A 57671-nucleotide genomic window follows, 5' to 3' on the forward strand; every position below is an offset into this window, starting at 1 on the left:
GTGGTGTAGAAGTTCGTCTCGAAGTTCACCAACGTCAGCCCGTCCGGCGGCTGGATGCTCAACGTTCCCGCCGGAAGGGCCAACTCCGCGAACGCCCGCCGCACATCCTCAGCAGTGAGTGAGCGTTCCTCTTCGTCGCCAGAACAGAAGACGGCGTTCTGGCTAGGTTCCGCGACTTGCGAGGCACCCTGGCAGGCGTGATTGCCGATGCTGATGTGCGGACCCGTCGACTGGCTGCTCTGAGCCGACGTCGGGGTCGGCGTTGCATCCTGCTGCTTCGTTGCCTCCGCGAAGAGACCGCCACTCCTCGTTCCGGCATCGACGTCCGGTTCTGGGTCTCCTTGAGCTGGCCCGGGCCAGCAAATGACGAGCAGGAGGGCCACCGTGCCCGTGCGGAGCATCATCGAGGTTCCAGAACGTCGGTGCGCCAGGCGTCGTCGATCCAGATCAAGTAGCTCAGGTAGGTCGTGGTGGCCGGTGCGATGGTCTCGCGCGTCCCGTCGCCATGCACGATCACTTGTTCTGCGTTCCGCACGTCGTAGCGGGCCTCGACACCCCGAAGCGCCTTGTCTTCGGAGTTGATGACCTTCACATGTTTGATCGAAAGCTCGTACGCACCGCCCTCGGCGTGACCGCCCGGCTCGTACAGTTCGCTCACCGCGGCGATGCCCTTGGCGCAGCCCGTGCAGGTCGTGCCTGAGACCGCCTTCAGCGCCTTCACGTCCCCGGTCACCTGCGCGTAGTTGATCAGCTCCCAGTAGTACGCGATGAACGCCCGCGCCCCCTCCTCACTCGCCTCCCGCGCCACCTCCGGGAGTTCCGGCTCCACCGGATCGACCGGCTCACCAGAGCCGGACGACGACGGATCCATGGTCCCGGTCGGACTCCACGACGAGGTCGGCTCACCCGGACCATCCAGATCATCGGCATCGGGATCGTCACCGGTGCAGGCGGCGGCGGACAGCAGCAGGACGAGCACAGCCACGAGCAGGCCGAGCGCCGGCGGGCCGCCGGCGGTGCGGTGGATGCGCATGGGTCCTCCCGAGATGAGCAGCGCCCGGACCGGGACGCCTCGCGACGCTATCCCGACCCGGGCACAGGACGCCACCGACCGGCGCCCGGCTGTGGAGAGGCGGTGCGGACCTCAGACGCTCACCAGGTGCGTGCCCAGACGCAGTACTCCGCAGCGCGCAGCCGCTCCAGCGCCTCGGTCGAGAGAGGGTCGGCGGCGTCGATGACGACGTAGCCGAGGCCGTCCTTGGTCGACAGGAGCTGGTCGACGACGTTGTCGCCGGCCTCGGCGAAGGTCGCATTGAGGTCGGCGAGGACGCCGGGCACGTTGCGGTGCAGCAGCCCGAGGCGGCGGCCGGCGGGGAGCTCGGGCGGCAGCACGGCCGGCAGGTTGACGGACAGCGCGGTGCTGCCCTCGAGGGCGAAGCGGGCGAGCTTCTCCGCGACGAACCAGCCGATCTCCTCCTGCGCCTCCTGCGTGGAACCGCCGATGTGCGGGGTCAGGATGACGTTGTCGAGACCGCGCAGCACCGAGTCGAACGGGTCGCCCTGGGCCTTCGGCTCGGAGGGGAAGACGTCGACGGCGGCGCCGGCGATGTGGCCGGAGAGCAGGTGGTCGCGCAGCGCCTCGTAGTCGACGACCATGCCGCGCGAGGCGTTGATGAACATCGCCCGCGGCTTCATCGCCGCGAACTCCGCGGCACCGAAGAAGCCGGCGTTGCCCGGGCGGCCGTCGACGTGCAGGCTCACGACGTCGGCGACCGCCAGCAGCTCCTTGAGGCTGCGCAGCCGCCGTGCCGTGCCGTGGGCCGGCCGGTCGGCCGTGTCGTAGAAGACGACGTTGAACCCGAGTGCCTCGGCCACCGTCGACAGCTGGGTGCCGATGTTGCCGTAGCCCACGATGCCGAGGGTCCGGCCACGCACCTCGTGGCTGCCCTTGGCCGACTTGTCCCAGACGCCCTCGTGCATGCGCTGGGTCTTCTCGGGCAGCCGGCGGGCGAGGGCGATGATCTCGGCGATGACGAGCTCGACGACGCTGCGCGTGTTGGAGTACGGCGCGTTGAAGACTCCGATGCCCTTGGCGGCGGCCGTCTTGAGGTCGACCTGGTTGGTGCCGATGCAGAAGCAGCCGACCGCCACGAGGTCGGCCGCCTCGTCGAGGACCTTCGCGGTCACGTTGGTGTTCGAGCGGACGCCGAGGAGGTGCACTCCCGGCAGCGCGGCGATCAGCTCGTCCTCGGACAGGGATCCCGGGCGCAACTCCACCTCGTAGCCCCGGCCCTCCAGGGTCTCGACGGCGGCGGGATGGATGTTCTCGAGCAGCAGAGCCTTCACGGTAGGACTCTAGTTGTCCGCGGTGCGTGCTCCCGCAGCGGGCGGCAGCCGTGGACGGTGGCCGCGGTGCTCACGTGGGTCCCGCGTCCGCATATCGGTCCAACGCACTTGTCCACATCCGTGCGATCAGCCGGTGCATCGGGCCGTGGTGGAGCATGAAGAGCAACAACCGGTCGCGGAGGCCGGCCGGGTCGCGGGAGCTCCACTCGACATCGAGGTGACTGCCGCCGTCGGGCGTGGGGGTGATCCTGACCGAGCCGGAGCCGTTGCCGCCGTAGCTGTTCTCGATCTCGGTCCAGCGGATGAGGGACGGATCGGACCAGTCGTAGCGCGCGACGACCCAGAAGGGGGAGCGGGGCGTGCTCTCGCGCGCGACCGCCCAGGTCGCGCCCTGCTCGCGGACCTGGTACGTCGTCGGGTCGAGAGTCCGGTTCCAGATCTCCGGACGCCGCTCGGTGAAGTCGGTGAAGGCGCGCAGGACCTGATCGGGGGCGGCGCGGGTCATCACCTCGAAACGCACCTCTCCAGTGGAGCAGCTGTGCTCCGCGGCGTCCAGAGATGTGCGGCGACGGTCCCTGGACGCCACGGGGCGGGCTCAGCTCCAGTCGACGCTGTAGTAGCGCGTCTCCTGGTACTCGCGGATGCCCTCGTGAGCGCCTTCGCGGCCGATGCCGCTCTGCTTGACCCCGCCGAACGGAGCGGAGGGGTCCGAGACGATGCCGCGGTTGATGCCGACCATGCCGGCCTCGATCCGCTCGCCGAGGCGCAGCGCGTCTTGGAGCCGGCCGGCGTAGACGTAGGCGGCGAGGCCGAACTCGGTGTCGTTGACGGACGCCAGCATCGCGTCCTCGTCGGTCCAGGTGACGATCGGCGCGACGGGGCCGAAGATCTCCTCGGAGAGGATCGGCGCGCCGACGGGTACGTCGACCAGGACGGTCGGCGGGAAGAACCAGCCGGTCTCCGGGACGCTGCCCTGGGCGGCGACGCGCGCGCCGTCGGCGACGGCGGCCTCGACCAGCTTGGTGATGCCGCTGAGCGCCTTCTCGCTGATGACCGGGCCGATCTGGTTGGTCTCGTCGGCGGACGGTCCGACCCTCAGTGCGCAGACGGCGGCGGAGAGCTTCGCGACGAACTCCTCGGCCACGTCCGCGTGGACGTAGAACCGGTTGGCGGCCGTGCAGGCCTGGCCGCCGCCGCGGAACTTCGCGATCATCGCGCCGGCGACCGCGGCGTCGACGTCGGCGTCGGCGGTGACCACGAAGGGCGCGTTGCCGCCCAGCTCCATGCTGGTGTTGAGCACGCGGTCCGCCGCCTGGCGCAGGAGGGTCCGGCCCACGCCGGTGGAGCCGGTGAAGCTGACCTTGCGGACTCGCGGGTCCTCGAGCCAGGCGGTCACGACCGCGGCCGGGTCGGTGGTCGGGACCACGTTGACGACGCCCTCGGGTACGCCGGCCTCGAGCAGGATCCGCGCCACGGCCAGGGCGGTCAGCGGGGTCTCCGCGGCCGGCTTGAGCACGACGGTGCAGCCGGCGGCGAGGGCGGGAGCGATCTTGCGGGTCGCCATCGCGGCGGGGAAGTTCCACGGCGTGATGAGGGCGGCGACCCCGACGGGGGCGTGGGTGACCAGCGTCTTGGCATTGCCGGCAGGCGCGTCGCCGTACGTGCCCTCGCCGCGCACCGCCTCCTCGGAGAACCAGCGGAAGAACTCGGCGGCGTAGGCGACCTCGGCGCGTGCGTCGGCGACGGACTTGCCGTTCTCGGACGCGATCAGGCCGGTGAGGTGGTCGGCGTCGCGGACCATCAGGTCGAAGCAGCGGCGCAGGATCTCGGCGCGGGTCCGGGCGGGCGTGGCCGCCCAGGCGGGGAACGCCGCGGCGGCGGCGTCGACCGCGGCCGACGCGTCGGCGACACCGCCGTCGGCGACGGTGTCGATGACCGCGCGGGTCGCGGGGTCGTGGACCTCGAAGGTGGTGTCACTCATGGTCGTTCTCCAGTCGATCGGTCGGTCAGGGGTAGAGGCCGCGCAGCTGGTGCGCCTGGGCCACGCGTTCGACGGCGAGGACCGTCGCCGCCGTACGCAGGGGGATGTCGAGCCGGGTGGCGGCCTCGTTGACCGAGTCCCAGGCGGCGAGCATCCGCTCGGCCAGCCGGTCCTCGACCTCGTTCTCGCTCCACCAGTAGGCCTGGTTGGCCTGCACCCACTCGAAGTAGGACACGATCACGCCGCCGGCGTTCGCCAGGATGTCCGGTACGACGAGCCGGCCGGCCTCCTGCAGGATCCGGTCGGCCTCCGGCGTCGTGGGTCCGTTCGCGCCCTCGACGATGACGCGCGCCTGCACCCGGTCCGCGTTGTCGGCCCGGATCACGCCCTCGACGGCGGCCGGGACGAGCAGGTCGACCTCGGCCTCCAGTACGGCCTCGGCAGGCACCTCGACGCCGCCGGCGAAGCCGACGACCGATCCGGTGGCGTCGACGTGCGCCTCCAGCGCGGTGATGTCCAGGCCGGCGGCGGAATGGACCGCGCCGTACTGGTCCGACACCGCCAGCACCCGGGTGCCGGCCTCGGCGAGGAAGCGGGCGGCGTACCGGCCCACCTTGCCGAAGCCCTGCACCGACGCGGTCGCGTCCGCCGGGTCGATGCCGCGCGAGAGCAGCGCGGCGACGGCGACGTGGACGACGCCGCGCGAGGTCGCCGTGGCGCGCCCGCGCGAGCCGCCGAGGCTGATCGGCTTGCCGGTCGTGACGCCGAGGACGGTGTGTCCCTGCTGGACGGAGTAGGTGTCCATCAGCCAGGCCATCGTCTTCTCGTCGGTGCCGATGTCGGGTGCCGGGATGTCACGCTCAGGTCCGATCAGGGGGCTGATCTCGCTGGTGTAGCGGCGGGTCACCCGCTCCAGCTCGGCCTGCGAGTAGTGCCGCGGGTCGATGGCGACGCCGCCCTTGGCGCCGCCGTAGGGGACGTCGAGGAGGGCGCACTTCCAGGTCATCCACATCGCGAGCGCGCGGACCTCGTCGAGCGTGACGTCGGGGGAGTAGCGCAGGCCGCCCTTGGCCGGCCCGCGGGAGAAGTTGTGCTGCACGCGGTGCCCGACGACCAGCTCGGTCGTGCCGTCGTCGCGACGCAGCGGGATGCTCACGGTCACCTCGCGGCGCGGGGTGGCGAGCATCTGGAACAGGCCCTCGTCGTAGCCGAGGAGCGTCGTGGCCTCGCGCAGCTGGGTGCGGGCGTCGGCCAGCGGCCCGCTCACCCCCAGGGAATCGTCGAGGGCGACGGGCTGGTCGAGTGCGGTCATCAGCTCGCCCGGGCGGTCTCGGCGAAGATCCCGGCCAGGAGGTCGAGCGCCTCGTCGAGGAGGTGGTCGGGCATCGACAGCGGCGGCAGGAAGCGCAGCACGTTGCCGTAGGTGCCGCAGGTCAGCACGACCATGCCCTGCGCGTTGGCGGCAGCGGCCACCTTCTTGGTGAGGTCGGCGTCGGGGTCGGTCGTGCCGGCCCGGACGAGCTCGACGGCGATCATGGCCCCGCGGCCCCGGACCTCGCCGATGCGCGGGTCGCTCTCCTTGAGGGCGGCGAGGCGCTCGGTCATGGTCTTGCCGATGGTGCGGGCACGATCGACGAGACCCTCGGTCTCGATCGTCTCGAAGACGGCGAGCGCGGCGGCGCAGGCGAGCGGGTTGCCGCCGTACGTGCCGCCGAGACCGCCGGCGTGCGCGGCGTCCATGAGCTCGGCCCGGCCCGTCACGGCGGCGAGCGGGAGTCCGCCGGCGATGCCCTTGGCCGTCACGATGAGGTCGGGTACGACGCCCTCGTGGTCGCACGCGAAGAGCTCGCCGGTCCGCGCGAAGCCGGTCTGCACCTCGTCGGCGACGAAGACGACGCCGTTGTCGCGACACCACGCGACCAGGGCCGGGAGGAAGCCCTCGGCCGGGACGATGAAGCCGCCCTCGCCCTGGATCGGCTCGATCACGACGGCGGCGAGGTTGTCGGCGCCGACCTGCTTCTCGATGACGTCGATGGCCCGGCGTGCGGCCGCGACGCCGTCCAGCCCGCCGTCGCGGAAGGGGTAGGACAGGGGAGCGCGGTAGACCTCCGAGGCGAAGGGCCCGAAGCCCTTCTTGTACGGCATGTTCTTCGCGGTCATCGCCATGGTCAGGTTGGTGCGGCCGTGGTAGGCGTGGTCGAAGACGACGACGCCCTGCTTGCCGGTGGCCGAGCGGGCGATCTTCACGGCGTTCTCCACCGCCTCCGCGCCGGAGTTGAACAGCGCCGAGCGCTTCTCGTGGGCGCCGGGGGTGAGCTCGTTGAGCTTCTCGGCGACGGCCACGTAGCCCTCGTAGGGCGTGACCATGAAGCAGGTGTGGGTGAACTCGGCGACCTGCCGCGTCACGGCCTCGACCACCCGCGGCGCGCTGTTGCCGACCGTCGTCACGGCGATGCCCGAGCCGAGGTCGATGAGCTGGTTGCCGTCGGCGTCGACGAGGATGCCGCCGCCGGCGGCGACGACCTGGACCGGCAGGCCGACCGCGACGCCGGACGCGACCGCCTTCGCCTTGCGAGCGGCCAGCTCCTGCGAGCGCGGCCCGGGGATGGCGGTGACGAGGCGTCGCTCCTGCGTGATGCTGGGGCCGCCGGTGGGCTGCTGGCTCATGGGTGTCCTCCGTGGAAGGCCGGGTGGGTCTGAGACGACGGTAGGGCCGGGAGGTTCCCACGACCATGAACGATCTGCACAATATGGCTGCCCACGCTGTGCAAGAATGGCACCGTGGTGACGGTGGCGGACCTGGTGGCGGTACGACGCCTCGGACTGCGCGTCGTGCACCCGGCCGACGGCCCCGCACTGCGCTGGGTGGCCACCAGCGAGCTGGCCGACCCCACGCCGTACCTCGAGGGCGGGGAGCTGCTGCTCACCACCGGGCTGGGCACGCGCGGGTGGAGCGACGAGTGGGAGCCGTACGTCGACCGGTTGGTCACGGCCGGCGCCGCCGCGCTCGCCGTGGGCGTGGGGCTCACCCACGAGCGGGTGCCGGACCGCCTGGTCGCCGCCTGTCGCTCGCGCGGGCTCACCCTGCTGGAGGTGCCGCGCGCCACGCACTTCGTCGCCGTCTCGCGGGCCGCCGCCGAGCTGCTCCAGGACCAGGAGGCGGCGGCGACGCGGCTCGCGCTCGACCTGCAGCGCCGGCTCACCCAGGCCGCGCTCGGCCTCGACCTGCGCCCGCTGTTGGAGCGTCTGGCCCAGCTGCTCGACGGAGCGGTCGCGCTGGTGCATCGCGACGGCGAGCCGGAGGAGGGGCCGTTCGGCGCCCGGCCGGAGCGCCTCGACCTCGAGCTCGTGCGAGCCGAGGTGGCCGGCATCCGCGGGCAGGGGCTGGGGGCGGTCTCGACGACCGGCCGCGGCCAGGTCACCACCGTGGTGCGACCGATCGGCCTGGCCGGGCGGCCCGAGCACTATCTCGCCGTCGCCGCGCCGAGCGGCCCGGGCGATCCGCTGCGCGCCGCGATCAGCACGACCGCCGTGCTGCTCAGCCTCGCCGTCGAGCGGCGCGCCGAGCGCCGGTCCGCCGACCGGCGGCTGCTGAGCCGGGCGCTCGAGCTGCTCCTCGCCGGCGACCTCCGCTCGGCCGAGGTCCTGCTGGACGCCGCGGAGGGCGGCCGGGTGGTCCCCGACCGGTTGCGGGTGCTGCGGATGAGCGGCACCGAGGACGCGCTCGACGATGCGCTCGACCAGCTGGAGGAGCAGCTCGGCGGTGCGGGCGTGCTGCCCGGGCTCGTCCACGCCGAGCTGGTCGCGGTCGTCCCGCCGGCCCGGGTGCCGGCCGTGCTCGACGTCGTCTCCGGCACCGGCCTGCGCGCCGGGGTGGGCCGGGCGACGGCGGCCCACGACGCCCGCCGCAGCGCCGAGTCCGCCGGGCACGCCCTGGAGCGCACGACCGCCACGAGCCCGGTGCGCCGGTGGGAGGACGTCGCCGACGCCGGCCCGCTCGCGCTGGTGCCCGAGGCGCTCGGCCAGGAGTACGCCGCGAGCCTGCTCGCCCCGCTCGACGCGGAGCACCGCGCCACCCTCGCCGCCTTCCTGCGGCATCACGGCTCCCGCGGCGCCGTGGCCCACGACCTGGGCGTGCACCGCAACACGGTGCGCAACCGGCTGGTCGAGATCGAGCGGCTCAGCGGCCTCGACCTCGACGACCCGGCCGCGCGGGTCGGCGCCTGGCTGGCGCTGGAGCTGGCCGCCGACCAGCGGACGGACCAGCCGACCGACCACCCGACGGACCAGCCCTAGCGGAGCTCGGTCCGCCGGACCTTGCCGGTCAGCGTGCGGGGCAGCTCGTCGAGGAAGACGTACTCCTTGGGCCGCTTCGGCGGCGCCAGCCGCTCCCGGGCGAAGGCCCGCAGATCCTCCTCGGTCGGCCCGGCGACGCCGACCACGACGACCGCGCGCACCCGCTGGCCCCACTCCGGGTCGTCGACGCCGACCACCGCGACGTCGACCACGCCGGAGCACGTGCCGAGCACCTGCTCGACCTCGGTCGGGTACACGTTGACGCCGCCGCTGATGATCAGGTCCTCGCGGCGTCCGTCGAGGTAGAGGTAGCCGTCGGCGTCCAGTCGCCCGAGATCGCCGACGGTGAACGCCGGCCCGTCGGGCGTGTCCCGCCAGGCGGCGGCGGTCTTCTCCGGCGCCCCGAAGTAGCTGAACCGCGCGAACGGCGGCACCGTGCACCAGATCGTGCCGTCCGGGTCGATGCTCAGCGCGCGGCCCGGGCGGGCCCGACCGACGGTGCCCGGGCGGTCCAGCCACTCCTCGCTGCGGCACGCGGTGAACTGACCCTCGGTCGAGCCGTAGAACTCCCAGGTCGAGCCCGGCGGGAAGGCGGAGACGAGCCGGTGCTTGAGATCGGTGGGGCAGGGCGCTCCCGCATGGGCCACCAGCCGGAAGCAGGTGAGGTCCGGGACACCGTGCTCGTCCCAGTGCGCGAAGAGGCGCTGCAGGTGGGTGGGCACGCAGAACATCGTGGTCGGCCGCTCGGCCTCGATGGCGGCCGTGACCGCCGCCGGATCGAACGGCCCCGGGATCACGATCCGGCCGCCCGCCAGGATCGTTCCCATCGCGAAGCGCAGCGGCGCCGAGTGGTAGAGCGGGCTCAGCACCAGGTTGACGTCGTCGGGACCGAAGCCCCACAGGTCACGTTCCTCGGCGACCAGCGCGGCGGCGTCCGCCGGCGACAGCAGCCCGGAGAACACCCCCTTCGGCACCCCCGTCGTGCCGCTGGTGCAGTGCATCGGCCGGCCCCGCGGGAGTCCGGCCGGCGGCAGGGTGGCGCACAGCGCACCCAGCTCCTCCTCGGTCCGGACGACGGCGGTCGGATCCAGCCCCGCCAGGATCCGCTCCTGCTCGGCCGGCGTCAGCCGCGGGTCCAACGGGATCGGGAACACGCCGGCGCTCAGCATCCGCAGCACGGCGTCGACGTACGCGTGGGAACCCGGCAGGAGCAGGGCGACCCGTTCGTTCGGCACGGGCTCACAGTAGGGTCCGCGTGTGCGCGTCGGACTGACCGGGGGGATCGCCTCGGGGAAGAGCACCGTGTCGTCGATCCTGCGTGAGCTGGGGGCGGTCGTCATCGACGCCGACCAGATCGCCCGCGAGGTCGTGGCGAAGGGCACCCCCGGCCTGGCGGCGGTGGTCGAGGCCTTCGGCCCCGAGATGCTCACCCCGGACGGCGAGCTGGACCGGCCCCGGATGGGCGCGCTCGTCTTCGCCGACGAGGCCCGCCGCAAGGTGCTGGAGGGCATCGTGCACCCCCTCGTCTTCGAACGGTACGCCGAGCTCGAGGCGGCCGCCCCCGCCGACGGCATCGTCGTCCACGACATCCCGCTGCTGGTCGAGTCCGGCCGCGCCGCGGACTTCGACGCCGTCATCGTCGTCGACGCCCCCGAGGAGGTCCAGCTCGAGCGGATGGTCCGCGACCGCGGCTGGACGGAGGAGGACGGCCGGGCCCGGATCGCCGCCCAGGCGACCCGGGAGCAGCGGCGCGCCGTGGCGACGTACCTCATCGAGAACACGGGGTCCCGCGAGGAGCTGCGCCGGCGGGTCGAGGAGGTCTTCGGCGCCCTTCGGGCCCGGTCCCGGGCCGATCTCGACGAATAATCTCGACGAATAGTTGTCAAGCAGCGCACAAACGGCGGCCGGACGGCCCCCAGCGGCCCGATCGGCGTGGTCTACTCCGAGTGCCCGCCGGCGGTGGCGCGGACTCGACACCGCGCCATCGGGAGTCACCATCGGCGGGCATGCCGAGTGGCCCGCCGTGCGATCGCCTCAGGGGTGAGCGTCGCGCGGCGGGCTGCTGTGGAGCGCCGTCCGCAGGGTGAGGGAGACCGTGGTCATGGTGGGAGCGACGCATCGGCGCTTCGTCCTGCTCTACGTCGCCGTGCTGGCGAGCCTGGTCACCTTCCAGATGCTCGCCCTGGAGGGCCACGGGCGCCCTGCGGCGCCCGTGGCCGGCCCCGGATCCTTCGCGCTCGGCCCGGCGGTCGCTCAGGCGGCCATGTCCGGGTCGCCGAGTCGGCGCAGCTTCTGCAGCGCCTCGCGCTCGAGCTGGCGCACCCGCTCGGCGGAGATCCCGTGCTTCACGCCGATGTCGGCGAGCTTGTGCTGCCGGCCGTCGGTGAGGCCGTAGCGCGAGCGGATGATGTCGGCGGCGCGCGGGTCGAGCTGATCGACCAGCGTGTTGAGTCGGTCGCGGGCCTCGACGTCGAGGACGGTCAGGTCGGGACCGGGCGCGGTCTCCTGCGCCATCAGGTCGCCCAGCGAGGTGTCGCCGTCCTCGTCGACGGGGGTGTCGAGGCTCACGTGCTCACGACCCCAGGCCATGAGGTCGAGGACCCGGTCGACCTCCAGGCCGAGCTCGGCGGCGATCTCGGCCGGCTCCGGGTCGCGGCCCAGCTGGCGCTCGAGCGTGCGGCGGGCTCCGCCGACCTGGTTGAGCTCCTCGACGACGTGCACGGGGAGCCGGACGACGCGGGCCTGCTGGGCGATGCCGCGGGTGATGGCCTGGCGGACCCACCAGGTGGCGTAGGTGGAGAACTTGTAGCCCTTGGCGTAGTCGAACTTCTCGACGGCGCGGATCAGGCCGGTGTTGCCCTCCTGGATCAGGTCGAGCATCGGCATCTGCGCCCGGCCGTACTTGCGGGCGATGGACACCACGAGGCGCAGGTTGGCGTTGATGAACTCCGTGACGGCCTTGCGGCCCTCCTCGGCGATCCACTCCAGCTCGGCCTGGCTGGCCTGCTTCGGGGCGCCGCCCTTGCGGCGGCCGACCCGGCCCTCGGCGAGGAGGTGCTCGGCGTACAGGCCTGCCTCGATCGCCTTCGCGAGCTCGACCTCCCGCGCCGCGTCGAGCAGGGGAGTGCGCGCGATCTCGTCGAGGTACAGCCCGACGCTGTCGCGGCCCTCGATCTCCCGCCCGGTGTTCCGCTTCGTGCTCGCCGGCCTCGTCATCGTGGTCGTCATCGCGGTCCCTCCTTCGCCCGTGCGGTGGAAGCCCTCCGCACCTGTGGTTCCAACACCGGGGTGGTACCCGGGATTCCCCAGGACCTTCGGTGTTGCTCTCACCGGCTTTGACGACCGGGGAATCCCGGAAGTTGCGCTCCGCGGTGAATCTCAGGGAGTTCTCAACTTGCGGGCTCCACGTCCGCCAGCCCCAGACGGTCCAGGATCCACGCGAGCGAGAACGCACGGTCCTCCCAGGCGCGGTAGCGACCCGAGACGCCGCCGTGTCCGGCCGCCATCTCGGTGCGCAGGAGGACGTCGGCCCGCGGCGCGCGCTCGCGCAGGCGGGCCACCCACTTCGCGGGCTCGACGTAGAGCACCCGGGTGTCGTTGAGAGAGGTCTCGGCGAGGATCGGCGGGTACGGCAGGTCGGCGACGTTCTCGTACGGCGCGTACCCGGCGATCCGCTCGTAGGCCACCGGGTCGTCGGTCGGGTTGCCCCACTCGTCGTACTCCGGGACCGTGAGCGGGAGGGTGGCGTCGAGCATCGTGGTCAGGGTGTCGACGAAGGGCACCCCGGCCACGAAGCCCCCGAACGCCTCGGGCGCCTGGTTGGCGACGGCGCCGATGAGCAGCCCTCCGGCGCTGGCGCCCTCAGCGACGATCCGCTCCGCCGTGGTCCAGCCGGACTCGACGAGATGGCGGGCCACGGCGATGAAGTCGTCGAAGGTGTGCTGCTTGTGCTCCAGTTTGCCGTCGTCGTACCAGTGCCGGCCCATCTCGCCGCCGCCGCGGACATGGGCGATCGCGAACGCCGCGCCCCGGTCGAGCAGGGAGAGCCGGCTGACGGCGAAGTAGGGATCGATCGAGGCCTCGTAGGCGCCGTACCCGTAGAGGTGGACCGGGACCCGGTCGGTGCCGTCCGGGCCGCGCACCCCCTTGCGGACGACCAGGGAGATCGGGACCCGCACCCCGTCGACCGACGTCGCCCACAGCCGGTGCTCCTCGTAGGCGTCGGGGTCGTAGCCGCCGAGGACGGGCGCCTGCTTGCGCAGCAGCAGCTCGCCGGTGCGCAGGTCGTGGTCGTAGACCGCCGACGGCCGGGCGAGGCTGGTCATCCCCACCCGGATGGTCGGCTGCTCGAACGCCGGGTTGCTGCCGGCGCCGACGGTGGCCAGCTCGCCGGGGAACTCGACCAGGCGGTCGCCCGTCACCGGGCGCTCGGGGTCGTCGCCCAGGTCGAGGATCCGGACCTGGCTGCTGCCACCGCTGCGCTGCTGGACGACGAGGTGGCCGGCGAAGGCGTCGACGTCCTCCAGCCGGACCGCGAGGTCGTGGGCGAGCAGGGGACGCCAGTCCGCCGGCGCCGTGGGTACGGCGGGCGCGTGGCCCAGCTCGAACTCGGGGCCGGTCGCGTTGTGCAGCACCAGGAAGCGGTCCTGGCCGCCCACGACGGCGTGCTCGAGGGAGTACTCGATCCCGTCGGTGCGCTCCGCGAAGCAGACCGGACGCGCCTGCGGGTCGGCGGCGTCGAGGACGTGGAACTCCGAGGTCGTCTTCGAGCTCGCGGCGATCAGCACGTAGCGGCGGCTGCGCGTGCGCCCGACGCCGACGAAGTAGCGGGCGTCCGGCTCGTGGAACACGAGCTCGTCGTCGGCCTGCGCCGTGCCGAGGCGGTGCCGCCAGACCTTGTCGGGGCGCCAGGTCTCGTCGACGGTCGTGTAGTAGAAGTGCGTCGCGGTCCCGGAATCGGACACCGCGCCCCAGGTCACGCCGCCGAGGACGTCGGTGAGCACGTCCTCGTGCAGCTCGCGGGTCTCCAGGTCGAGGACCCGCACGGTGTAGCGCTCGTCGCCGACCACGTCGACGGCGTAGGCGAGCAGGCGGTCGTCGGGGCTGACCGCGGATCCGCCGAGGCTGAAGAACTCATGGCCCTCGGCCAGTGCGTCGAGGTCGAGCAGCACCTCCTCGCCGGGCAGCGCGGGCTGGTCCGGCGTCGCGTCGGCCGCGGGCTGCGGGGGCGTCCAGTCGTCCGGGTCGCCGACGGGGACGCGGCAGCTGGCGCCGTACTGGCGGCCCTCGAAGGACCGCCCGTAGTACCAGTACCCGCGGACCCGCGTGGGCACCGAGAGGTCGGTCTCGAGCGTGCGGGCCTTGATCTCGTCGTAGATCCGCCCTCGGAGCTCGGCGAGATGGGCCGTGCGCTCCTGGGTGTAGGCGTTCTCGGCCTCGAGATGCGCGATGACCGCCGGGTCCTCCTTCGCGCGCAGCCACTCGTACTCGTCGGTGCGGGTGTGGCCGTGGTGCGTCGTCGTGACGGGGTGGCGCGGGGCGCTCGGTGCTGCTGGCGGGACGGGCAGGTCGACGGGCATGCCCGGAACGCTACTGCTCCGCCGGTTGCTCCGAGGTCGGCGGTCGCCAGCGCTCGAGGTCCGGGTCGTCGGCGGGGAAGGAGCGCACCGGGCCGGGCGGGGTCTCGGCGGTCTCGAAGCGCACGGTCACCACGCCGCGGCCCGACCCCCAGACCCAGCCGCGGCCGTGCTCGGTGTGCACGACGTCCATCCCGGGCGCCCAGCTGGCACTGCGCCAGCGCGCCCCGGCCTGGTCCGGCTCGGGCTCGGGGTCGGCCTCCGCCGTGGCGCCGTCCTCCGCTCCGCTCGCCGCGAACAGGTCCTCCTGGATCCAGTCGGCGAGGCCGGAGACGCCGACGCCCAGCAGGCGCACCCCGCCCGAGGTGTCGAGGTCCTCGAGCAGCGTGCGGGCGAGGCGGGCGACGGTCGCGGGATCGTCGGTCGGCGCGGGCAGGGTCGAGGAGCGGTTGAGGGTCGTGAAGTCGTAGAGGCGGACCTTGATGGTGACGGTGCGGCCGGACAGGCCGCTGGCCCGCAGCCGTTTGGCGACCTCGCCGGCCTGGCGGGTGACGATCGCGCTCATCTGCGCCCGGTCGGTCAGGTCGTGCTCGTAGGTGCCCTCGACGCTCACCGACTTGGTCTCGCGGTCCGCGACGACCGGCCGGTCGTCCTCGGCGCGCGCGAGGTGGAAGAGGGCGACCCCCTGCGCCTTGCCGACCAGCCGCACCAGCTCCTCCTGGCTGACGCGCTCGAGCTCCTCGACCCGGTGGACGCCCGCCCGGCGCAGCCGCTCCACGGTCGCCGGTCCCACGCCCGGGATGACCGACACGTGCAGCGGGCGGAGGAGATCGAGCTCGGCGCCGGGCTCGATGACGACCAGTCCGTCGGGCTTGCGCAGGTCACTGGCGATCTTGGCGAGGAACTTCGACGAGGCGATGCCGACCGACGCCGTCAGCCCGCCGGTCACCTCGCGCACCCGCGCCCGGAGCTCCTCGGCCAGGGCGGTCACCGTCGGCACCTCCAGGTCGGGGAGGTCGGCCCGCGCGAGGTCGACGAAGGCCTCGTCGAGGGACAGCGGCTCGACCAGGGGCGAGCAGTCGCGCAGGACCCTCATCACCGCGGCGCTGGTGGCGCGGTAGGCCTCGAAGCGGCCGGAGAGGTACGCCGCGTGCGGACAGCGGGCGCGGGCCTCCCGGGTCGACATCGCCGAGCGGACGCCGAAGACCCGGGCCTCGTAGGACGCGGTCGAGACCACGCCGCGACCGCCGGTGCCACCGACGATGACCGGCTTCCCTCGCAGCGAGGGCTTGTCGCGCTGCTCCACCGCCGCGAAGAACGCGTCGAGGTCCAGATGGAGGACCGAGGCGTGGGGGCGCACGGACGTCACGTTAGTGCTCACCAGTGACAGCGGAGGCCCTCGCCCGTCCCCAGTGCGGGTCCGCGCCGCCGTCCTCCCCAAGCGCGTGCGGTCGATCCACCCGCTCGACGGCCCCCGGCGTCACCGTGCTCGTCATGACCACGACCTCCGAGACGCCCCGTCCGACCACCTCCCTGACCGTGCACGGCCCGGAGGACCTGCTCGCCGCCGCTCCCGTCCTCATCGGGTTCTGGCCCGAGCGGTCCGTCGTGCTGATGACCTTCGGCGCCCGGCACCCGTTCCACGCGCGGATCGACCTGCCGCCCGCCGGACTGCAGGCGCGAGACCTGCGCCGGCAGCTCGCCGACGACCTCCTCGGCCCGGCCCGGTGCCACGGCGCCACCCATGCCGTCCTGCTCTACTACACCGACGATCCTCCGGTCGCCGAGGCCGTGCACCGCGTCCTGCGGCGCGCCTGCCGGCGCTCCGGTATCGCGGTCGTCACGGCCCTGCTCGCCGATGGCACGCACTACCGCGAGCTCGACCACCCCGATCCGGCCGCCCGCCGACGGCGGCATGCCTACGACGTCACCGCGCACCCGTTCGTCGTGCGGGCGACCGTCGCCGGGAGGCTCGCAAGGTCACGAGCCGACCTGGCCGCCTCCCTCGACCAGGACGCCGCCGCGGCGTCGTCGCTCGGAGAGGCGCTGCTGGCCGGCCGGTTCGCCGACGCCGGCGTGCCGACGGACGGGCGCTCGATCCGCGACGCCGGCGAGTGGGTGCGCCGGACGGTCGCCCGGCTGCTGGCCGACGACGGGGTCCCTGACGACGCCGAGCTCGCCCGCCTGCTCTGGGTGCTGCAGGCGCCCCGGGTCCGGGACGCCGCCTGGGCCGACCTCGGGCGCCACAACGCCCTGGCGCACGTCCGGCTCTGGACCGATGCCGTACGCCGCTCCCCGGACGCCCTCGTGGCCGCGCCGGCCGCGCTGCTCGGCTGGTCGGCCTGGCAGTCCGGCGACGGCGCGCTCGCCTGGATCGCCGTCGACCGCTGTCTGAGCGTCGAGCCGGACTGTCGGCTCGCCGAGCACCTGGCGTCGATCCTGCGTGGTGCCGTCCCGCCCGCGCTGTGGAGAGCGCCCCGATGGGCCGGCTGGTGAGCGTTGTCCGGATCAGGCCAACGGGTTGCGCGATTGAACCGATTCAACGACAGTGTGGCGGTCGTCACCGGACAACAGAAAGCGCAGTCGATGATCCGTCGCCTCCTCGTCGTCGCCCTGGAGGCGGTCGTGCTGACCGGCTCGCTGACCGCCGTCGCCCCGCTCGCCTCCGCCGGACCGCCGGCCGGGACCGGAGCGGTCGCCGCCGCGCCGTCCGAGAGCGCGGCCGGGAGCGCGCCGCGGGGGCTCTCCGTCAACGGCATCGCACGACCGGTCGACGTCGAGGGCACCCCGCTGTTCGGCTGGCATGTCGGCACGACCCACCAGACGGCGTACCAGGTGGTCGTCGCCAGCTCGCGCGATGGCGCGGCCTCGGGCGAGGGCGACGTGTGGGACAGCGGCCGGGTGGCCAGCAGCGACCAGCGGGGCATCGCCTACGACGGAGCCGCACTCGCGCCGGCGGAGCGCTACTACTGGGCGGTGCGGACCTGGGGCGACGACGACGCCGCGACGGCCTGGTCCGAGGTCGCTCAGTTCGGCACGGGCACGACGTGGGACGACTCGTCACCCATCTGGGCGCCGAGCGCGTCGAACTGGACCGACTACACCTTCGAGACCGACTTCACCGTCGTGGCCAACGCCGCCAGCGTGTTGTTCCGCGCGACGAGCTCGTCGTCGTTCTACCTGTGGCAGATCCGCAGCACCGGCGCCGCGACCGACCCCAACACGCTCAAGACCCACAGCGGCACCACCGCGATCGACACCACGAGCCTGGCCGACCACGGCCTGACCATCGACAACGGCACCACCCACACGCTGCGCCTCGAGATCGTCGGCACCACGGTGCGCACCTACATCGACGGCGTCCTCGTGCGCTCCGGCGACGACCACACGGCGTTCCCCAGCGGGGGGATCGGCTTCCGCACGGGCAGCACCGAGCAGGCCACCTTCGACGATGTCGTGGTGACCGATCGATCGGGGGAGGTCCTCTACAGCAACGACTTCAGTGGCGATGTCGCCGAGATGCCGACGCTCAGCGTCTCCGGCGGCAGGCTGGTCGTCGGCCCCTCGAAGCTGGACCTCGTCGCCGGGTCCTGGGCCGACTACACCTACACCGCCGACGTGACGGTGTCGGCGGTGGCGCTCGGGCTGCGCTTCCGCACCGACGAGAACGGCAACGGGTACATGTGGCAGTTGCGCGGTGCCGACAACACGATCGTGCCGCACAAGCAGTCGTCGGGCACCTATGCCACCCTCGGCAGCACCGTCAGCCTGCCGCCCGGCACGCTGGCCATCGGCAAGCGGGTCACGGTGCAGATCGCCGCCGTCGGGACGACGATCCGGACCTCGATCGACGGCGTCCTGGTCAGCACGGTCACCGACGCCTCCTACCGCCGCGGCTACGTCGGCGTGCGGACCGGCAACAGCGAGACGGGCATCGTGGACGACGTGTCGGTCACCGAACACCGCGGTGGCGGGAGCCTGCTCGCCGGCGACTTCGCCTCGGTCAACCCGTTCGCCTGCGGGTCGCTCGACGGCGGCGCGCTGACCGTGCCCAAGGCCGCCAACTGCCTGATCAGTGAGGCGGCGGTCAACTGGGCGTTCCTGCGCGCCGACGTCGAGCTGGCCGACAAGGACATCTCCTGGGGCGCGCTCTACGCGACGGGGACCAACGCCAAGCCGGCCAAGCAGTACGTCCACAAGACCTATCTCAACGGTGCCTTCGTGGGCCTCGGGCCCACCCAGTCGGTCGGGGCCGAGACCCGCTACGACGGCTACGACGTGACCGACCGGCTGCAGCGCGGCGCGACCAACACGATCGGTGCGCTGGCCTACACGACGAGTGGGCAGAAGTTCCAGGCCGAGCTCGTCGTCGAGTACGCCGACGGCACCCGGGACGTCTTCGGGTCCGGTTCGGCATGGCGCGCACTGAACGGGGCCGCCGTCCTCCCCAGCGCCGGCAGCATCGGCACCGGTGTCTACGCGGCCCCCAAGGAGAACCTCGACGCGCGTGCCTACCCGTGGGGCTGGGGCGAGCCCGGCTACGACGACGCCACCTGGGAGCCGGCCGCCGTGCGGCCGCCGATCGGTGAGCTGGCAGCGACGCCCACCGACAAGGTCCGCGAACGACTCGAGGATCCCGTCTCGATCACCCGGCTCGACGACGACAGCTACGTCGTCGACTTCGGACGCACGTGGATCGGCGGTGTGCACTACACCGTCGACGGCACCTCCGGCGCGACCGTCACGCTGCGCTTCGGGGAGGTGAAGAACGCCGACGGGACGGTCAAGCACAACCTGTCGACCGGCAACAACTACCAGGACGTCGTCACCCTCGCCGACGGCGAGCGGACGATCGACACGTGGGGAGCCCGGGTGTTCCGCTACCTCCAGGTCGACGGGGCGCCCGAGGAGGTCACCGCCGACAACCTCAAGGCGCTGGCGCTGGTCTACCCGTTCGATGCGGACGCCTCGACCTTCGCCTCCTCGGACGCGGACCTGGTCTCGGTCTACGAGCTGGCGAAGAACTCCATCGAGTCGGTCAACCTCAACTTCTACACCGACTCCTGGACCCGCGAGCGCATCAACTACGAGGCCGACGGCTACCTCCAGCAGATGTCGACGCTCTACCTGATGGACGACCTGTCCCTCGCGCGCTACTCGATGGACTACTTCAAGAACAACCGGACCTGGCCCACGGAGTGGCCGATCTACGTGGTGCTCGCCGTCCGCGACGCGTGGCAGCAGACCGGAGACACCAGTCAGATGGCCGCCTACTACGAGGTGCTGAAGACCAAGCTGCCGACCGCCTGGGTGGACCCGGCGACCGGCCTGGTGGGCAAGAGCAGTGGCGCGAACGGCTGCAGCAGCTCCACCGACTGCGACATCGTCGACTGGCCCGCGGCCGAGCGCGACGGCTATCAGTTCCGCACGTTCAACACGGTCGTCAACGCCCTGTCCTACCGCGCCTTCCGTGACATGGCCGAGATCGCCACCGCCCTCGGGAAGGACGCCGATGCCGCGACCTACACCGACCTGGCCGACGGCGTCCGCGCGGGACTCAACAGCAGGCTCTACGACTCCGCCACCGGCAGCTACGACGACGGTCTCGACGCCTCCTTGAACCCGTCCGGGCACAGTGCGGTGCACGCCAGCGCGTTCGCGCTCGCCTTCGGGGTGCCGGAGGACGACCAGCGCGCTGCGGTCGCGCAGTACGTCGGCTCGCGCGGGATGGTGTGCAGCGTCTACTGCGCGGCGTTCCTGGTGCAGGGCCTCTACGCGGGTGGCAACGGCCAGGCGGCGCTCGACATGCTGACGACGGGGACCGGGGTGCGCAGTTGGCTGCACATGATCGACCTCGGTGCGGGATCGACCATGGAGGCCTGGGACCCGTCGCTGAAGCCCAACCTCACCTATTCCCACCCGTGGGCCGCCTCACCGGCATTCAATGTCCCGTCCGGCCTGTTCGGCATCCGGCCGACCTCCGCGGGCTACGCGACCTTCGAGATCAGGCCACAGCCGGGCGACCTCGACTGGGCGGCCATCACGACCCCGACCGTGCGCGGCAGCGTCGGCGCGGCCTTCGACCACGCCTCCGACGGCGCGCTGCGCGTGGTGGCGTCGGTTCCCGGGAACACCCGGGGTTCGATCAGCCTGCCCACGACCGCGACCGGTCCCACGACGGTCTACGTCGACGGGGTGGCCCGCACCGTGACGCCGGAGGACGGCTACCTCGTCGTCCCGGACGTGACGGCGGGCTGTCACCTCGTCGCGACCGTCGCGGCTGTCGACGTCCCGCGTCGTCTCACCGACGTGTGCACCACCGACCTGGTCACGAGCCCACCGACCACGCCCGGCACGCCCGGCACGCCCGGCACGCCGCTGCCCGTGGCGGCCGCGCTCGAGCCGGAGGCCATCACCAAGCGGCGGGCGACGCTGGACCTGCGGCTGATCGCCCCCGACGTCCACGGGGCGCGGGTCGACATCGCCTCGTCCGACCACCGGGTGCTCGCCCCCGACGGCGTCCTGGTCGAAGGCGACGGCGCCCGTCGTCGCCTGGTGCTGACCCCGACCGGGGCGAAGGGGCGGGCACGGGTCACCGTGACGGTCACCGCGGGCGGGCGCACGGCGGCCGTGACGCTCACGGTCGTCCGCGGCGGCCCGCGTGGAGAGCGTCTGGTCGGCACCGGCGGGACGGACCTGATCTGGGGAGGCGCCGGCCGGGACCGGCTGATCGGCAAGGGCGGTGCCGATCTGCTCCACGGCGGAGGCGGAGCCGACGTGCTGCGCGGCGGCAGGGGAGACGACCACCTCGCCGGCGGCGGCGGACGCGACCGGGTGCGCGGCGGTGCGGGGGCCGACACGTTCTACGGACCCCGCCGGCGCGACGTGTGGGTGGACTTCCGGCGCCGGATCGACGCGGTTCGCCGGTGACCCGGATGATCTAGGGTCGATGCATGGGAGACGATGTCGCGGCCCAGGAGTTCACGCCCGCCGACCGGACCCGCTACCGGGAGAAGGTCCGCCGATGCCTCGACGTGTTCGAGCGGATGCTGCGCGAGTCGGCCTTCGACACCGACGATCCCTGGACCGGCGTCGAGGTGGAGCTCAACCTCGTCGACGACGCGGGTGACCCGGCGCTGCGCAACGCCGAGGTGCTGGAGGCCATCGAGGACCCCGACTTCCAGACCGAGCTCGGGCAGTTCAACATCGAGCTCAACCTGCCGCCCGGACCGCTGCGTGCCGGTGGTCTGGAGGGCTACGAGACCCAGCTGCGCGACAGCCTCAACCACGCCGAGCAGCGGGCCGCCGCGCTCGGGGCCCACCTGGTGATGATCGGCATCCTGCCGACTCTCGCCCCCGAGCACCTGCGTGCGGAGGTGATCAGCGCCAATCCCCGCTACCGGCTGCTCAGCGAGCAGATCCTGCGCGCCCGGGGAGAGGACATCCTCATCGACATCCGCGGCGTCGAGCGGCTCAACGCGACCGTCGACACGATCATGCCGGAGGCGGCCTGCACCAGCACCCAGTTCCATGTGCAGGTGAGCCCCGACCAGTTCGCGGCGTACTGGAACGCGTCGCAGGCCATCGCCGGCATCCAGCTCGCGGTGGCGGCCAACTCGCCCTACCTGCTGGGCAAGCACCTGTGGTCCGAGACCCGGATCCCGCTGTTCGAGCAGGCGACCGACACCCGCGGCGAGGAGCTCAAGGCGCAGGGGGTGCGGCCCCGCGTCTGGTTCGGTGAGCGGTGGATCACCTCGGTGTTCGACCTGTTCGAGGAGAACGTCCGCTACTTCCCGCCGTTGCTCCCGGTCCTCGACGAGGAGGACCCCCTCACCGTCCTGGAGGCGGGCGGCACGCCCAACCTCTCCGAGCTGCGGCTGCACAACGGCACGATCTACCGCTGGAACCGGCCGGTCTACGACATCACCGGCGGGCTGCCCCACCTGCGCGTCGAGAACCGGATCCTGGCGGCGGGGCCGACGGTCGTCGACACGGTCGCCAACGCGGCGTTCTACTTCGGGCTCGTCCGCGCGCTCGCCGAGAACGACCGCCCGCTGTGGTCGCAGATGTCGTTCAGCGCGGCCGAGGAGAACTTCCACAGCGCCGCCCGGTTCGGCATCGACGCCGACGTCTACTGGCCCCAGCTGGGCAAGGTGCGGGCCACCGAGCTCGTGGTGCGCCGGCTGCTCCCGCTGGCCCACGAGGGGCTGACCGCCTGGGGGGTGGACGCCGCGGAGGCGCACCGCTACCTCGACATCATCGAGCAGCGCTGCCTGAGCGGCACCAACGCCGCGGAGTGGTTCGCCCGGCGGGTGCAGGAGCGCGACGATGCCGACCGGTACGACGCCCTGCGGGCGGTGCTGGCCGACTACCGCACGCGGATGCACGACAACGAACCGGTCCACACCTGGGCCTGAGGCCGCCGCGGACGAGCACCGGGATCGACCCTTCGCTATCCGGCGGCACCGGCGCCCGCGTCATCCGCGTGATCCGCCTGGCCCGGCGGGCGGCGCAGCCGGGTCCACTGCCGGCCCACGCCGGAGCGCGGGTCGCGCCACGAGCGGCGGGTGACGACGACCAGGTCGAGGCGCACGCCGAGCTCGGCGCCGGCGCAGCCGACGGCGGCCGCCCAGGCGAGATCCTCGACGTCGTGACCCTCCGGGGTGCGGGTCAGCCAGACCAGGGGGACGACATCGCCGGCGAGGTGGTCACGGCACATCGCCTCCACGGCCTCGGTGCGCAGGGCGAGGTCGAGCGGGCCGTCGTCCGGCAGCGCGAAGGTGCGGACCCGGCCCCCGGGGATGCCGACGTGCAGGGCGGGCGGCAGCTGGCACCGGCCCTCGGCGGCCGCATGCTCGCGCACGGCGTGGCGCAGCACCCGCTGGAGCAGCGTCGGCACCGGCTCCTCGATCATGGCGGGAGCCTGCCTGATCCGCGGCGGTCGTGCGCGCGTCCTCCACAGGGGTCGGGCGACTACCAGTGGACGCCCCGGAAGAGCTGGGCCAGGAGCATCTGCTCGGTCTCGCGATGGTTGCTGCCGGGCGACTCCTCGGCCACGGCGGCCGCCTGGGAGGCGGGCCGCTGTCCCTTGGCCGCAGCGGAGTCCGGGAACACCTGGTAGGCCAGGTTGAGGATGCGGAAGGCGGTCCGCGGCGCGATCGTGTGCGCCAGCTCTCCCGCGGTGCCGAGCGCGGTGTTGATCTCATGCGGCTTGTCGACCATCGCCTTGATCACGACGTCGGCGGCCTGGGCCGGCGAGATGGTGGGGAACTTGTCGTAGATCTTCGTCGGCGCGATCATCGGCGTGCGCACCAGCGGCATGTGCACGTTGGTGAAGCTGATGCCGTGGCCGACGACCTCCGACGACACGACATTGCTCCAGGCGTCGAGCGCCGCCTTCGAGGCGACGTAGGCCGAGAAGCGCGGCGGGTTGGTCTGGACACCGATCGAGGAGATGTTGACGATGTGGCCCGACCGCTGGGCGTGCAGCTGCGGCATGAGCCCCATCACGAGCCGGATCGCACCGAAGTAGTTGAGCTGCATGGTGCGCTCGAAGTCGTGGAAGCGGTCCTGCGACAGCTTGAGCGAGCGCCGGATGGACCGGCCGGCGTTGTTGACGACGTAGTCGACGCTGGGCAGGTCCGTGACCAGCTGCTCGCAGAGCCGATCGATCGCCTCGAGGTCGGAGAGGTCACAGGCGAAGACCTCGGCACGGCCGCCGCGCTGCTCGATGATCGCCTTCGTGGCCTCGAGCTTCTCCTTGCCCCGGGCGACGAGCACCGGGACGCCGCCCGCCTGGGCGACCTTGAGCGCCACGACCTGGCCGATGCCGGAGGAGGCGCCGGTGATGACGACGTACCTGTCCTTGAGCGCGGCCACCGCCTTGGCGTCGCGACCGGTGGTGTCGTCGAGGTGCTCCTCCCAGTAGCCCCATAGTGCCCGGACGTAGGTCTCGAGCGGCGGCACCGCGATCCCGGAGCCCGCGAGGGCCCGCTCGGTGATCCGTGAGTCGAAGACCGAGGGGAAGGACGTGTGCGCGAGCACCTCGGCGGGGATGCCGAGCCGGCCGACGGTCTGGTCGAGGATCCGCTGCGCGGGCGCGGAGCGGACCACGGCGTTCATCACGTTCAGCGGGCGCAGCGCGCGGGGGATCAGCCCGAGCGGGCCGGCAGAGGTGATCGACCGGTCGACGGGGGTGGCGAAGCGCGGCGCGCCGGCCGCCGCGCAGAACGCGTTGATCATCTCGATCACCGGCTGCGGCTCCGGGTTGACCAGGTGGAAGGTCTCGCCGTCGCGGTCGGGCAGGTGCGCGAGGTGGTCCATCGCCTTGGCGACGTAGTCGACCGGCACCAGGTTGGTGTCGCCGAGGTCGAGCCCGACGAGCGGCAGCCAGGCGGGCAGCGCGTCGCGCAGGCGCTTGATCAGCGGGAAGAAGTAGTAGGGGCCGTCGATCTTGTCCATCGCGCCAGTCTCGGAGTGGCCCACCACGATGGCCGGCCGGTAGACCCGCCAGGGGATGGCGGCCTCGTCGCGGACGATCTTCTCCGACTCGTACTTCGTGCGGTGGTACGGCGAGGGCAGCGGCTGTCCCTCCTCGAACATCGTCTCGTCGAACCGGCCGTGGTGGTCGCCGGCCGCCGCGACGGACGACACCTGGTGGAAGCAGCCGGCGCGCAGCTCCTCGGCCAGGCCGAGCGCATGGCGGGTGCCGTCGATGTTCATCGCGTCGTTGGTCGCGTCGTCGGCCGTGATGTCGTAGATCGCGGCGAGATGGAGGAAGTGGTCGATCGTCCCGGCGTGCTCGGTGACCCAGTCCGGGTCGACGCCGAGGCGCGGCCGGGTCAGGTCGCCGACGACCGGTCGCACCCGGTCGGACCCCCATTGCCGGATCAGGGCCTCCATGCGCGGGAGCGAGGACGCACGTACGAGCACGAACACCGGGCCCTCGCGGCGCTCGACGAGCTCGGCAACGAGGTGGCGCCCGATGAACCCGGTGGCGCCGGTCACGAAGTAGGCCATGCGCGCACGCTACGCGCTTTTACAACGGTCGGCAGCGCGGCGGGAGGCGACCTCCGGGAACTTGCTTTGCTTTCGCGTCGCCGGAGACGCGCTCGACCGAATTTACTGGTCGCCGCCGCCGAACATGATCTCGTCCCAGCTCGGCACCGAGGCGCGGCCGCGCTTCTTCTGCACCGGGCGACGGTGCCGCGCGCGCTCGGTCTCGCCGGGCTCCTCGGCCGGGTCGGCCGCGGGCTCCGCGGTCGGCTCCGCGGTGGCGCGGATCGGCTCGTCGGCGACCGGGGGCGCGGGCGGCGCGGGCGGAGCGGGCGGCGCTGTCCGGCCCAGGGGCTCGGCGGCCTCGCCGGTTGCGAGGTCCAGCGCCTGGTCGACGTCGGCGTCGGTGAGGTCGCCCAGCGGCAGCTCCTCGGGAACGGCCGCCAGGCGGCGCTCGCGGACCTGCTGGAGGTCGTCCCGGGCCGGTGCGGCGGGAGGCAGGACGTCGCCGATGAGCCAGCGGGCGTCGTCGTTGTCGGAGAGCACGTAGTTGCCCGGGGCGTCGTAGGTGAACCGCGCGACGCCGCCGCGCTCGGCCGTCTCGAAGGTCCCGGTGAGCACCCAGCGGCCGGTGTCGCGCCGGTAGGCGTCCCACACCACGGCCTCGGGGTCGCCGCCACGCCCGCGCAGGTGACCCGCGACGGCGTCGCCGAGCACCCGGCTCTGGGTGCCGCCGGACGCGGGCTGGCTCTCGCCCGGCGTACGGCGCACCGACGCCTTCTGCGCACGCTCGGCGATGTGCTCGCGCTCCGCGAGCACCGGCGCGACGTAGGGCATGATCGCGTCGACGGTCGTGCCGGCGGCCTCCGCGACCGCCTCGGCGGACTCGCCGGAGCGGATCCGGGTCTGGATCTCGCGGGGCCGGATGCTGCTGCTCATCGAGGTCTCCAATCGGCGCGGTGACTCACCGCGCACCGCAACTCGCAGGTCGGGCGTGATGTCGAGTGTGAACGCACCGCCCTGGTCGTCCACGAGGAGCAGACGGCGCCGGTCGGGACCGCCGGCCTGCTCGGGCGCGAGGGTCAGGCGCACGGGGCGACCGGTGCCGCCCTGGTCCGCCGTGTCGCTCATGCTGCCCTCGGGTCGTGTGCCTGCTGCTGTCGTTGTCGCTGCTGTCTGCCTGCTCATCTGTCCGGCCGAGCCTACGCCCCCCACCGGGCCCGTCCGCGGACGTAGAGCCAGGTGTCGCCCTGCTGCCGGAAGCGGCTGATCTCGTGCAGGGACCCGGGCTCGCCGTCGCGGGAGTAGCGCGCGACGAACTCCACCATGCCGCGCCGGTCCCCGGCCCCTCCGTCCTGTGCCGCCAGCACCTCGAGCCCGGTCCAGGTGATCCTGTCGTCGAGCTGCAGCGACGGCGGTCGGGTGGCCGGGTGCCAGGTGTGGAGCAGGTACGAGGCGAGACCCTTGACGAAGGCCGAGTAGCGCGACCGCATCAGCGCCTCGGCCGTCGGAGCCGTGCCCGGGTCCCGGTGGTAGGGGCGACAGCACGCGTCGTAGGTCAGGCCCGAGTCGCAGGGGCACGCCGGCCGCCCCGACGGGCTCGACACCTCACTCACCGAGCACCCGGTCGAGATAGGCGTTGGTGAACACCCGGTCGGGGTCGAGCCGGTCGCGCAGGGCGAGGACCTCGGGCAGGCGCGGGTAGAGGCCCGCGATGTCGGCGGCCCCGAGGGTGTGCAGCTTCCCCCAGTGCGGACGGCCGCCATGAGCGCGCAGGATCGGCTCCATCGTCGCGAAGTACGCCGTGTGGTCGGCGCGCCGGTGGGTGTGGAAGGCCAGGTAGAACGAGTCGCGCCCGGAGGACGTCGACAGCGGCACGTCGTCGCTCGGTGCGACCCGGATTTCGACCGGGAAGGAGACGGCGAGCCCGGAGCGCTCGAACGCCGTGCGGCACTCCCGCAGCACGGCGAGGCCGGCCTCGCGCGGGACGGCGTACTCCATCTCGCGGAAGACGACCCGACGCTCGGTCGTGAAGACGCGGTGGGCGATGTCGGTGTAGGTGCGGGGACCGAGCAGGCGGGAGGCGAACCGGTTGGCCGCGGGGATGGCGCGCGGCGCGAGGTTGAGGGCCGCGGTCTGCGCGCCGAAGACGGTGTTGGACAGCAGGTCGTCGTCGAGCCAGGCACGCCAGCGGGGGAGCGGCTCGGCCGCGGCGAGGTCGGTGCCGACGCGGGTGTTGCGCTTGGTGAGCATCCGGTCGGAGTGGGGGAACCAGTACATGTCGACGTGGTCGTGCGCGGCGGTGAGGTCGTCGAAGGACGCCATCGCGTCGTTCCACGACATCGGCCGCTCCTCGGCACGGAGCAGGAAGAGGGGTTCGACGGCGAAGGTGACGGTGGTCAGCACGCCGAGCGCCCCGAGACCGACCCGGGCCAGGTCGAGGACGTCGGGGTTCTCGGTGGCCGTGGCCCGCACCACCTCGCCGGTGCCGGTGACGAGCTCCAGGCCGACGACCTGGGCGGCGAGGCCCGCGGCCCGGCCGCCGGTGCCGTGGGTCCCGGTCGAGATCGCGCCCGCGAGCGTCTGCTCGGCGATGTCGCCCATGTTGTGCAGGCTGAGCCCGAGCCGGGCGAGCTCGGCGTTGAACACCTTGAGCTGGGTGCCCGCGAGGGCGGTGACGGTCATCGCCTCGCGGTCGACGCCGACGATGCCGCGCATCCGGTCGGGACGCAGGTGCACGTCGCGCGGCGTCGCGATCCCGGTGAAGCTGTGCCCGGTGCCGGCAGCCTTCACGGTCCGGCCCGCGGCGCGCGCGGAGGTCACCGCGGCGGCGATCTCGGCCGCGTCGGCGGGCACGACGACGTCGAGCCCGCTCGCCGACTCCAGGCCCGACCAGTTACGCCAGGCGCTCGACAGGGAGGTGCTCATGAGGACGCACGCTATCCGGGAGCGCCGGCATGCGGGTCATCAGCGCACCGAACAGGGCCAGTGCGCCGCCCACGAGACAGACCAGGTACGCCGGCGACGCGCCCGCGTGGTCGATCACGACGCCGGCGATCGCGGCTCCCGGGGCCAGGCCGACCGCGAGACCGGTCTGGATGAACGCCATGCCCTCGGTGAGCCGGGCCGGTGGCAGCACCTGCTCGGCCAGCGACATCGCGGCGATGAGCGTGGGGGAGACCGCGACCCCGCCGAGCAGCAGCACGACCGCCATCAGCGGGATGCTCGGCACGAGGGCGAGAGGTGCGGCGGCCAGCATCATCCCGAACGCGCCGATCCGGAGCCGGGCGCGCGGACCGCGCCGCCAGGTGATCGCGCCGGACACGACGCCGGCCAGGAGGCTGCCGAACGCCCAGATGCCCAGCAGCGCGCCGGCCAGGGAGCGGTGGCCCTGCTCGTCGGCGAAGGCGACGGTCACGACCTCCGCCGCGCCGAAGACGACACCGAGGGCCGCGGCGACCAGCGTCAGCGGAGCGATGGCGCTCCAGGGCATGGGTGCGCGAGCGACGCTCGTCGAGGCCCGCGGGTGCGCCGGCGGCTCGGTGGCGCGCTGGGCCGCGAAGACGTACGTGCCCGCGAGACCGCAGGCGAGCGCCGTGAGGAGGCCGGCGGACGGGTGGACGCTCGTGGCGAGCATGGTCACGGCGATCGGGCCGAAGAGGAAGACCGCCTCGTCGCCGACGGCCTCGAACGAGAAGGCCGTGTGCAGCCGCTCCGGTCGGTCGGCGAGGTGGTGCGACCAACGGGCCCGCACGCACGATCCGACCGACGGCAGGAAGGCGCCCGTCAGTGCCGCGAACGCGTACGTCGTCGCGTGCGGCCATCCCGCCTGGAGCGAGGCCATCGTCAGGCTGAGCCCGACGCCCCACATCGTGATCACGACGGGCAGCACCCGGCTCTGTCCGAGCCGGTCGATGAGACGTCCCTGCACGATCGCGAAGCAGGCATTGGCGATCAGCGCCACGGCCGAGACGGAGCCCGCGAAGCCGTAGGAGCCGGTCTCGTGCTCGGCCAGCAGGACGATCCCGAGGCCCACCATCGAGATGGGCAGGCGTGCGACGAGACCGGTCAGGCTGAACAGTGCCGTCGCGGGGGTGAAGATCTGGCGATAGGTCTGCAACATTGCGTCGCTATCGTCCTCCCTACGATGGGCGGGTGCCCAATTCTCAGCAGGCCCGGCCGGATCCCACTTCACGCGACGACGCGTCCTCGACCGCGCCCTACGACGCACTGCTGCTGGTGTCGTTCGGCGGACCCGAGGGTCCCGAGGACGTCGTGCCGTTCCTCGAGAACGTCACCCGGGGCCGGGGCATTCCGCGCGAGCGGCTCGAGGCGGTGGGGGAGCACTACTTCCTCTTCGGTGGCCGCTCGCCGATCAACGACCAGAACAAGGCGCTGATCGCGGCGGTCGAGAAGGACCTCGCCGACCACGGCCTGGACCTGCCGGTCTACTGGGGCAACCGCAACTGGGCGCCCTATCTCGCCGACACCGTCGCGCAGATGGCGGCCGACGGCGTACGCCGCGCGCTGTGCCTGGTGACGTCCGCGTACTCGTCGTGGTCGAGCTGTCGGCAGTACCTCGACAACCTCGAGGCGGCGGGTGCGGCGGTGCCGGAGGGACTCGTCGCGCCCCGCCTGGACAAGATCCGGGCCTACTACAACCATCCCGGCTTCGTCGCCGCGAACGTCGACGGCGTGCTCGCCGCACTGGCCGACCTGCCCGACGAGGTCCGCGACGGCGCGCGCCTGGTGTTCGTCACGCACTCCATCCCGATCGCGATGAGCGACGGCAGCGGGCCTCCGCCGGATCGAGCAGAGAGCGGTGCCTACGTCGCCCAGCACCTCGACGTCGCCGAGGTCGTGGCCGCGCAGGTGGCCGCCCGGACCGGCGTCGACCGCCCGCACGAGCTCGTCTACTGCTCGCGCTCGGGAGCGCCGCACGTGCCCTGGCTGGAGCCGGACGTCAACGACCGGCTCGAGGAGCTCGCCGCTGCGGGGACCGCCGCCGTGGTCCTGATCCCGGTCGGCTTCGTCTCCGACCACATGGAGGTCGTCTACGACCTCGACACCGAGGCGCTCGCGACCGCCGAGCGACTGGGCCTCCCGGCCCGGCGGGCGTCGTCGGCCGGCACCCACCCGGCGTTCGTGAGCGCCGTACGCGAGCTGGTCCTCGAGCGGGCCGCCGCGGAGCGGGGCGAGGAGCCCGACCGGCCGGCGCTGGGGGTGCGCGGCGCATCGCACGACCGCTGCCCGCTCGGCTGCTGCTCCGGCACCCGATGAGCGATGGGCCCGCGGCGCTGCGTGCACTGGCCGAGCAGGTCGCCCGCGCCGCCGCCGTCCTGGTGCGCGAGCACGCCGCACGCGGCGTGTCCGTCGCCGCCACCAAGTCCAGCGACATCGACGTCGTCACCGCCGCCGACCGGGCCGCCGAGGAGCTGATCCGCCGGCTGGTGCTCGAGGCCCGCCCCGACGACGCCTTCCTCGGCGAGGAGGGCGACGACGTACCCGGCACCTCGGGCGTGCGCTGGATCGTCGACCCGATCGACGGCACGGTGAACTTCCTCTACGGCATCCCCGAGTACGCCGTCTCGATCGCGGCCGAGGTCGACGGCGAGGTCGTCGCCGGCGTGGTGATGGACGTCGCCAAGGACGTGCTCTACGCCGCCCACACCGGTGGTCCGCCGACCCGGGACGGCAGGCCCCTCGCCGTGCGCGGCCCGGCCCCGCTGGCACACCGACTGGTCGCCACCGGCTTCAACTACACCCGGCCGGTCCGCGAGATCCAGGCCGCCGCGACCGCGCGACTGCTGCCGCACGTCCGTGACATCCGGCGGACGGGCTCGTGCGCGCTGGACCTGTGCCGCGTGGCCGAGGGGGCGCTCGACGGATACGTCGAGGAGGGGGTCCACCTGTGGGACCACGCCGCCGGCGGCCTGATCGCCCGTCTCGCCGGAGCGCGGTTGCTGGTCACCGTCGGCGCGGCCGGCCGGGAGGCGGTGGTGTGTGGCCCCGATCACGGCTTCGACGAGCTCGTGGAGGCCGCGCGGGCCGCGGGCTTCCTACGGGAATAGCCGCCGGCCGGGCGCTGTTCTGGCGACTCGCATCGACCCGGGTATCGCGAACCGGACCCGATGGTGCACAATCTGCCGCGCCCACCCGCACGACCAGAGCGGCTGGCGGCCAGCTGAGGGGAGAGAGCACACACGTCATGGCGACTGACTACGACGCACCGCGCAAGAACGAGGACGAGCAGTCCGAGGAGAGCATCGAAGAGCTCAAGGCGCGCCGCCACGACAAGAACTCCGGCAAGGTCGACGAGGACGAGGCCGAGGCAGCTGAGTCGTTCGAGCTGCCCGGCGCCGACCTGTCCCATGAGGAGCTCGCCGTCGAGGTGAAGCCCAAGCAGGACGACGAGTTCACCTGCATGAGCTGCTTCCTGGTCCACCACCGCAGCCAGCTGGCGGACCCCAAGAAGATGATCTGCAAGGACTGCGTCTAGTCCTGCACCAGCACCAACGACCTGCCCGCGGCCTGGGTCAGGCGTCGCCCTGACGCAGGCCCGGGGGCAGGTGACCGGTCGACCTCAGGTAGTAGTTGGCGGCCCGCCGCTGCGCCAGCATCTTGGCGAGGGCGATGAACGTGCCGCTGACGGCGGCCCAGGCGACGGCCTCCCAGACGTCGACATCCGGATCGGCCGGGTTGACCGGGGGCTTCTTGCCCGTCGCGACCCTCCAACTGGTGTCGAGACCCTTCTTCGCGACGGCCGCCGAGCCGAGCGCGGCGACGAGGGAGAGGGCCGACCAGACCTTGGAGCTGTCCTTTGCCATGCTCCCGAGCCTACTGGAGAGTTCGGCTCGGCCCGGACGGTCCCGGCCGGTCCGCTCGGTCCCGCTCGGTCCGGGCCGCCGTCGGCGGCTACTGGTCGGCGGCGTGGCCCGCCCGCACGGCGTTGAGCGCGTCGGCGAGTGCCCGCGGATGGCGCGAGCTGACCAACCAGTACGGCGCGGGGTCCGCTGGGTCGGTGATCTCCACCTTGACCGACCGGCGCAGGTAGGGACGGAGCAGGAGATAGGCGCGCGCGTCGGCCTCGGGGCCCGAGACGCGCCGGGTGCGCTCGGCGTCGAGGGCCTCCGCCGTGCCGACGTACGTCATCTCGATCCGTGCCCGTCCGGCGCGGAACCAGCCGTCGGTGACCGCGATGCGCGCGCCGCCGTACGCGCGCAGCGCCGCGGCCATGGCGGCCATCACGACGCCGGTCACCGTCCAGGCCAACCAGGCGGCGTGACCGATGAGGGCCACGATGAGGGTGAGCCAGAGGGTCGCGACCAGCATGGTGCCCTGCGCCCACCACCGCAGCGGAACCCGCAGGCGCTCCTGGTAGCTCGCACTCTCGCTCACGGGGAGGATGATCCCACCCGCCCGGTGAGGACCTGTCGCTAGGGTCTCCCCGTGCCCGACGACGCCTCCGTGGACTCCGCCGGCGATCTGGTGATCGCCGTCCAGCAGCTCGACCCCGGTCTGCCGTTGCCCGCCTACGCCCACCCGGGCGACGCGGGCGCCGACCTCGTGACGGGCGTGGACGTCGACCTGGCGCCCGGGGAGCGGGCACTGGTGCCGACCGGGATCGCCGTCGCGCTGCCCGAGGGGTACGTCGCGCTGGTCCACCCGCGCTCCGGTCTGGCGGCGCGCCACGGCCTGTCCATCGTCAACACCCCGGGAACCGTGGATGCGGGCTACCGTGGAGAGATCAAGGTGCTGCTGATCAACCACGATCCGGTGGAGGCGATCACGCTGCGCCGGGGAGACCGCATCGCCCAGCTGGTGGTGCAGCGGGTGGAGCGGGCCCGGTTCGAGCCGGTCACCGCCCTTCCGGAGAGCGTGCGTGGCAGTGGCGGCTACGGTTCGACCGGAGGGTTCCGGCAGTGACGGACCCGAAGGGCGTCACCTGGCGGACAGGGGGCGTGACAGGCGTGACGAGGAGGACACAGTGAGGCTGCGGCGCAAGGCTGTCGACCCGATGGTCGAGGGCACGGGGGGAGAGACCGCCGGGCCCGAGGAGGCGACGGCGAGCGCCGACGCCGGCGTCGGCCCGTTCGACGTCGACGACCTCCCCGAGGACGGCGTCGCCCGTCTCGACCTCGGCTCGCTGCTGGTGGCTCCGTCCGACGGCAGGGAGCTGCGGGTCCAGGTCGACGAGGCGTCCGGCGCGGTGCGTGCCGTGCTGCTGGCCACCGACTCCGGCGCGCTCGAGCTGCGCGCCTTCGCGGCACCCCGCAACGGCGACCTGTGGAGCGAGATCCGCCCGCAGATCGCGGCCGACGCCGCGCGCCGGGGCGGCACCGCCACCGAGCGGGAGGGCAGGTTCGGCACCGAGCTCGTGTGCGAGGTCCGACTCACCCGGCCCGACGGACAGGTCGGCACCCAGACGTCGCGGGTGATCGGCATCAACGGGCCCCGCTGGCTGCTGCGGGCCACCCTGCTCGGCGATCCCGCCCGCGATCCGGACACGGCCGACGCCTGGGAGGCGGCCATCGAGCAGGTCGCGGTGCGGCGGGGCAACCACGCGATGCCCGTCGGCGAGCAGCTCCCGCTCTCCCTGCCCGAGGGCGCCACGCCGCGGGCCGTCCCGGCGACCTGACCGAGGACGGGACGAGGCCAGCGCATGCGCACCAAGAGCCGCCTGAGGCGCACGATCAGCAGATGGGCCAACCCCGACGAGGCCGAGGCCCGCGATCTCCGCAAGACCTTCGGCGGCGACGGCGTGATGTCCATCGGCGATGCGCCGGACCGTGAGCCGGTGCGGCTGCGCGGCACGCTGCGCACGGTCACCCTCCGCCCGCGCGGCGGCGTCCCCGCCCTCGAGGCGGAGCTGTACGACGGCACGGGGACGGTGACCGTGATCTGGCTCGGCCGGCGCCGGATCGCCGGCATCGGGCCGGGCCGCGCGCTCGAGGTCCGCGGCCGGGTCGGCACCCAGGACGGCCACCGGACGCTCTACAACCCGAGGTACGAGCTGCTGTGAGCACACCGACTCCCGCGATCGGCGTCGACACCGTCGAGGCGCTCGTCCGCCGCCAGCTCGCGGCCGCACTGGGCGGGCGACGCGGCATGGTCGAGGCCGCCGTCCCCGGCGTCGTGTTCACCGTGGTCTGGCTGACGACCAAGGAGCTCCAGTGGGCCCTGATCGGCAGCCTCGTGGTCGCCGGCCTGGCCCTGCTGGCCCGGGTGGTGCAGCGCTCCAGCACCCAGTACGTCCTCAATGCCGTCTTCGGCATCGGCATCGGCTGGGTCTTCGTGCGCTGGGCCGAGAGCTCCGGCGGCTCGGAGTCCGACCAGGCGCTGGCGTTCTTCCTGCCGGGCATCTTGATGAGCCTCGGCTACACCATCGTGCTCGGGTTCACCTGCCTGATCGGCTGGCCGATGCTCGGCTTCATGCTCGGCGGCGTCACGGGCGACGCGACCGCCTGGCACGACGACCGCCAGATCGTGCGGCTGTGCAGCCGGCTCACCTGGGTGATGCTGCTGCCCGGCGCGGTCGGGGTGCTCCTGCAGGGACCGGTGTGGCTGCTGGGCCACAGCGGTCGCCTCGACGCCGACCAGGCGGTCGTGCTCATCCTGATCCTGCGCACCGGCCTGGGCTGGGTGCTGCGGATCGGGTCGTGGTCGGTGATGATCTGGCTGCTCGCCCGCAACGCGACCCCGCTGGAGCCCCCGGTGGAGTCCCCGGTGGAGTCCCCGGTGGAGACTCCCGCGGACTCGCCCCGGACCGAGCCCGACCCGGCGTAGCTACTTCGCCGGGTGCGAGCCCGGTGCCAGCAGGCGCTCCAGCTCGTCCTCGGCCTCGGCCGGGACGACGAACAGCAGCTCGTCGCCGGACTCGACCGGCTGCTCCGGGGTCGGGACGTAGACCTGCCCGTCGCGCAGGATCGAGACCAGGGCGCAGTTCTCCGGCAGCGGGATCAGGCCGGACTCCTTGCCGACGTACGGCGAGTCCGCGGGCAGGGTCATCTCGACCAGGTTGGCGTTGCCCTGCCGGAAGGTGAACAGGCGCACCAGGTCGCCGACCGTCACCGCCTCCTCGACCAGCGCGGACATGATCCGGGGGGTCGACACGTTGACGTCGACGCCCCACGCCTCGGTGAACAGCCACTCGTTGTTGGGGTGGTTGACCCGGCCGACGGTGCGGGGCACGCCGAACTCGGTCTTGGCGAGCAGCGCCGTGACCAGGTTGGCCTTGTCGTCGCCCGTGGCGGCGATGACGACGTCGCAGCGGTCCAGCCGCGCCTCCTCCAGCGAGGACAGCTCGCAGGAGTCGGCCAGCAGCCACTCCGCGTCGGGGACCCGCTCGGGACGGATCGAGGCGGGGGACTTGTCGATCAGCAGCACCTCGTGGCCGTTCTCGATCAGCTCGCGGGCGATCGAGCGGCCGACGGCACCTGCTCCGGCGATGGCGACTCTCATGTGTCTTCGTGGCTCCCTCAGGCTGCCTCAGGTTGGTCAGTCACCGTGCTCGGGCCCGCGGCCGAGCACCTCGTAGGCATGGTCCGCGGACTCCTCGCGGGTGACCAGGTGGAGCATGTCGCCCTCCTGGATCACGCTGTCGCGGTCCGGCAGCAGACCCTCGCCGAGCCGGTCGATCCAGGCGACCCGGCAGCGGGCCTGCTCCTGGAGCTGGCCGACCCGCGAGCCGACCCAGACCTCCGGGGTCGGCAGGTGGTCGACCCGGATGGTGCCGGACGGGTCGCGGAAGTCGGGCTCGGCACCGGCGGGCAGGATCCGGCGCAGCACCTGGTCGGCGGTCCACTTGACCGTGGCGACCGTGGTGATCCCGAGCCGCTGGTAGACCTCGGCGCGGCCGGGGTCGTAGATCCGGGCGACGACCTGCTGGATCCCGAAGGTCTCCCGCGCGACCCGGGCCGCGATGATGTTCGAGTTGTCGCCGCTCGACACGGCGGCGAAGGCGTCGGCCCGCCGGATGCCCGCCTTCTCCAGGACCTCCTGGTCGAAGCCGATGCCGGGGATCTTGTCGCCGTTGAAGCCCGGCCCGAGGCGCCGGAAGGCGTCGGGCTCGCTGTCGATGATCGACACGGTGTGGTTGCGGTCCTCGAGGCTGCGGGCCAGGGTCGAGCCGACCCGGCCACAGCCCATGATCACGACGTGCACGGTGAGCACGCTATCCCACGTCTCATGCCCTACCGTTGTCGCTCGTGGGTGTCGGAGACGTGTCGAAGCGCATCCTCCTCGGACGCAAGCTTCGGAGCGCCCAGCTGGGGGAGACGCTGCTGCCCAAGCGCGTCGCGCTGCCGGTGTTCGCGAGCGACGCCCTGTCGTCGGTCGCCTACGCGCCGGACGAGGTCTTCATCATGCTGGGGATCGCGGGCGCCTCGGCGTACGCCTGGTCGTGGAAGATCGGCCTCGCGGTCGCGCTGGTGATGTTCACCGTCGTGGCGTCGTACCGGCAGACCGTCCACGCCTATCCGAGCGGCGGCGGCGACTACGAGGTCGCCACGGTCAACCTCGGCAAGAGCGCGGGCGTCACGGTCGCGAGTGCCCTGCTCGTCGACTACGTGCTCACCGTCGCGGTGTCGATCTCCTCCGCCGCGCAGTACGCCGCCGGCGCGATCCCCTCCCTGATCGGGCACGAGGCCACCGTGGCGTCGGTCGCCGTGGTGCTGCTGACGGCGATGAACCTGCGGGGCGTGCGCGAGTCCGGCACGTTCTTCGCGGTGCCGACCTACCTGTTCATGGTCGCCATCCTCGGCATGGGCGCCTACGGCCTGCTGCGCCTGCTCAGCGGCACCCTCCCGGACGCCGAGAGCGCCGACCTCCGCATCGTGCCGGAGGAGGGCTGGGAGGGGCCACTCAGCCAGGTCGCGCTCATCTTCCTGCTCGCGCGCGCCTTCTCCTCGGGCTGTGCGGCGCTGACCGGCGTCGAGGCGATCTCCAACGGCGTGCCGGCGTTCCAGCGCCCCAAGAGCCGCAACGCCGCGACCACGCTGCTGCTGCTGGGCCTGATCGCGGTCAGCATGCTGATGAGCATCATCCTGCTCGCCAACGAGATGCGGATCCGCTATGTCGACCCGCACGCCCTGGACCAGCTGCGGACCGCGGGCGGGGACGCCGTGCCGGAGGGCTACCAGCAGCACCCGGTCATCTCCCAGATCGCCAGCGGTGTCTTCGACGGCTTCTCGCCGGGCTTCTACTTCGTCGTCACGGTCACCGGCATCATCCTCGTGCTCGCGGCCAACACGGCCTTCAACGGCTTCCCGGTGCTGGGGTCCATCCTCGCCCGCGACGGCTTCGCCCCGCGTGCCCTGGGGTCGCGCGGCGACCGGCTCGCCTACAGCAACGGCATCGTCTTCCTGGCGGTCATGGCGATCGTGCTCATCGTCCTGTTCGACGCCCAGACGACCAAGCTGATCCAGCTCTACATCGTCGGCGTCTTCGTGTCGTTCAACCTCAGCCAGCTCGGCATGATCCGGCACTGGACCCGCCATCTGGCGACCGAGCGCGACCCGGCCGAGCGTCGGCGGATGCAGCGCTCCCGCGCGATCAACACCTTCGGTCTCGGCCTGACGTCGGTCGTGCTGGTCATCGTGCTGGTGACCAAGTTCCTGCACGGCGCCTGGATCACCATCCTCGCGATGGGGTTCTTCTTCCTGCTGATGCAGGCGATCAAGCGGCACTACGACCGGGTGGCCGACGAGCTCGCCGCCGACGAGACCGACAAGGCGCTGCCGACCCGGGTGCACGCGGTCGTCCTCGTCTCCAAGCTCCACAAGCCGACCCTGCGAGCACTCGCGTTCGCCAAGGCCACCCGGCCCAACGCCCTCGAGGGCGTCTACGTGTCGGTCGACGAGAAGGAGACCGCGCGGCTCCTCGAGGAGTGGGACGAGCGCAACACCGGGATCCCGCTCAAGGTGCTCCACTCGCCCTACCGCGAGGTCGTCAAGCCGATCGTGGAGTACGCCTCGGCGATCCGGCGGGCCAACCCGCGCGGTGTGGTCGCGGTCTACATCCCCGAGTACGTCGTGGGCCGCTGGTGGGAGCAGTTCCTGCACAACCAGACGGCACTGCGCCTCAAGGGGCGCCTGCTGTTCACGCCGGGCGTCATGGTCATCTCGGTGCCCTACCAGCTGCGCTCCTCGGGGATCGCGCTGGAACGCGAGGAGCGCGACGAGCACCGCGTGCGTCCCGGCGACCTGCGGCGCGGCCGGGTCGGCATCGACCGCGACCGGCAGATCCGCCGGTGAGCCGGCCGCCGGCCCGCCGTCCGCGGGCCCGTGCCGCCCGCGGCAGCTCCCAGGTCGGGCGCCGGTTCGAGGTCGAGGTCGGGCCCGTCGCACACGGCGGACACTGCGTCGCCCGGGTCGAGGACCGGGTGGTCTTCGTCCGCCATGCCCTGCCCGGCGAGCGCGTGATCCTGCAGATCACCGAGGGCACCGAGGGGGACCGCTTCTGGCGCGGGGACGCGGTCGAGGTGCTCGCCCCGTCGCCCGACCGGGTGCCCGCGCCCTGTCCCTACGCGGGTCCGGGCCGGTGCGGCGGCTGCGACCTCCAGCATGTCGCCCTGCCCGCGCAGCGCGAGCTCAAGGCGCAGGTCGTGCGTGAGCAGCTGCGCCGGGTGGCCCGGCTCGAGGTGGACGTCGTGGTCGAGGCCGTCCCCGGCGACGAGGCGGGTCTGCACTGGCGCACCCGCCAGCGGTACGTCGACCTGCCCGGTGGCGGGCGCGGCATGCGCAAGCACCGCTCCCACGACACCGTCGCGGTCGACGCCTGCCTGCTGGAGGCACCGCACGGCCCGTCGTACGACGTCCGCGGCCGGGTCTTCGACGTCGCCGACGGCGGGTTCTGGCAGGTCCACCCCGGTGCGCCCGAGGCGCTGGTCGACGCCGTGCTCGAGGCGCTGGCCCCGCGGGCGGGGGAGAGCGCGCTCGACCTCTACGCCGGCGTCGGGCTGTTCAGCCGGTTCCTGTCCGAGGCGGTCGGACCGACCGGCCGGGTCGCGGCCGTCGAGGGCGACCGCGCGGCATCGGCGCTGTCCGAGCACAACTGTCCCGGCGTCCTCGTCCGCGCGGGCGACGTCGGCGGCGTCCTGGCCGGCGGGTTGCCCCCGGAGTGGGACCGGGCGGACCTGGTCGTTCTCGACCCGCCCCGGGCCGGCGCGAAGCGTGCCGTGGTCGAGCAGGTGGTCGCGCGCGAGCCCCGGGCGGTCGCCTACGTCGCCTGCGACCCGTCGGCCCTCGCGCGCGACGTGGCGATCTTCGCCGAGCACGGCTACCGGCTCGCGTCGCTGCGCGCCTTCGACCTGTTCCCGATGACGCACCATGTGGAGTGCGTGGCCCTGCTGACGCGGACCGACTCCGCCCCGCGCTGATGCCCCGGCGAGCCGGGAACCCCGGTCCCTCGGTGAGGGGTCACCAGGCACGCCCCTAGAGTGAGGCGCACCACAGGTCGGTGCCGGCGCCGACCCTCACGAACAGGAGCCCCTCATGACCTCCACCCCGTCCGCCGTCACCGACGAGATGGTCAACGCCTTCGCCGACACCTACTACGGCGGGCTCAGCTCCAGCATCTACGCGACGCCCGTGCCGCTGGACCCGGCCGACACGGTGCTGGTCCTGATCGACATCCAGGAGTGCATCACCAAGGAGGCCTTCCTCAAGACGTTCGCCGCGCTCGGCGTCGACTCCGAGCCGATGCTGCCGGTCCTCGACCGCATCGAGGCCGACATGCGCGCGACGGCGGCCAACATCTCCGCGGTGCTGGAGCGGTGCCGCGAGACCGGGATCCGCCCGATCCACGTGCGGATCCAGTCCCATCTCCCCGACGCCGCGGACACGGGCGCCCTGCACGCGTCGGCCGGCATGTTCTATCCGCCGGGCTCGAAGGACTCGGAGTTCCTTCCCGAGGCGATGCCGCGCGAGGACGAGATCGTCCTCAACAAGACCTGCTCCGGCATCCACGTCGGCACCCACATCGACCAGGTGCTGCGCAACCTCGGCGCCCGGAAGGTCCTGGTCGTGGGCTTCTACACCGACCAGTGCATCAGCGCGTCGGTGCGCGACCTGTCCGACCTCGGCTACCAGGTCGACCTGATCGAGGATGCCGTCGGTGCGCTCAGCCCGCAGCGACACGAGTATGCGCTGCAGAGCATCCGGAAGATCTACGCGAACTCCGAGACCACGGCGACGCTGCTGGGCCGGCTCGCCGAGCTCCCCGCGCGCTAGTGGCGCCCGTGGAGGCCGCGCCGGCCGCGCTGGCGACGGCCGTCGCGGCACGCCGGTCGATCCACCAGCACCCCGAGCTGAGCTTCGAGGAGCACCGGACCGCCGGCCTGATCCGCGAGCACCTGGACCGGATCGGGCTGCCCTACCGTGCCGGGGTCGCCGGGACCGGTGTCGTCGCCACCCTCGACACCGGTCGCCCCGGTCCGGTCACCGCGTTTCGCGCCGACCTCGATGCCTTGCCGATCGCGGAGGACACCGAGCTGCCGTTCCGGTCCGCGGTGGCGGGCGTGATGCACGCGTGCGGTCACGACATGCACACCGGGATCCTGTTGGGGCTGGCCGAGCAGCTCGCCGCCGACCCCGGCGGGCTGGCTGGCACGATCGTCTTCGTCTTCCAGCCGGGCGAGGAGGCCAACGGCGGCGCGCAGCGGGTCATCGACGCGGGCGGGCTGCGGGACGCCGGGGTCGAGAGGATCTTCGCGCTGCACGTCGTGCCGGAGCTGCCGACGGGCTCGATCGCCCTCCGCGACGGCCCACTGACGGCGACCGACGACGAGTTCGAGATCACCGTCGTCGGACGGGAGGCGCACAGCTCGCAGCCCGAGCTCGGCGTCAACGCGGTGTCCGTGGCCGCCCGGATCGTCGCGGCGCTCGACGGCCTGTGCGCCACGCTCAGCCCGTTCAGCGTGGCCACGCTGAACGTCGCCTCGGTCCGTGGCGGAGACGCGGTCAACGTGATCCCCGGAGCGGCCGAGGTGCGCGGCATGATCCGGTGTGTCGAGTCGGCCGACAAGATCCTGCTGCGCGAGCGCCTGATCACGACGGTCGACGCTGTCGCCGCGTCGATGGGCGCACAGGCCTCCGTGCGCATCGTCGAGGGCTTCCCGCCCGTGGTCAACGATGCGGACCTGACCGCCACGATCCGCGTCGCCGCTCGCGAGGTGGTGGGCCCCGGGGCGGGGATCGTCGAGCTGGACCGCCCCCACCTGGGCTCGGAGGACTTCGCCTACTACCAGCAGGTCGTGCCCGGCGCGATGTTCATGCTCGGCTGCGAGCGGCCGGGGGCCACCGGCGGCGGCCTGCACACCGGCACCTTCGACCCCGACGAGGATGCCCTGGCCGTCGGGCTGGCGGTGTTCGCCGCGATCGCGCACCGGGTCAACGGCGCGACCTGACCGACGCGGGATCGGCTCCGACCGAGATCCGAGGTGCGATCAGCGGAAGGGGTCGACGATCCGCACGCCGCGCAGGGTGCTGCCGTCGGCGAGATCCTCGGTCCACAGCTCGTCGCATCCCCCCGCAACGGCTGCCTCCAGGACCAGCGCGTCGAAGATGGACAGCTGGTGCGCGGCCGCTGTCGTGGCGGCGCGGCGCACGAGTGCGGCGTCGGCCGGTACGACCTCGAGGTCGAGGGCGTCCAGGACCCGGCTCGCCGTCTCCCCGCTCCGACCGAGCTTGCGGGTCAGCACGGCGTGCAGCTCGATCATCACCTGCGTGCTGATGACGGCGTCGGCCGCCTGCGCGAGGAACACCTCGCGAGCGCGCGCCTGCTTCTCGGGACGAGCGTCGTCGTACTGGTAGGCGAGGACGTTGGTGTCGAGGAAGACCGTCACCGGCCGGCCGTCCCGGTCCGGTCCTCGTAGAGCTCCTCCCGGGTCCAGCCCCGGCCCTCGCTCGTGCCCGCGAGGTCTCGGGACAGGGCCACGAACCGCTCCGCGGCCGCTCGGCGACGATGGCGCACGTCGTCGAGGCCGGCGTACTCCCGCAGCCGCTCGGCAAGGTACTGGTTGACCGACTCGCCGCGCTCGATGGCCCGGATCCGCGCGCGCTTGAGCGTCTCCTCATCGACGGTGATGGTCAGGTTCGCCATGTCTTTCAGTGTAACGCGGAATCAGTGGAGCACGGGTCCGGCGCGAAGCGGCCCACCCGTGCGAGGCGAACCCGAACCGGCAGACTTCTGTCCATGACGACTGCGGAGCCGTATCCCGGATCGAAGGCGCGCCGACTGGTCATGACGGACGGGGCGGTCGCGGGGCTGCTGGAAGCCACCTCGGTGGAGCTGGTTCCGGGGGAGGTGGTCGTGGCGGTGGGCCGGCCCGGACACGGCAACGTGGCGCTGGCGCTCGCGCTGGCCGGGCGGCTGCGCCTGAGCGCCGGCCGAGTCGACCTCGCCGGCGATCCCGCGCTGGAGGCGCGGCAGAACGCGGTCGTCCTGGTCGACGTCCCGGGGGTGACCGAGCCTGACGACAGCGTCCCGTTCCGGGTGATCGTGGCCGAGGAGCTGGCCCTGGCCGGGCTGCCCTCCGGCCCGCACGCGACGTCGGCCTGGCTGCGCGAGCACCGGCTCGGCACCAGCCCGCGGCTGCGCACCGAGGACGTGCCCGCTCTCGACCGGATCCGGTCGCTGACCGAGCTCGGGGCAGCCCGCCCGGACGCCCGGTTCCTCGTCCTGCTCTCACCGGACCGCCACGGACTGCACCGCCGCGACTGGTGGCCGATCGCGCAGGCCGCCGCGGATCGCGGTCTCGGCGTCCTGGTCACCGTGAGTGAGGCGGCCGACCTCGGCGACATCGCCCACCTCGCCTCGATCGGTGGCGCGGCATGAACGCCCTGCGCATCGCCTGGAGCGAGCTCTCCCGGCTGCTGAGCATCCGCATGGGCCGGATCACCGTGCTCGCGCTGGTCACCGTCCCGACGATCTACGCCGGGCTCTACCTCTACGCCAACCACGACCCGTACTCCGCCCTGGACCGAGTGCCGACCGCCCTGGTCGTCGAGGACGCCGGGGCCACCGGACTGGACGGCGGCCGGCTCGAGGCGGGGCGAGACGTGGCCGACCAGCTGCTCGATGCCCGCGACTTCGGCTGGCACGAGGTCGACCGCGCGACCGCCAAGGCCGGGGTCGACGACGGCACCTACGACTTCGCGCTGGTAATCCCACACGGCTTCTCGGCCGCGCTGTCGAGCAGTGCCGGGGCCGAGCCCGAGCAGGCGCGGATCACCATGATCACCAACGACGCGAACTCCTATCTCTCCACGACCATCGCCAACACCGTCGCCACCAAGGTGCGCGACGCGATCGGGGAGAAGGTCTCCCAGGAGGCGGTCGGCACCTTCCTGGTGGGCATCGCCGACGTCCGGCAGGGCCTGCAGCAGGGTGCCGACGGCGCGGGCCGGCTCCAGGACGGCCTGCGCGAAGCGAAGCGCGGCTCCCGTCAGCTCGTCACCGGCAGCGCCCGCCTCGCCGACGGGGCCGGAGACCTGCGCGCGGGCGCCGACCGGCTGCACGACGGGCTGTCCACGCTGGCGACGCGGACCGCGGCCCTGCCCGGCCAGGCGCGGCAGCTGGCCGCGGGCGCGCGCCAGGTGGCGGAGGGCGACCAGTCGGTCGCCGACGCCGGCAACAAGGTGGCCGACGCGGTCCACGCGGCACGGGTCGCCTACGACCGCGGGCGCGCCGACCTCGTCGCCCAGATGAACCAGCTCGGGATCGACCCCGCCGGCCAGGACCGGCTGCTGGCCGTCTACGACCGGGTGGGCGCGAAGGTCCACGCGGGCGACGCCCGAGCCGACGGCGTGCGCAAGCAGCTCAACCAGCTCGCGGCCGGCGCCGACCAGGTGGCGACCGGCGCCGACCAGCTCGCCCGCTCCGCGCCGGCCCTGGTCGACGGCATCGCGCAGGCGCGCGACGGCGCCGGCAAGCTGTCCTCGGGCGCCGCGCGCCTGACCCGCGGCGCCGGGACGCTGCACGACGGCACGATCGAGCTGCGCTCCGGGCTGCGGGAGCTGACGGGTGGCGCGGGCACGCTCCGCGACGGCCTGGCCTCCGGCGTGGAGCAGGTACCCGACACCACCGAGGAGTCCCGCCAGCGAATCGCCGAGACGATCGCGAACCCGATCGACGTCCGGGCCCGCAGCGACGCGGCGGCGCGCAACTACGGTGCCGGCCTGGCGCCGTTCTTCCTGGCGCTCGCTGCGTGGATCGGCGGGTATGTGCTCTTCCTCCTGGTCCGTCCGCTGTCGAGCCGGGCCCTGGCGGCCAACCAGAACCCGCTGCGGGTCGCTCTCGGCGGTTGGCTGCCGCCCGCGCTGATCGGCGCCGCCCAGATGACCCTGGCGTTCGTGGTCGTCGCGGTCGCCCTCGACGTCGGCATCGTCGAGAGCCTGCGCACCTGGCTGTTCATGATCCTGATCTCGGCGACCTTCGTCGCGGTCGTACACCTCATGAACGCTCTGCTCGGTACGCCCGGGCAGTTCCTCGCGCTCGTCTTGATGGTCATCCAGCTGGTGACCGCGGGCGGCACCTTCCCGTGGCAGACCATCCCCGAGCCCCTGCACTGGCTGCACCAGGTGCTGCCCATGAGCTACGCGGTCGACGGACTGCGCCAGCTGATGTACGGCGGCGACCCGGCCCGTGCGCTGACCGCCGCGCTCGTGCTCGCGGCGTACCTCGTCGGGGCACTGCTGCTCACCTCGCTCGTCGCGCGACGCCAGCGGGTGTGGACGCCGAGCCGGGTCAAGCCGACCGTCGTGCTGTAGCCGGGCCGGATCCGCGCTCGCGCTTGTCCTCATGTCGGCTTGAGGTTCTACGGTCACCGACATGAGCATGGAGTCGATCGCCTGGAACCAGGTCTACCGGGGGATGCACGGGCCGGACGAGCAGCGGGCGTTCAGCGCCGCGACGGCGAGGCGGATCTTCCGCTTCGCCCGGCCGCACCGCCGCAAGCTGGTCGGCTTCGTGGTGCTGAGCGTCGTGACCTCGGGCCTCGCGGTCGCCACGCCGGTCCTGGCCGGCGACGTGGTCAACGCGATCGTCGCCGGAGACAGCCGCGGCGTCGTCGTCCGGCTGGCGCTCGCCATCGCCGTGCTCGCGGTCCTCGACGCCGCCTTCGGCCTGTTGGCGCGCTGGCTGTCCTCGCGGATCGGCGAGGGCCTGATCCTCGACCTGCGCACCGCCGTGTTCGACCACGTCCAGCGGATGCCGGTGGCGTTCTTCAGCCGCACCCGCACCGGCGCCCTCGTCAGCCGGCTCAACAACGACGTCATCGGGGCGCAGCGCGCGTTCAGCCAGACCCTGTCGGGCGTGGTCGGCAACCTGGTGACCCTGGTGCTGACCCTGGTCGTGATGCTCGGGATCTCCTGGCAGGTGACGCTGCTGGCGCTGGTGCTCCTGCCGGTGTTCGTGGTCCCCGCGCGCCGGATGGGCCGGCGCCTCGCGGGCATCCAACGCGAGGCGGCCGACCACAACGCCGCGATGGGCAACCAGATGACCGAGCGGTTCTCGGCGCCCGGCGCCACGCTGGTCAAGCTGTTCGGGCGCCCGGAGCAGGAGTCGGCGGAGTTCGCCGCCCGCGCGCAGCGGGTCGCGGAGATCGGTGTGCGGACCGCGATGGTGCAGACGACCTTCGTCACCGCGCTGACGCTGGTCTCCGCGCTGGCCGTCGCCGTCGTCTACGGGCTCGGCGGCGCACTGGCCCTCGCCGGCACACTCGACGCCGGCGACGTCGTCGCGCTCTCGCTGCTGCTGACCCGCCTCTACGCACCGCTCACGGCGCTGGCCAGTGCGCGGGTGGAGGTGATGAGCGCGTTGGTGAGCTTCGAGCGGGTCTTCGAGGTTCTCGACCTGGAGCCGCTGATCACCGACCGCCCGGGCGCGGGGCAAGTGCCGGAGGGTCCGGTCTCGGTGGAGCTCGACGACGTCCGCTTCGCCTACCCGTCGGCCGACAAGGTCTCGCTCGCCTCGTTGGAGGCGGTCGCGACCCTGGACACCCGGGGCGGCGACGAGGTGCTGCACGGCATCTCGCTGCGCGCGGAGCCGGGCCAGGTCGTCGCCCTCGTCGGCTCCTCGGGCGCGGGGAAGTCGACGATCGCGCAGCTCGTCTCCCGGTTGTACGACGTCGACGCGGGCGCCGTACGCCTGGCCGGGGTGGACGTGCGCGACCTGACCGCGGCGTCGATCCGCGGCGCGGTCGGGATGGTGACCCAGGACGGTCACCTGTTCCACGACACGATCCGGGGCAACCTGCTCCTGGCCCGGCCCGAGGCGTCCGAGCAGGACCTCTGGGACGCGCTGTCCCGCGCCCGGCTGGCCGACCTGGTCGGCGCCCTGCCCGACGGGCTGGACACCGTGGTGGGGGAGCGCGGCTATCGACTCTCCGGCGGCGAGCGCCAGCGGCTCACGATCGCTCGCCTGCTGCTCAAGCAGCCGCGCGTCGTGATCCTCGACGAGGCCACCGCCTCGCTGGACTCGACCTCCGAGGCGGCGGTCCAGGCGGCGCTGGGCGAGGCGCTCGCGGGACGGACCGCACTGGTCATCGCGCACCGGCTCTCCACCGTCCGCGCGGCGGACCTGATCGCCGTCGTCGAGGACGGCCGGATCGTCGAGCGGGGCACCCATGCGGCGCTGCTCGCCGCGGGCGGCCGGTACGAGGAGCTCTACCGCACCCAGTTCGCCGAAACCTCTCCGGATCGTGTATCTTGACATCAAGAGATATCGGGCAGCCGGTGTCCCTGCGAACTTAGGTCAGCCTCACTATCCGCTCCGCCGTCGGCGGCGGCAGGATGAACGGGAGACCTACCAACGATCAGTCGATGGCAGTCGATGAGGACGGAGACGCGATGGCCAGCAAGAACAGCTTCGGCGCCAAGAGCACCCTGGACGTGGACGGCAAGTCCTACGAGATCTTCCGCCTCGACGCGGTCAAGGGCGAGGGTCTCGACGTCGAGAGCCTGCCCTTCTCGCTGAAGGTGCTGCTCGAGAACCTGCTCCGCACCGAGGACGGCGCGGACATCACGGCCGAGGACATCAAGGCCCTGGCCGGGTGGGACGAGAGTGCCCAGCCCGACAAGGAGATCCAGTTCACGCCGGCGCGCGTGATCATGCAGGACTTCACCGGCGTCCCCTGCGTCGTCGACCTCGCCACCATGCGCGAGGCGATGGCCGACCTGGGCGGCGACGCCACCAAGATCAACCCGCTGGCGCCGGCCGAGATGGTCATCGACCACTCGGTCATGGCCGACGTCTTCGGCACGCCCGAGGCGTTCGCGCGCAACGTCGAGATCGAGTACGAGCGCAACCGCGAGCGCTACCAGTTCCTGCGTTGGGGCCAGGGCGCCTTCGACGACTTCAAGGTCGTCCCCCCGGGCACCGGCATCGTCCACCAGGTCAACATCGAGCACCTCGCCCGCACGGTCTTCACCCGCGAGGTTGACGGCGAGCTGCTGGCCTACCCCGACACCTGCGTCGGCACCGACTCGCACACCACCATGGTCAACGGCATCGGCGTCGTCGGCTGGGGCGTCGGCGGCATCGAGGCCGAGGCCGCGATGCTCGGCCAGCCGGTCTCGATGCTCATCCCGCGCGTCGTCGGCTTCAAGCTGTCCGGTGAACTGCCCGAGGGCTCGACCGCCACCGACCTGGTGCTCACGATCACCGAGATGGTCCGCAAGCACGGCGTCGTCGGCAAGTTCGTCGAGTTCTACGGCCCCGGCGTCGCCGCGCTCCCGCTGGCCAACCGCGCCACCATCGGCAACATGTCGCCGGAGTTCGGCTCCACGATCGCGGTCTTCCCGATCGACGAGGAGACGACCAACTACCTGCGCCTGACCGGCCGCTCCGAAGAGCAGATCGCGCTCGTCGAGAAGTACGCCAAGGAGCAGGGCCTCTGGCTGGACCCCGCCGCCGAGCCGCGCTACTCCGAGAAGCTCGAGCTCGACCTCGCCACTGTCGTCCCCTCGATCGCCGGCCCGAAGCGTCCTCAGGACCGGGTGCTGGTGTCCGAGGCCAAGGAGTCGTTCCGCGGCGCCCTGGTCGACTACGCCGGCGAGCCGCAGGAGACCAAGGGCTACGACGAGGCGGTCGAGGAGTCCTTCCCGGGCTCCGACGCCCCCTCGCACGACCCGGCGCAGTCCAACGGCGAGGCCGCCCCGAGCAACCACCTCTCCGCGGCGCCCGCCGACGGCGGCCGCGCCTCCAACCCGGTCGAGGTCACCCTCGAGGACGGCACGACCTTCACCCTGGACCACGGTGCGGTGACGATCGCCTCGATCACCTCCTGCACCAACACGTCCAACCCGTCGGTGATGATCGGTGCCGCGCTGCTGGCCAAGAAGGCCGTCGAGAAGGGCCTGACCCGCAAGCCGTGGGTCAAGACCACGCTCGCGCCCGGCTCGCAGGTCGTCAGCGACTACTACGAGAAGGCTGGCCTGACGCCGTACCTCGACAAGCTCGGCTTCAACCTCGTCGGCTACGGCTGCGTGACCTGCATCGGCAACTCCGGCCCGCTCATCCCCGAGGTCTCCGCCGCGGTCAACGAGCACGACCTCGCGGTCGTCTCGGTGCTGTCGGGCAACCGGAACTTCGAGGGCCGGATCAGCCCCGACATCAAGATGAACTACCTGGCGTCGCCGCCGCTGGTCGTCGCCTACGCCCTCGCCGGCTCCATGGACGTCGACCTGTTCAACGACGCGCTGGGCAAGGACGCCGAGGGCAACGACGTCTTCCTCAAGGACATCTGGCCCTCGCCGGCCGAGGTCGAGGAGACCATCGCCGGGGCGATCAACTCCGAGATGTTCGCCGATTCCTACGCCGACGTCTTCAAGGGCGACGAGCGCTGGCGCTCGCTGCCCACCCCGGAGGGCAACACCTTCACGTGGGACGAGAGCTCGACCTACGTGCGCAAGGCGCCCTACTTCGACGGCATGCCCGACGAGCCGGCCCCGGTGACCGACATCGACGGCGCCCGCGTCCTGCTCAAGCTCGGCGACTCGGTCACCACCGACCACATCTCGCCGGCCGGCTCGATCAAGGCTGACTCGCCCGCGGGCAAGTACCTCACCGAGAACGGCGTCGCCCCGCGCGACTTCAACTCCTACGGGTCGCGCCGTGGCAACCACGAGGTCATGATCCGCGGCACGTTCGCCAACATCCGCCTGCGCAACCAGATCGCGCCCGGCACCGAGGGTGGCTTCACCCGCGACTTCACGCTGGACGACGCCCCGGTGACCACCGTCTACGACGCGTCGGTCAACTACCAGGCCGCGGGCATCCCGCTCGTCGTCCTGGCCGGCAAGGAGTACGGCTCCGGCTCGTCGCGCGACTGGGCGGCCAAGGGCACCTCGCTGCTGGGCGTCAAGGCGGTCATCGCCGAGAGCTACGAGCGCATCCACCGCTCCAACCTCATCGGCATGGGCGTCATCCCACTGCAGTTCCCCGAGGGGGAGAACGCCGAGTCGCTGGGTCTGAGCGGCGAGGAGACGTTCTCCATCGCGGGCATCACCGCGCTCAACGAGGGCACCACGCCCTCGACGGTCAAGGTGACCACCGACTCTGGTGTCGAGTTCGATGCGGTCGTCCGCATCGACACCCCGGGTGAGGCGAACTACTACCGCAACGGCGGCATCATGCAGTACGTCCTGCGCAACCTGCTGCGCGGCTGACGCCTGCCGCTCCCGCTCGAGCCGACGGCCCACTCCCGGACGGGGGTGGGCCGTCGGCGTCCGCCGGGGACGGCTGACTACGGTGGGGCCATGCTCGTCGCGTTCAGCATCAGCCCCTCCGCCTCCGACGACACCGGCGGCGTGTCCGAGGCGGTGGCCGCCGCGGTCCGCGTGGTCCGCGCGTCGGGCCTGCCCAACGAGACGACGTCGATGTTCACCACGATCGAGGGGGAGTGGGACGAGGTGATGGCGGTCGTGAAGCAGGCGGTCGACGTCGTCGCCGCGACCTCGCCCCGCGTCGGGCTGGTGCTCAAGGCGGACATCCGGCCCGGCTTCACCGGCCAGCTCGCCGCCAAGGTGGAGCGGGTCGAGCGGGCGCTCGAGCAGTGAGCCAGCAGCCGCCGTACCCGCCGCCGGCCCCGTCCGGGCCGCCCCCGTCCGGGCCGCCCCCGTCCGGGCCGCCGCAGGGCGGGCCCCCGCCGCCGCCCGGCCCACCGTACGGACCGCCGGCCTTCCCGCCGCCGGGATTCGGGCCTCCGGGCGTCCCGCCTCCGCCGTCCCGGCGGGCCCGCTCGCCGCTGCCGATCGTGCTCGCGGTCCTCGCCGCGGTCGTCGTGATCGGTGCCGCGGTCCTGGTGCCGGTCCTGCTGGGTGGCGACGACCCGGAGGACTCCGGTGGAGCCGACCGGTCGGCGACCGGCGGCGCGACGGTCGACACCGGCGACCTCGGCGCCGTCGAGGAATACGCCGGCCTCTCCATGCAGCACCTCCCGGTCGGCGCGGACCACGACTACCCGCAGTCCCCCCCGGTGGGCGGCGACCACGCGCCGTACTGGCTCGAGTGCGGCGTCTACGACGAGCCGCTGCCCGACGTCGCCGTCGTCCACGACCTCGAGCACGGCACGGTCTGGTTGACCTACCGCGACGACGAGGTCGATGCCGCGGGCGTCCAGCGGCTCGCGGACCAGCTGCCGGTCAACGGCATCCTGTCGCCCTACCCCGATCAGGAGGCGCCGGTCGTCATCACCGTCTGGGGCCGCCAGCTGGCCCTGACGGGGCCGGACGACCCGCGGATCGCGCTCTTCGTCGCGGCGTACGGCGCCGGCGAGACCGCGCCCGAGCCGTTCGCGTCGTGCCATGGAGGCATCGACCCGGCCGACCTGCCGTCGACGGACACCAACGCCTGACCTCCCGCCCCGCTGACAGGCGGAGCCGATCAGCCATCCCGGTTCTCGGGATGGCTGGTCGCATTTCGGGCGATTCGGTCAGGAGCACCCCTGCGCATCCCATAGTCTTTAACTCGATCGAAATAATCGACTAAAGAAGAAGAGGGACGTCCATGGGCGGGTACGCCGTCGCCGCGCTGCTGGTGACGCTGGGTCTTTTCGCCGGCATCCACGTCCTGGGCAGGGCGCGGGTGAACTTCAGCGTGCTGACCATCGGCGCGCTGGGACTCGGTGTCGGGGTCGGGGTGGTGTTCGAGGGTCACCTCGACTATGTCGAGCCGGTGGGCAAGGTCTACTTGAACCTGCTGCTCGCGATCGTCGCGCCGCTGATCATCGTGTCGATCCTGTCGAGCATCACCTCGCTCGGGACGACGGCGCAGCTGCGCACCATCGGCGCGCGCTCGGTCGGCTGGCTGCTCGGCCTCAACGCGCTCGCGGTGCTGCTGACGCTCGGACTGGCGCTCCAGCTCGGGATCGGCGAGGGCGCCGACCTGGAGCTCGGCGAGACGAACACCTCGGCACTGGAGAACATCAAGAAGCCGTTCACCGAGGTCTTCATCGACTTCTTCCCGACCAACATCGTCACCGACATCGCGGAGACGAACGTCATCCCGATCATCTTGTTCAGCGTCCTGATCGCGGTGTCCTACTCGCTCGTGGCCGACCGGGCGCCCGGCACCGTGGCGCCCTTCAAGGGCTTCATCGACGCGCTGCGGGAGATCGTCTACCGCGCCGTCGGCTTCGTGATCGCGCTGACGCCGTACGCCGTGCTCTCGCTCACCGCCGTCGCGACGGCCCGGGCCGCCGGCCAGTGGTCGCAGATGGTCTCACTGCTCGGGGTCCTCGGTCTCGCCTGGGTGGCCTGCTTCGTGCACGCCTTCGTGATCAACGGCGTGCTGCTGCGGGTGTTCGCGGACGTCGACCCGCTGCGCTTCTTCCGCAAGATCGCGCCGGCCCAGCTCACCGCGTTCACCACGCAGAGCAGCGCCGGCACCCTCCCGGTGACCACGCGCCTGCTGCGCGAGCGGATCGGCGTGCCGTCCGACATCGCGGGCTTCACCGCGCCGCTCGGCACCACCATCGGGATGCCCGGCTGTGCCGGGGTGTGGCCGGTCCTGCTGGCGGTGTTCGGCGTCAACGCGCTGGGCATCCCCTGGGGCGTCCAGGACTACCTCGTGCTGGTGCTGCTGGGCGTCATCGTCTCCGTCGGCACGGCGGGGGTGCCCGGCACGGCCACCATCACCGCGACGACCGTCCTCACCGCGGCCGGCCTTCCGCTCGAGCTCGTGGCGATCACGTTGCCGGTCAGCATGGTCGCCGACATGGCGCGCACCCTCGACAACGTCACGTCCGCCGCTGTCGCCGCGACCATCGTCGCTCGCCAGGAGGGCCGCCTCGACGATGCCGTCTTCGACGGCCATGTCCCCTCCGCCGGCCCCGACGTGCTCGCCCGCGAGAGCGACGACGACCTCCCCCTCGCCGATCCCGGCATCCCCATCGGCGCCTGCGCGCTGCCCACCCCCACCCCTCAAGGAGTCAACGCATGACCGTCCGGCGATCCCACCGGATCCTCGCCCTGCTGCCCGCCGCCGCGATCGCGGCCACGCTGGCCGTCTCGACCGGGCCGGCCCCCGCCGCGCACGCCGACGGCTGGGTCGACGGAGGCGACGAGTTCCCCTGCCTCGACGACGTGACCTGCCTGTGGATCCAGGACTGCGAGCTCGACGAGAACCAGCACCCGGTCTACCCGAACCGCAACGGCAAGACGTCGTACCCGGCCGGCAGCTACAGCTACAAGGGCGACAAGCCGACCCCCACGCCGACGCCCACCCCGACCCCGACGCCCACCCCGAACCCGGGCGGGACCGGCAGCGCCGGTGGGGGGACCACCGGCGGCTCCGGGACCGCGGGCTCGGGCACCGGCAAGAACACGGGGAAGAACACCGGCAAGAACACCGGGACGAGCGGGACGACCGGCACGCCCGGCGCGACCGGCACCACCGGCGCGGTCGACCCGACGGCGACCGACGCCGCCACCGAGCAGGTCGCCCCGGGCGCGCCGAGCGCCCTGGCCGCGCCGACCCTCACGGTCGACGGCGACACCGTCACGGTGTCCTGGGCGGCCTCCGTCAACGCCGAGATCGAGCAGGTCACCGGCTACCTGATCCGGTTCACCGGCCAGGCGGCGGTCGAGACCGACGCGTCGACCTTCGAGTACGTCTTCGAGGACGTCCCACCCGGCAGCTACCGCGCCGCCGTGTGGGCCAGCAACGCCGCCGGCGAGTCGCCGGGCTCTCCGCCGTCCGACCCGGTCGTCGTCGGAGTCGACCCCGCCACGGTCGCCGGCACCGTCACGGTGACCGGTGCGCTGGCGCCCGGGGCGACCGTCACCGTCACCGGCACCGGCTTCGCGCCCCGGATCGAGGGCTACGCCCTCGAGCTGCATTCCGACCCGGTGCCGCTCGGCACGGTGGCGACCGACGACAACGGCGGGTTCACCGCCGAGGTCGTCGTCCCGACGAACGTCGCCGAGGGCGACCACGACCTCGTCGTCCTGTTCGACGGCGCCCCGGTCTCCAGCAGCCCGGTCACCGTGGCCGCGGCGGTCGGCGGCGAGCCGGCGCCGGTCGAGGCGACGGCCGAGGAGGAGGTCGCCCCGGTGCCCGACAACGCCGGGCTCCTCATCCTCGGCGCGCTGGCCGCCGCCGGTGCCCTCGCGCTCGCCTGGCGGGTGCTGCGCGGTCGGCGCCGTCGTCCGCACCGTGCCCTCGTTCCCACGGCGGTCGCGACCCGCGCCTCCTGACCGCGACCACTTCCACCGAACCGATCGACAGATCAGGCCCCCGAGAGCAGAGAGCGAAACACCGATGAACCACCGCACCCACCCGCCGCGCACCCGCCTCCGGCGCACCGCCGCGGCCGCCACCGTCGCCGCCCTCGCCGCATCACCGCTCCTGGCGACCGGTGCTCCGGCGCGCGCCGCGGATCCCGACCCGGCCCCGGCGACCTACCCCGCACCCACCCACGGGTCCACCGTCGACTGGTTCGACGACAGCTTCCCCGCGCTCGACCCGGGCAGCGTCTTCGAGACCGTCACCTTCGAGCGCTTCGAGTACCTGCTCAAGAAGAGCACCGGGAGGTGGGCCTTCGTCATCGGCGGCGCCGAGGACGAGTACCTCCAGGACACGATCGGCGCCATCCAGGACGTCGCCGAGGCTGAGGGCATCGAGCGGATCTACAACTTCGACCCCAACCTCGACGGCGAGGCTCTCAGCGTCTTCGATCTCACCGGCTACGACCTGGACAGCGCGGACAACGCCGGCAAGGACCAGTTCCTCGACCTCGGCGAGCGCCTGGTGAGCAACTACCTCGGCAAGGACGCGGAGACCCCGTTCACCCTGGCGAGCGACCCGGCGAAGCCGGACCAGCGCGTCTCCGCCGAGCACCCCTACCTCTTCGTGTACGACGCCGCGGGGGGTGAGACCAACCGGATCGTCGACGCACTGGTGACGCCGCCGGCCGACCTCTCCTCGCCGACCGCGGTGGCGGCGTACAAGACCGAGGTGAAGCGGGTGCTGACCTCGGCGCCCCTCGACGTCGACACCCAGTGGGACTTCCTCAGCACCGAGCACAACCGTCGGCACTACGAGCGGTACGTCAAGAACCCCGACCCCGCGGTCGAGACGCTCAATCGCAAGCGGTTCGGCGGTGACATCTTCGACGCGGCCGAGGACCTGACCGGGGGTGATGAGGACGACTTCCGGATCCAGAGCGTCACCTACCCGGAGCTGATCGACATCCTCGACAGCGAGGGCGACTTCCTCGTCCTGTTCGGCGGCACCTGGTGCCACAACACCGCGGCGATCATCAAGCAGACCGCCGAGTACGCGCGGCGCTACGGGATCAAGAAGGTCTACAACTTCGACTTCTCGCTCGACTCGACCGGCAACGGGGGATCGCTCGACAAGCACATCCGCGACAACGCCTTCCGCTCGGTCGGCGGCACCTCCCTGAAGACCCGCCCGTCCCACCTCTACGGCCGGATCCTCGAGAAGCTCTCGAACGCGCGGACCCAGTACCGCCTCACCGCCGACGAGCCGGGCACCCAGAGCACCAGCCCGGTGAAGTACTACGCCGACGGCGTGGTCCCGGACCCGGCCGACCCGGCCACGGGGGAGAGGCTCGCTCGCAAGATCCAGGTCGGCCACCTGCTGTCCTACGACAAGGACGCCACCGCCGGCGGCCAGCCCGCCCCCGTGCTCGACCAGGCGATCCGTGACAGCTGGACCAATCCCGCCGCGGGCGACCCGCCGGCCGCGCAGTTCGCCGGCAACGTCGAGTACATGACCGAGGTCTGGTTCACGCAGGGCAGGGACGACGCCTACGACGCCGCCGACCCCGACCGGCTGCGCGGCAATGTCAACGTCACCGCCGAGGCTGGCCGGAACGCGCTGCAGAACCAGCGGAACTTCGCCCGTGAGGCGATCGACGAGATCCGCGACGTGATCGCCGGCGTCGGCGGCGGCTACGACAGCGAGCTCACCGTCACGGGCGCTCCGGCGACCGTGTCGGCCGCGAACCCGGGCAGCCTGACCGCCCAGGTCGGCGTCGACACCACCTTCAGCGGGTTCTTCTCCGACCGGACCGCCGGGGCCACCCTCGCCCCGCTGACCGGCCGGCGACCGGTCGGCGGCTCGGTGCGGGTCTACGTCGACGGCACGCAGCTCGGCGAGGTCGCCGTGGGCACCGACCGCGTGGCCGCGATGAGCCTGCCGCTCCCGGCCCTCGCGGTCGGCCCGCACACCGTCCGCTTCGTGTACGGCGGCGGCGCGGTCGGTCTCGTCGGTGCCGCCGAGCGCACCCAGCCGCTGACCGTGCAGGCCGCGGCCACGTCCACCGGCCCGGTCGCCGCGTCCGGCGCTGCTCTCGCGGTCACGAAGAAGCCGACGTCGAGGAAGGGCGGCACGGCCCAGGTCACGGTCGCCGTCCCGGCGGGGAAGGCCGCGGCCACGGGCACGGTCACGGTGGTCCTCAAGAAGGGCAAGGTCAAGCGGACCGTGAAGCGGGCCGTCGTCGGCGGCGTCGCCACCGTGAAGCTGCCCAAGCTCGCCAAGGGCACGTGGAAGGTGCGCGTGAAGTACTCCGGTGACGCCGCGTACCTGCCGCTGACCGCGGCGGCGAAGGCGATCAAGGTGACGAAGTAGCGCGATGACGACCTCCCTGCTCCCCGTCGTGGGCGGCGACCTCCGGGTCCCGCTCGTCACCGGCGGCACCGTGCCCTACGCCAACCTGGACGTCGCGGCCAGTGCTCCGGCGCTCGGCAGCGTGGCCGAGCGGGTGACGCAGCTCCTGCCGTACTACGCCAGCGTCCACCGCGGCGCGGGGCATGCGTCCGCCGTCAGCACGGCCGTCCACGAGGCGGCGCGGCGCACGGTGGCGGAGTTCGTCGGCGCGCGGCCGGACGACGTCGTCCAGTTCGTCCGGCACACGACCGACGCCTTCAACCTGCTCGCCACGGCGGTGCCCGGGGAGGTCGTCACGCTCGACGTGGAGCACCACGCCAACCTGCTGCCCTGGGCGCGCGGCGGCCGCCGGACCGTTGCCGCGCGCCCCGACCTGGGCGCGACGGTGGCGGCCGTCGCGGCCGAGCTGGCCCGCCGGCCCGCGGCACTGCTGGCGGTCACGGGCGCATCCAATGTCACCGGCGAGGTGCTGCCACTGGCCGAGCTCGTCGCCGTCGCCCACCGCCACGGCGCTCGGATCGCCGTCGACGGGGCGCAGCTGCTGCCCCATCGGCGTGTCGACATCGGGGCGCTCGGCGTGGACTACCTGGCCTTCTCGGGCCACAAGCTCTACGCACCGTACGGCGCGGGAGCGCTCGTCGGCCGGGCCGACTGGCTCGCCGCCGCGCCGCCGTACCTCGCCGGCGGGGGAGCGGTGCGCTCGGTCACCCTCGACGAGGTGACCTGGGCAGACACCCCGGCCCGGCACGAGGCCGGCACGCCGAACGTCGTCGGCACGGTCGCGCTGGCCGCGGCCTGCGAGACGCTCGGCTCCCTCGCCCCCGCCTCCTGGGCCGGGCACGAGGCGTCGCTGGGTGACCGGCTGCGTGACGGCCTGGCCGCGCTGCCGGGAGTCCGCGTCCTGCGACTGTGGGACGATGCGACCGACGTGCTCGGCCTGGCCAGCTTCACCGTGGCGGGGCACCCGGCCGCGCTCGTCGCGCACTACCTGTCCGCCGAGCACGGCGTCGGCGTCCGGCACGGACGGTTCTGCGCCCACCCGCTGCTCGCCCGGCTCGCCGGCGACGCCGAGGCCGTGCGCGCGAGCGTCGGGCTCGGCACGAGCGCAGCGGACGTGGACCGCCTGCTCGCCGGCCTGGAGCACCTCGTCACGTCCGGGCCGGCGTGGACCTACGGCGCCGACCACCGTCCCGTGCCGGACCCGCGGCCGCTGCCGGCCTGGGCGGAGGGCGCGACCTCCCGGGAGTCACTCGTCTAGGGTCGACAGCGTGACCTCTCTCACCGTGATCCCCGTCCCCGGCCACGGCGCGGAGGACGTCGTCGTGGCGACCTCCGGGCCT

The 57671-nt window shown here is 72.7% G+C and carries 49 protein-coding genes and 1 pseudogene (1 of these 50 running past the window's edge); 27 read left to right on the top strand and 23 right to left on the bottom strand.

The window, feature by feature from the left end:
• The 7 genes and pseudogenes from ACPZVR_RS17045 to gabT form a co-directional block, all read right to left on the bottom strand.
• Positions 1-404: pseudogene (locus tag ACPZVR_RS17045) on the bottom strand (hypothetical protein); the annotation flags it as partial.
• The gene (locus ACPZVR_RS17050; protein ID WP_436700834.1) at positions 401-1033 is read right to left on the bottom strand and encodes a DUF6318 family protein; all 633 of its coding nucleotides are present in this window, start codon (positions 1031-1033) and stop codon (positions 401-403) included. The pseudogene ACPZVR_RS17045 and the gene ACPZVR_RS17050, both read right to left, overlap by 4 nt.
• A gap of 119 nt (positions 1034-1152) precedes the next feature.
• Complete coding sequence (serA, locus tag ACPZVR_RS17055; protein ID WP_436700835.1) at positions 1153-2346, bottom strand: phosphoglycerate dehydrogenase; 1194 nt, start codon at positions 2344-2346, stop codon at positions 1153-1155.
• Between the two features lie 70 nt (positions 2347-2416).
• Entirely contained in the window at positions 2417-2866 is a 450-nt protein-coding gene (locus ACPZVR_RS17060) for an SRPBCC family protein (RefSeq protein WP_436700836.1), read from the bottom strand.
• Positions 2867-2941: 75 nt separating this feature from the next.
• Positions 2942-4327 (bottom strand): NAD-dependent succinate-semialdehyde dehydrogenase, encoded by a 1386-nt coding sequence (locus ACPZVR_RS17065; protein WP_436700837.1) that lies wholly within the window; start codon positions 4325-4327, stop codon positions 2942-2944.
• Positions 4328-4352: 25 nt separating this feature from the next.
• Positions 4353-5639 (bottom strand): Glu/Leu/Phe/Val family dehydrogenase, encoded by a 1287-nt coding sequence (locus tag ACPZVR_RS17070; RefSeq protein ID WP_436700838.1) that lies wholly within the window; start codon positions 5637-5639, stop codon positions 4353-4355.
• Complete coding sequence (gene gabT / locus ACPZVR_RS17075) at positions 5639-6994, bottom strand: 4-aminobutyrate--2-oxoglutarate transaminase (RefSeq protein ID WP_436700839.1); 1356 nt, start codon at positions 6992-6994, stop codon at positions 5639-5641. Before gabT ends, ACPZVR_RS17070 begins: the two co-directional genes overlap by 1 nt.
• Before the next feature lie 114 nt (positions 6995-7108).
• Here gabT and ACPZVR_RS17080 point away from each other — a divergent pair, with 114 nt between their 5' ends.
• The gene (locus ACPZVR_RS17080) at positions 7109-8623 is read left to right on the top strand and encodes a helix-turn-helix domain-containing protein (RefSeq protein WP_436700840.1); all 1515 of its coding nucleotides are present in this window, start codon (positions 7109-7111) and stop codon (positions 8621-8623) included.
• On the opposite strand, the gene ACPZVR_RS17085 is transcribed toward ACPZVR_RS17080, so the two are convergent.
• On the bottom strand, positions 8620-9858 hold the full coding sequence (locus ACPZVR_RS17085) for a class I adenylate-forming enzyme family protein (protein WP_436700841.1): 1239 nt from the start codon (positions 9856-9858) through the stop codon (positions 8620-8622). The genes ACPZVR_RS17080 and ACPZVR_RS17085 overlap by 4 nt on opposite strands.
• Positions 9859-9880: 22 nt before the next feature.
• Between ACPZVR_RS17085 and coaE the strand changes: the two genes are divergently transcribed.
• On the top strand, positions 9881-10489 hold the full coding sequence (gene coaE / locus ACPZVR_RS17090) for a dephospho-CoA kinase (RefSeq protein ID WP_436700842.1): 609 nt from the start codon (positions 9881-9883) through the stop codon (positions 10487-10489).
• Positions 10490-10876: 387 nt separating this feature from the next.
• On the opposite strand, the gene ACPZVR_RS17095 is transcribed toward coaE, so the two are convergent.
• From ACPZVR_RS17095 to ACPZVR_RS17105, 3 genes are all read right to left on the bottom strand, one after another.
• Complete coding sequence (locus ACPZVR_RS17095; protein WP_436700843.1) at positions 10877-11851, bottom strand: sigma-70 family RNA polymerase sigma factor; 975 nt, start codon at positions 11849-11851, stop codon at positions 10877-10879.
• 161 nt (positions 11852-12012) lie between these two features.
• Positions 12013-14202 carry a S9 family peptidase gene (locus ACPZVR_RS17100; RefSeq protein ID WP_436700844.1) on the bottom strand — a complete coding sequence of 730 codons (2190 nt, stop codon included), beginning with the start codon at positions 14200-14202 and terminating at the stop codon, positions 12013-12015.
• A gap of 10 nt (positions 14203-14212) precedes the next feature.
• Positions 14213-15559: a DNA polymerase IV gene (locus ACPZVR_RS17105; RefSeq protein WP_436700980.1), complete on the bottom strand. Its 1347-nt coding sequence runs from the start codon at positions 15557-15559 to the stop codon at positions 14213-14215.
• Positions 15560-15693: 134 nt separating this feature from the next.
• On the opposite strand from ACPZVR_RS17105, the gene ACPZVR_RS17110 reads away from it, so the two are divergent.
• From ACPZVR_RS17110 to ACPZVR_RS17120, 3 genes are all read left to right on the top strand, one after another.
• Positions 15694-16695, top strand: coding sequence for a DUF4192 domain-containing protein (locus ACPZVR_RS17110; protein ID WP_436700845.1), 1002 nt, complete (start codon positions 15694-15696; stop codon positions 16693-16695).
• Positions 16696-16785: 90 nt separating this feature from the next.
• Entirely contained in the window at positions 16786-21129 is a 4344-nt protein-coding gene (locus ACPZVR_RS17115; protein WP_436700847.1) for a family 78 glycoside hydrolase catalytic domain, read from the top strand.
• 23 nt (positions 21130-21152) lie between these two features.
• Positions 21153-22616 (top strand): glutamate-cysteine ligase family protein, encoded by a 1464-nt coding sequence (locus ACPZVR_RS17120; protein ID WP_436700848.1) that lies wholly within the window; start codon positions 21153-21155, stop codon positions 22614-22616.
• Between the two features lie 35 nt (positions 22617-22651).
• Here the strand turns inward: ACPZVR_RS17120 and ACPZVR_RS17125 are convergent, their stop codons facing one another.
• The 6 genes from ACPZVR_RS17125 to ACPZVR_RS17150 all read right to left on the bottom strand — a co-directional run bounded on the left by ACPZVR_RS17125 (position 22652) and on the right by ACPZVR_RS17150 (position 29317).
• A complete protein-coding gene (locus tag ACPZVR_RS17125; protein ID WP_436700849.1) occupies positions 22652-23113 on the bottom strand; it encodes a hypothetical protein in 462 nt (153 codons plus the stop codon).
• A gap of 59 nt (positions 23114-23172) precedes the next feature.
• Positions 23173-25218, bottom strand: a complete 2046-nt coding sequence (locus tag ACPZVR_RS17130) for an SDR family oxidoreductase (RefSeq protein WP_436700850.1) — start codon at positions 25216-25218, stop codon at positions 23173-23175.
• A gap of 102 nt (positions 25219-25320) precedes the next feature.
• Complete coding sequence (sepH, locus tag ACPZVR_RS17135) at positions 25321-26325, bottom strand: septation protein SepH (RefSeq protein WP_436700851.1); 1005 nt, start codon at positions 26323-26325, stop codon at positions 25321-25323.
• Positions 26326-26396: 71 nt separating this feature from the next.
• A complete protein-coding gene (locus ACPZVR_RS17140) occupies positions 26397-26810 on the bottom strand; it encodes a YchJ family protein (protein ID WP_436700852.1) in 414 nt (137 codons plus the stop codon).
• The gene (locus tag ACPZVR_RS17145) at positions 26803-28122 is read right to left on the bottom strand and encodes a D-arabinono-1,4-lactone oxidase (RefSeq protein WP_436700853.1); all 1320 of its coding nucleotides are present in this window, start codon (positions 28120-28122) and stop codon (positions 26803-26805) included. The genes ACPZVR_RS17140 and ACPZVR_RS17145 overlap by 8 nt, the downstream gene beginning before the upstream one ends.
• Positions 28091-29317 carry an MFS transporter gene (locus ACPZVR_RS17150; protein ID WP_436700854.1) on the bottom strand — a complete coding sequence of 409 codons (1227 nt, stop codon included), beginning with the start codon at positions 29315-29317 and terminating at the stop codon, positions 28091-28093. The genes ACPZVR_RS17145 and ACPZVR_RS17150 overlap by 32 nt, the downstream gene beginning before the upstream one ends.
• A gap of 32 nt (positions 29318-29349) precedes the next feature.
• Here ACPZVR_RS17150 and ACPZVR_RS17155 point away from each other — a divergent pair, with 32 nt between their 5' ends.
• The 3 genes from ACPZVR_RS17155 (at position 29350) to ACPZVR_RS17165 (ending at position 31693) form a co-directional block, all read left to right on the top strand.
• Positions 29350-30474: a ferrochelatase gene (locus ACPZVR_RS17155; RefSeq protein WP_436700855.1), complete on the top strand. Its 1125-nt coding sequence runs from the start codon at positions 29350-29352 to the stop codon at positions 30472-30474.
• Positions 30471-31265, top strand: coding sequence for an inositol monophosphatase family protein (locus tag ACPZVR_RS17160; protein WP_436700856.1), 795 nt, complete (start codon positions 30471-30473; stop codon positions 31263-31265). The genes ACPZVR_RS17155 and ACPZVR_RS17160 overlap by 4 nt, the downstream gene beginning before the upstream one ends.
• 137 nt (positions 31266-31402) lie before the next feature.
• Complete coding sequence (locus tag ACPZVR_RS17165; protein ID WP_436700858.1) at positions 31403-31693, top strand: DUF4193 domain-containing protein; 291 nt, start codon at positions 31403-31405, stop codon at positions 31691-31693.
• A gap of 37 nt (positions 31694-31730) precedes the next feature.
• Here ACPZVR_RS17165 and ACPZVR_RS17170 read toward each other — a convergent pair whose 3' ends face one another.
• Together ACPZVR_RS17170 and ACPZVR_RS17175 are read right to left on the bottom strand one after the other, a co-directional pair.
• Positions 31731-32021, bottom strand: a complete 291-nt coding sequence (locus tag ACPZVR_RS17170; RefSeq protein WP_436700859.1) for a DUF4235 domain-containing protein — start codon at positions 32019-32021, stop codon at positions 31731-31733.
• 88 nt (positions 32022-32109) lie between these two features.
• Positions 32110-32592, bottom strand: a complete 483-nt coding sequence (locus tag ACPZVR_RS17175; RefSeq protein WP_436700860.1) for a DUF3093 domain-containing protein — start codon at positions 32590-32592, stop codon at positions 32110-32112.
• A gap of 51 nt (positions 32593-32643) precedes the next feature.
• On the opposite strand from ACPZVR_RS17175, the gene dut reads away from it, so the two are divergent.
• The 4 genes from dut (at position 32644) to ACPZVR_RS17195 (ending at position 34980) form a co-directional block, all read left to right on the top strand.
• Entirely contained in the window at positions 32644-33120 is a 477-nt protein-coding gene (gene dut / locus ACPZVR_RS17180; RefSeq protein WP_436700861.1) for a dUTP diphosphatase, read from the top strand.
• 61 nt (positions 33121-33181) lie between these two features.
• A complete protein-coding gene (locus ACPZVR_RS17185) occupies positions 33182-33832 on the top strand; it encodes a DUF3710 domain-containing protein (protein WP_436700862.1) in 651 nt (216 codons plus the stop codon).
• 24 nt (positions 33833-33856) lie between these two features.
• Positions 33857-34216: an OB-fold nucleic acid binding domain-containing protein gene (locus tag ACPZVR_RS17190; RefSeq protein ID WP_436700863.1), complete on the top strand. Its 360-nt coding sequence runs from the start codon at positions 33857-33859 to the stop codon at positions 34214-34216.
• The gene (locus tag ACPZVR_RS17195) at positions 34213-34980 is read left to right on the top strand and encodes a DUF3159 domain-containing protein (protein ID WP_436700864.1); all 768 of its coding nucleotides are present in this window, start codon (positions 34213-34215) and stop codon (positions 34978-34980) included. The genes ACPZVR_RS17190 and ACPZVR_RS17195 overlap by 4 nt, the downstream gene beginning before the upstream one ends.
• Here ACPZVR_RS17195 and ACPZVR_RS17200 read toward each other — a convergent pair whose 3' ends face one another.
• Positions 34981-35655 (bottom strand): potassium channel family protein, encoded by a 675-nt coding sequence (locus ACPZVR_RS17200; protein WP_436700865.1) that lies wholly within the window; start codon positions 35653-35655, stop codon positions 34981-34983. It lies immediately after the preceding gene.
• A gap of 36 nt (positions 35656-35691) precedes the next feature.
• Positions 35692-36357: a potassium channel family protein gene (locus ACPZVR_RS17205; RefSeq protein WP_436700866.1), complete on the bottom strand. Its 666-nt coding sequence runs from the start codon at positions 36355-36357 to the stop codon at positions 35692-35694.
• Positions 36358-36401: 44 nt separating this feature from the next.
• On the opposite strand from ACPZVR_RS17205, the gene ACPZVR_RS17210 reads away from it, so the two are divergent.
• From ACPZVR_RS17210 to ACPZVR_RS17225, 4 genes are all read left to right on the top strand, one after another.
• Positions 36402-38447, top strand: a complete 2046-nt coding sequence (locus ACPZVR_RS17210; protein WP_436700867.1) for an APC family permease — start codon at positions 36402-36404, stop codon at positions 38445-38447.
• Positions 38444-39571 carry a class I SAM-dependent RNA methyltransferase gene (locus ACPZVR_RS17215; RefSeq protein WP_436700868.1) on the top strand — a complete coding sequence of 376 codons (1128 nt, stop codon included), beginning with the start codon at positions 38444-38446 and terminating at the stop codon, positions 39569-39571. The genes ACPZVR_RS17210 and ACPZVR_RS17215 overlap by 4 nt, the downstream gene beginning before the upstream one ends.
• A 115-nt stretch (positions 39572-39686) precedes the next feature.
• Positions 39687-40424, top strand: coding sequence for a cysteine hydrolase family protein (locus tag ACPZVR_RS17220; RefSeq protein WP_436700869.1), 738 nt, complete (start codon positions 39687-39689; stop codon positions 40422-40424).
• An 8-nt stretch (positions 40425-40432) separates the two neighbouring features.
• Positions 40433-41599, top strand: a complete 1167-nt coding sequence (locus ACPZVR_RS17225) for a M20 metallopeptidase family protein (RefSeq protein ID WP_436700870.1) — start codon at positions 40433-40435, stop codon at positions 41597-41599.
• 39 nt (positions 41600-41638) lie between these two features.
• Here the strand turns inward: ACPZVR_RS17225 and ACPZVR_RS17230 are convergent, their stop codons facing one another.
• Entirely contained in the window at positions 41639-42037 is a 399-nt protein-coding gene (locus ACPZVR_RS17230; protein ID WP_436700871.1) for a PIN domain-containing protein, read from the bottom strand.
• Positions 42034-42294 (bottom strand): hypothetical protein, encoded by a 261-nt coding sequence (locus ACPZVR_RS17235; protein ID WP_436700872.1) that lies wholly within the window; start codon positions 42292-42294, stop codon positions 42034-42036. The genes ACPZVR_RS17230 and ACPZVR_RS17235 overlap by 4 nt, the downstream gene beginning before the upstream one ends.
• A gap of 93 nt (positions 42295-42387) precedes the next feature.
• Here ACPZVR_RS17235 and ACPZVR_RS17240 point away from each other — a divergent pair, with 93 nt between their 5' ends.
• The 11 genes from ACPZVR_RS17240 to ACPZVR_RS17290 all read left to right on the top strand — a co-directional run.
• Entirely contained in the window at positions 42388-43029 is a 642-nt protein-coding gene (locus ACPZVR_RS17240) for a hypothetical protein (protein WP_436700873.1), read from the top strand.
• Positions 43026-44963, top strand: a complete 1938-nt coding sequence (locus tag ACPZVR_RS17245; protein WP_436700875.1) for a YhgE/Pip domain-containing protein — start codon at positions 43026-43028, stop codon at positions 44961-44963. Before ACPZVR_RS17240 ends, ACPZVR_RS17245 begins: the two co-directional genes overlap by 4 nt.
• Before the next feature lie 61 nt (positions 44964-45024).
• Entirely contained in the window at positions 45025-46905 is a 1881-nt protein-coding gene (locus ACPZVR_RS17250) for an ABC transporter ATP-binding protein (RefSeq protein WP_436700876.1), read from the top strand.
• A 137-nt stretch (positions 46906-47042) separates the two neighbouring features.
• Positions 47043-49862 (top strand): aconitate hydratase, encoded by a 2820-nt coding sequence (locus ACPZVR_RS17255; RefSeq protein WP_436700981.1) that lies wholly within the window; start codon positions 47043-47045, stop codon positions 49860-49862.
• Positions 49863-49952: 90 nt separating this feature from the next.
• The gene (locus tag ACPZVR_RS17260; RefSeq protein ID WP_436700877.1) at positions 49953-50252 is read left to right on the top strand and encodes a thiamine-binding protein; all 300 of its coding nucleotides are present in this window, start codon (positions 49953-49955) and stop codon (positions 50250-50252) included.
• A 197-nt stretch (positions 50253-50449) separates the two neighbouring features.
• Positions 50450-51049 (top strand): thioredoxin-like domain-containing protein, encoded by a 600-nt coding sequence (locus ACPZVR_RS17265; RefSeq protein ID WP_436700878.1) that lies wholly within the window; start codon positions 50450-50452, stop codon positions 51047-51049.
• 152 nt (positions 51050-51201) lie between these two features.
• The gene (locus ACPZVR_RS17270) at positions 51202-52635 is read left to right on the top strand and encodes a dicarboxylate/amino acid:cation symporter (RefSeq protein WP_436700879.1); all 1434 of its coding nucleotides are present in this window, start codon (positions 51202-51204) and stop codon (positions 52633-52635) included.
• A complete protein-coding gene (locus tag ACPZVR_RS17275; protein ID WP_436700880.1) occupies positions 52632-53891 on the top strand; it encodes a fibronectin type III domain-containing protein in 1260 nt (419 codons plus the stop codon). The genes ACPZVR_RS17270 and ACPZVR_RS17275 overlap by 4 nt, the downstream gene beginning before the upstream one ends.
• A 64-nt stretch (positions 53892-53955) precedes the next feature.
• Positions 53956-56292 carry an Ig-like domain-containing protein gene (locus tag ACPZVR_RS17280; protein ID WP_436700881.1) on the top strand — a complete coding sequence of 779 codons (2337 nt, stop codon included), beginning with the start codon at positions 53956-53958 and terminating at the stop codon, positions 56290-56292.
• A gap of 4 nt (positions 56293-56296) precedes the next feature.
• Positions 56297-57589: an aminotransferase class V-fold PLP-dependent enzyme gene (locus ACPZVR_RS17285; RefSeq protein WP_436700882.1), complete on the top strand. Its 1293-nt coding sequence runs from the start codon at positions 56297-56299 to the stop codon at positions 57587-57589.
• Positions 57590-57599: 10 nt separating this feature from the next.
• Positions 57600-57671 carry the start of an SMP-30/gluconolactonase/LRE family protein gene (locus ACPZVR_RS17290; protein ID WP_436700883.1) on the top strand. 867 nt of this gene lie beyond the right edge of the window, so only the first 72 of its 939 coding nucleotides appear in the window; its start codon is at positions 57600-57602; its stop codon lies off the right edge, out of view.

This window comes from Nocardioides segetis (assembly GCF_051390595.1).
Classification (GTDB): Bacteria; Actinomycetota; Actinomycetes; order Propionibacteriales; family Nocardioidaceae; genus Nocardioides.

Bases quoted from the DNA above. Each gene is read 5' to 3' on its own strand.
- ACPZVR_RS17050 (WP_436700834.1), bottom strand. From the start codon at position 1,033: ATGCGCATCCACCGCACCGCCGGCGGCCCGCCGGCGCTCGGCCTGCTC.
- ACPZVR_RS17065 (WP_436700837.1), bottom strand. From the start codon at position 4,327: ATGAGTGACACCACCTTCGAGGTCCACGACCCCGCGACCCGCGCGGTC.
- ACPZVR_RS17070 (WP_436700838.1), bottom strand. From the start codon at position 5,639: ATGACCGCACTCGACCAGCCCGTCGCCCTCGACGATTCCCTGGGGGTG.
- gabT (WP_436700839.1), bottom strand. From the start codon at position 6,994: ATGAGCCAGCAGCCCACCGGCGGCCCCAGCATCACGCAGGAGCGACGC.
- ACPZVR_RS17095 (WP_436700843.1), bottom strand. From the start codon at position 11,851: ATGACGACCACGATGACGAGGCCGGCGAGCACGAAGCGGAACACCGGG.
- ACPZVR_RS17100 (WP_436700844.1), bottom strand. From the start codon at position 14,202: ATGCCCGTCGACCTGCCCGTCCCGCCAGCAGCACCGAGCGCCCCGCGC.
- ACPZVR_RS17110 (WP_436700845.1), top strand. From the start codon at position 15,694: ATGACCACGACCTCCGAGACGCCCCGTCCGACCACCTCCCTGACCGTG.
- ACPZVR_RS17115 (WP_436700847.1), top strand. From the start codon at position 16,786: ATGATCCGTCGCCTCCTCGTCGTCGCCCTGGAGGCGGTCGTGCTGACC.
- ACPZVR_RS17120 (WP_436700848.1), top strand. From the start codon at position 21,153: ATGGGAGACGATGTCGCGGCCCAGGAGTTCACGCCCGCCGACCGGACC.
- ACPZVR_RS17125 (WP_436700849.1), bottom strand. From the start codon at position 23,113: ATGATCGAGGAGCCGGTGCCGACGCTGCTCCAGCGGGTGCTGCGCCAC.
- ACPZVR_RS17130 (WP_436700850.1), bottom strand. From the start codon at position 25,218: ATGGCCTACTTCGTGACCGGCGCCACCGGGTTCATCGGGCGCCACCTC.
- sepH (WP_436700851.1), bottom strand. From the start codon at position 26,325: ATGAGCGACACGGCGGACCAGGGCGGCACCGGTCGCCCCGTGCGCCTG.
- ACPZVR_RS17145 (WP_436700853.1), bottom strand. From the start codon at position 28,122: ATGAGCACCTCCCTGTCGAGCGCCTGGCGTAACTGGTCGGGCCTGGAG.
- ACPZVR_RS17150 (WP_436700854.1), bottom strand. From the start codon at position 29,317: ATGTTGCAGACCTATCGCCAGATCTTCACCCCCGCGACGGCACTGTTC.
- ACPZVR_RS17160 (WP_436700856.1), top strand. From the start codon at position 30,471: ATGAGCGATGGGCCCGCGGCGCTGCGTGCACTGGCCGAGCAGGTCGCC.
- ACPZVR_RS17165 (WP_436700858.1), top strand. From the start codon at position 31,403: ATGGCGACTGACTACGACGCACCGCGCAAGAACGAGGACGAGCAGTCC.
- ACPZVR_RS17170 (WP_436700859.1), bottom strand. From the start codon at position 32,021: ATGGCAAAGGACAGCTCCAAGGTCTGGTCGGCCCTCTCCCTCGTCGCC.
- ACPZVR_RS17190 (WP_436700863.1), top strand. From the start codon at position 33,857: ATGCGCACCAAGAGCCGCCTGAGGCGCACGATCAGCAGATGGGCCAAC.
- ACPZVR_RS17200 (WP_436700865.1), bottom strand. From the start codon at position 35,655: ATGAGAGTCGCCATCGCCGGAGCAGGTGCCGTCGGCCGCTCGATCGCC.
- ACPZVR_RS17220 (WP_436700869.1), top strand. From the start codon at position 39,687: ATGACCTCCACCCCGTCCGCCGTCACCGACGAGATGGTCAACGCCTTC.
- ACPZVR_RS17235 (WP_436700872.1), bottom strand. From the start codon at position 42,294: ATGGCGAACCTGACCATCACCGTCGATGAGGAGACGCTCAAGCGCGCG.
- ACPZVR_RS17240 (WP_436700873.1), top strand. From the start codon at position 42,388: ATGACGACTGCGGAGCCGTATCCCGGATCGAAGGCGCGCCGACTGGTC.
- ACPZVR_RS17245 (WP_436700875.1), top strand. From the start codon at position 43,026: ATGAACGCCCTGCGCATCGCCTGGAGCGAGCTCTCCCGGCTGCTGAGC.
- ACPZVR_RS17250 (WP_436700876.1), top strand. From the start codon at position 45,025: ATGAGCATGGAGTCGATCGCCTGGAACCAGGTCTACCGGGGGATGCAC.
- ACPZVR_RS17255 (WP_436700981.1), top strand. From the start codon at position 47,043: ATGGCCAGCAAGAACAGCTTCGGCGCCAAGAGCACCCTGGACGTGGAC.
- ACPZVR_RS17260 (WP_436700877.1), top strand. From the start codon at position 49,953: ATGCTCGTCGCGTTCAGCATCAGCCCCTCCGCCTCCGACGACACCGGC.
- ACPZVR_RS17270 (WP_436700879.1), top strand. From the start codon at position 51,202: ATGGGCGGGTACGCCGTCGCCGCGCTGCTGGTGACGCTGGGTCTTTTC.
- ACPZVR_RS17275 (WP_436700880.1), top strand. From the start codon at position 52,632: ATGACCGTCCGGCGATCCCACCGGATCCTCGCCCTGCTGCCCGCCGCC.
- ACPZVR_RS17280 (WP_436700881.1), top strand. From the start codon at position 53,956: ATGAACCACCGCACCCACCCGCCGCGCACCCGCCTCCGGCGCACCGCC.
- ACPZVR_RS17285 (WP_436700882.1), top strand. From the start codon at position 56,297: ATGACGACCTCCCTGCTCCCCGTCGTGGGCGGCGACCTCCGGGTCCCG.